47 protein-coding genes, 1 tRNA gene and 5 pseudogenes are annotated in these 49427 nt (G+C 71.8%); 31 read left to right on the plus strand and 22 right to left on the minus strand.

What is annotated here, in order from left to right; translation table 11 throughout:
- Nucleotides 1-712 precede the first annotated feature (712 nt).
- The gene (locus AB0917_RS12650) at nucleotides 713-1948 is read right to left on the minus strand and encodes a DUF4157 domain-containing protein (protein WP_366819548.1); all 1236 of its coding nucleotides are present in this window, start codon (nucleotides 1946-1948) and stop codon (nucleotides 713-715) included.
- Between the two features lie 515 nt (nucleotides 1949-2463).
- Nucleotides 2464-2696 (minus strand): annotated as a pseudogene (locus AB0917_RS12655) (hypothetical protein); the annotation flags it as partial.
- A gap of 47 nt (nucleotides 2697-2743) precedes the next feature.
- Between AB0917_RS12655 and AB0917_RS12660 the strand changes: the two are divergent.
- Nucleotides 2744-2929: pseudogene (locus AB0917_RS12660) on the plus strand (IS5/IS1182 family transposase); the annotation flags it as partial.
- Between the two features lie 69 nt (nucleotides 2930-2998).
- Here the strand turns inward: AB0917_RS12660 and coaD are convergent.
- The gene (gene coaD / locus AB0917_RS12665) at nucleotides 2999-3445 is read right to left on the minus strand and encodes a pantetheine-phosphate adenylyltransferase (protein ID WP_366819506.1); all 447 of its coding nucleotides are present in this window, start codon (nucleotides 3443-3445) and stop codon (nucleotides 2999-3001) included.
- Between the two features lie 211 nt (nucleotides 3446-3656).
- Here coaD and AB0917_RS12670 point away from each other — a divergent pair, with 211 nt between their 5' ends.
- Nucleotides 3657-4274 (plus strand): DUF1707 domain-containing protein, encoded by a 618-nt coding sequence (locus tag AB0917_RS12670; RefSeq protein WP_366819507.1) that lies wholly within the window; start codon nucleotides 3657-3659, stop codon nucleotides 4272-4274.
- Between the two features lie 15 nt (nucleotides 4275-4289).
- Here AB0917_RS12670 and AB0917_RS12675 read toward each other — a convergent pair.
- Nucleotides 4290-5221, minus strand: a pseudogene (locus AB0917_RS12675) (IS5 family transposase).
- Between the two features lie 340 nt (nucleotides 5222-5561).
- Between AB0917_RS12675 and AB0917_RS12680 the strand changes: the two are divergent.
- From AB0917_RS12680 to AB0917_RS12690, 3 genes are all read left to right on the plus strand, one after another.
- Nucleotides 5562-5870 carry a putative quinol monooxygenase gene (locus AB0917_RS12680; RefSeq protein ID WP_031043901.1) on the plus strand — a complete coding sequence of 103 codons (309 nt, stop codon included), beginning with the start codon at nucleotides 5562-5564 and terminating at the stop codon, nucleotides 5868-5870.
- Nucleotides 5871-6536: 666 nt separating this feature from the next.
- Nucleotides 6537-7094: a type 1 glutamine amidotransferase domain-containing protein gene (locus AB0917_RS12685; RefSeq protein WP_031043905.1), complete on the plus strand. Its 558-nt coding sequence runs from the start codon at nucleotides 6537-6539 to the stop codon at nucleotides 7092-7094.
- A gap of 80 nt (nucleotides 7095-7174) precedes the next feature.
- Complete coding sequence (locus tag AB0917_RS12690; protein ID WP_031043910.1) at nucleotides 7175-8368, plus strand: alcohol dehydrogenase catalytic domain-containing protein; 1194 nt, start codon at nucleotides 7175-7177, stop codon at nucleotides 8366-8368.
- 24 nt (nucleotides 8369-8392) lie between these two features.
- Here AB0917_RS12690 and AB0917_RS12695 read toward each other — a convergent pair.
- The 3 genes and pseudogenes from AB0917_RS12695 to AB0917_RS12705 all read right to left on the minus strand — a co-directional run bounded on the left by AB0917_RS12695 (nucleotide 8393) and on the right by AB0917_RS12705 (nucleotide 10443).
- Nucleotides 8393-8807, minus strand: a pseudogene (locus tag AB0917_RS12695) (NUDIX hydrolase).
- Nucleotides 8808-9413: 606 nt separating this feature from the next.
- Nucleotides 9414-9995 carry an HD domain-containing protein gene (locus AB0917_RS12700; protein WP_366819508.1) on the minus strand — a complete coding sequence of 194 codons (582 nt, stop codon included), beginning with the start codon at nucleotides 9993-9995 and terminating at the stop codon, nucleotides 9414-9416.
- 133 nt (nucleotides 9996-10128) lie between these two features.
- Nucleotides 10129-10443, minus strand: coding sequence for a 4a-hydroxytetrahydrobiopterin dehydratase (locus AB0917_RS12705; RefSeq protein WP_366819509.1), 315 nt, complete (start codon nucleotides 10441-10443; stop codon nucleotides 10129-10131).
- Nucleotides 10444-10579: 136 nt separating this feature from the next.
- Between AB0917_RS12705 and AB0917_RS12710 the strand changes: the two genes are divergently transcribed.
- Entirely contained in the window at nucleotides 10580-11218 is a 639-nt protein-coding gene (locus tag AB0917_RS12710) for an HAD family hydrolase (protein ID WP_366819510.1), read from the plus strand.
- Between the two features lie 268 nt (nucleotides 11219-11486).
- Here AB0917_RS12710 and AB0917_RS12715 read toward each other — a convergent pair whose 3' ends face one another.
- The gene (locus tag AB0917_RS12715; RefSeq protein WP_366819511.1) at nucleotides 11487-12818 is read right to left on the minus strand and encodes a hypothetical protein; all 1332 of its coding nucleotides are present in this window, start codon (nucleotides 12816-12818) and stop codon (nucleotides 11487-11489) included.
- Between the two features lie 35 nt (nucleotides 12819-12853).
- Nucleotides 12854-13303: a DNA-processing protein DprA gene (locus AB0917_RS12720; protein ID WP_366819512.1), complete on the minus strand. Its 450-nt coding sequence runs from the start codon at nucleotides 13301-13303 to the stop codon at nucleotides 12854-12856.
- A 63-nt stretch (nucleotides 13304-13366) separates the two neighbouring features.
- On the opposite strand from AB0917_RS12720, the gene AB0917_RS12725 reads away from it, so the two are divergent.
- From AB0917_RS12725 to AB0917_RS12745, 5 genes are all read left to right on the plus strand, one after another.
- Nucleotides 13367-13627, plus strand: a complete 261-nt coding sequence (locus AB0917_RS12725) for a hypothetical protein (RefSeq protein ID WP_366819513.1) — start codon at nucleotides 13367-13369, stop codon at nucleotides 13625-13627.
- Complete coding sequence (locus AB0917_RS12730) at nucleotides 13624-13779, plus strand: hypothetical protein (protein WP_366819514.1); 156 nt, start codon at nucleotides 13624-13626, stop codon at nucleotides 13777-13779. Before AB0917_RS12725 ends, AB0917_RS12730 begins: the two co-directional genes overlap by 4 nt.
- Nucleotides 13776-14075: a hypothetical protein gene (locus AB0917_RS12735; protein ID WP_366819515.1), complete on the plus strand. Its 300-nt coding sequence runs from the start codon at nucleotides 13776-13778 to the stop codon at nucleotides 14073-14075. The genes AB0917_RS12730 and AB0917_RS12735 overlap by 4 nt, the downstream gene beginning before the upstream one ends.
- Nucleotides 14076-14292: 217 nt before the next feature.
- Nucleotides 14293-14421 (plus strand): hypothetical protein, encoded by a 129-nt coding sequence (locus AB0917_RS12740; protein WP_366819517.1) that lies wholly within the window; start codon nucleotides 14293-14295, stop codon nucleotides 14419-14421.
- Nucleotides 14418-15530: a methyltransferase domain-containing protein gene (locus tag AB0917_RS12745; RefSeq protein ID WP_366819518.1), complete on the plus strand. Its 1113-nt coding sequence runs from the start codon at nucleotides 14418-14420 to the stop codon at nucleotides 15528-15530. The genes AB0917_RS12740 and AB0917_RS12745 overlap by 4 nt, the downstream gene beginning before the upstream one ends.
- A 563-nt stretch (nucleotides 15531-16093) precedes the next feature.
- Here AB0917_RS12745 and AB0917_RS12750 read toward each other — a convergent pair.
- The 3 genes from AB0917_RS12750 to AB0917_RS12760 all read right to left on the minus strand — a co-directional run bounded on the left by AB0917_RS12750 (nucleotide 16094) and on the right by AB0917_RS12760 (nucleotide 18741).
- On the minus strand, nucleotides 16094-16831 hold the full coding sequence (locus AB0917_RS12750; protein ID WP_366819519.1) for a uridine kinase: 738 nt from the start codon (nucleotides 16829-16831) through the stop codon (nucleotides 16094-16096).
- A gap of 183 nt (nucleotides 16832-17014) precedes the next feature.
- Complete coding sequence (locus AB0917_RS12755) at nucleotides 17015-17557, minus strand: VOC family protein (RefSeq protein WP_366819520.1); 543 nt, start codon at nucleotides 17555-17557, stop codon at nucleotides 17015-17017.
- An 83-nt stretch (nucleotides 17558-17640) separates the two neighbouring features.
- Nucleotides 17641-18741 (minus strand): citrate synthase 2, encoded by a 1101-nt coding sequence (locus tag AB0917_RS12760; RefSeq protein WP_366819521.1) that lies wholly within the window; start codon nucleotides 18739-18741, stop codon nucleotides 17641-17643.
- 306 nt (nucleotides 18742-19047) lie between these two features.
- On the opposite strand from AB0917_RS12760, the gene pdxH reads away from it, so the two are divergent.
- Both pdxH and AB0917_RS12770 read left to right on the plus strand, forming a co-directional pair.
- Nucleotides 19048-19683 carry a pyridoxamine 5'-phosphate oxidase gene (gene pdxH / locus AB0917_RS12765; RefSeq protein WP_366819549.1) on the plus strand — a complete coding sequence of 212 codons (636 nt, stop codon included), beginning with the start codon at nucleotides 19048-19050 and terminating at the stop codon, nucleotides 19681-19683.
- Between the two features lie 453 nt (nucleotides 19684-20136).
- On the plus strand, nucleotides 20137-21762 hold the full coding sequence (locus tag AB0917_RS12770; RefSeq protein ID WP_366819522.1) for a PAS domain-containing protein: 1626 nt from the start codon (nucleotides 20137-20139) through the stop codon (nucleotides 21760-21762).
- Between the two features lie 274 nt (nucleotides 21763-22036).
- Here AB0917_RS12770 and AB0917_RS12775 read toward each other — a convergent pair whose 3' ends face one another.
- On the minus strand, nucleotides 22037-22792 hold the full coding sequence (locus AB0917_RS12775) for an SIS domain-containing protein (protein ID WP_366819523.1): 756 nt from the start codon (nucleotides 22790-22792) through the stop codon (nucleotides 22037-22039).
- 199 nt (nucleotides 22793-22991) lie between these two features.
- On the opposite strand from AB0917_RS12775, the gene AB0917_RS12780 reads away from it, so the two are divergent.
- Nucleotides 22992-23684 carry a metal-dependent transcriptional regulator gene (locus tag AB0917_RS12780; protein ID WP_366819524.1) on the plus strand — a complete coding sequence of 231 codons (693 nt, stop codon included), beginning with the start codon at nucleotides 22992-22994 and terminating at the stop codon, nucleotides 23682-23684.
- A gap of 1090 nt (nucleotides 23685-24774) precedes the next feature.
- Nucleotides 24775-25683, plus strand: a complete 909-nt coding sequence (locus tag AB0917_RS12785; protein WP_366819525.1) for an alpha/beta hydrolase — start codon at nucleotides 24775-24777, stop codon at nucleotides 25681-25683.
- Between the two features lie 13 nt (nucleotides 25684-25696).
- On the opposite strand, the gene AB0917_RS12790 is transcribed toward AB0917_RS12785, so the two are convergent.
- The 3 genes from AB0917_RS12790 to AB0917_RS12800 all read right to left on the minus strand — a co-directional run bounded on the left by AB0917_RS12790 (nucleotide 25697) and on the right by AB0917_RS12800 (nucleotide 28945).
- Nucleotides 25697-27343, minus strand: coding sequence for a transporter (locus AB0917_RS12790; protein WP_366819526.1), 1647 nt, complete (start codon nucleotides 27341-27343; stop codon nucleotides 25697-25699).
- On the minus strand, nucleotides 27340-28197 hold the full coding sequence (locus AB0917_RS12795; RefSeq protein ID WP_366819527.1) for an ABC transporter ATP-binding protein: 858 nt from the start codon (nucleotides 28195-28197) through the stop codon (nucleotides 27340-27342). Before AB0917_RS12795 ends, AB0917_RS12790 begins: the two co-directional genes overlap by 4 nt.
- 61 nt (nucleotides 28198-28258) lie before the next feature.
- Nucleotides 28259-28945, minus strand: a complete 687-nt coding sequence (locus tag AB0917_RS12800) for a bifunctional DNA primase/polymerase (protein ID WP_366819528.1) — start codon at nucleotides 28943-28945, stop codon at nucleotides 28259-28261.
- 255 nt (nucleotides 28946-29200) lie between these two features.
- Here AB0917_RS12800 and AB0917_RS12805 point away from each other — a divergent pair, with 255 nt between their 5' ends.
- Together AB0917_RS12805 and AB0917_RS12810 are read left to right on the plus strand one after the other, a co-directional pair.
- Nucleotides 29201-30583 carry a transcriptional regulator gene (locus AB0917_RS12805; protein ID WP_366819529.1) on the plus strand — a complete coding sequence of 461 codons (1383 nt, stop codon included), beginning with the start codon at nucleotides 29201-29203 and terminating at the stop codon, nucleotides 30581-30583.
- 411 nt (nucleotides 30584-30994) lie between these two features.
- Nucleotides 30995-32683 carry a hypothetical protein gene (locus tag AB0917_RS12810; protein ID WP_366819530.1) on the plus strand — a complete coding sequence of 563 codons (1689 nt, stop codon included), beginning with the start codon at nucleotides 30995-30997 and terminating at the stop codon, nucleotides 32681-32683.
- Nucleotides 32684-32716: 33 nt separating this feature from the next.
- On the opposite strand, the gene AB0917_RS12815 is transcribed toward AB0917_RS12810, so the two are convergent.
- Nucleotides 32717-33997 (minus strand): ABC transporter substrate-binding protein, encoded by a 1281-nt coding sequence (locus tag AB0917_RS12815; RefSeq protein WP_366819532.1) that lies wholly within the window; start codon nucleotides 33995-33997, stop codon nucleotides 32717-32719.
- A 174-nt stretch (nucleotides 33998-34171) separates the two neighbouring features.
- On the opposite strand from AB0917_RS12815, the gene AB0917_RS12820 reads away from it, so the two are divergent.
- Together AB0917_RS12820 and purU are read left to right on the plus strand one after the other, a co-directional pair.
- Complete coding sequence (locus AB0917_RS12820) at nucleotides 34172-34618, plus strand: hypothetical protein (RefSeq protein WP_366819550.1); 447 nt, start codon at nucleotides 34172-34174, stop codon at nucleotides 34616-34618.
- 106 nt (nucleotides 34619-34724) lie between these two features.
- Nucleotides 34725-35627, plus strand: coding sequence for a formyltetrahydrofolate deformylase (gene purU / locus AB0917_RS12825; RefSeq protein ID WP_366819533.1), 903 nt, complete (start codon nucleotides 34725-34727; stop codon nucleotides 35625-35627).
- Between the two features lie 51 nt (nucleotides 35628-35678).
- Here the strand turns inward: purU and AB0917_RS12830 are convergent, their stop codons facing one another.
- Nucleotides 35679-36899 carry a zf-HC2 domain-containing protein gene (locus AB0917_RS12830; RefSeq protein ID WP_366819551.1) on the minus strand — a complete coding sequence of 407 codons (1221 nt, stop codon included), beginning with the start codon at nucleotides 36897-36899 and terminating at the stop codon, nucleotides 35679-35681.
- A 110-nt stretch (nucleotides 36900-37009) separates the two neighbouring features.
- Nucleotides 37010-37603, minus strand: a complete 594-nt coding sequence (locus AB0917_RS12835; RefSeq protein ID WP_366819534.1) for a sigma-70 family RNA polymerase sigma factor — start codon at nucleotides 37601-37603, stop codon at nucleotides 37010-37012.
- A gap of 339 nt (nucleotides 37604-37942) precedes the next feature.
- Here AB0917_RS12835 and AB0917_RS12840 point away from each other — a divergent pair, with 339 nt between their 5' ends.
- From AB0917_RS12840 to AB0917_RS12855, 4 genes and pseudogenes are all read left to right on the plus strand, one after another.
- Nucleotides 37943-38323, plus strand: coding sequence for an STAS domain-containing protein (locus tag AB0917_RS12840; protein ID WP_366819535.1), 381 nt, complete (start codon nucleotides 37943-37945; stop codon nucleotides 38321-38323).
- A 107-nt stretch (nucleotides 38324-38430) separates the two neighbouring features.
- Nucleotides 38431-38958 carry an EF-hand domain-containing protein gene (locus AB0917_RS12845; protein ID WP_366819536.1) on the plus strand — a complete coding sequence of 176 codons (528 nt, stop codon included), beginning with the start codon at nucleotides 38431-38433 and terminating at the stop codon, nucleotides 38956-38958.
- 44 nt (nucleotides 38959-39002) lie between these two features.
- Nucleotides 39003-39217 (plus strand): annotated as a pseudogene (locus tag AB0917_RS12850) (acyl-CoA dehydrogenase family protein); the annotation flags it as partial.
- Nucleotides 39218-39725: 508 nt separating this feature from the next.
- On the plus strand, nucleotides 39726-40469 hold the full coding sequence (locus AB0917_RS12855) for an ATP-binding protein (RefSeq protein WP_366819537.1): 744 nt from the start codon (nucleotides 39726-39728) through the stop codon (nucleotides 40467-40469).
- Between the two features lie 181 nt (nucleotides 40470-40650).
- Here the strand turns inward: AB0917_RS12855 and AB0917_RS12860 are convergent, their stop codons facing one another.
- Nucleotides 40651-41643: a helix-turn-helix domain-containing protein gene (locus tag AB0917_RS12860; RefSeq protein ID WP_366819538.1), complete on the minus strand. Its 993-nt coding sequence runs from the start codon at nucleotides 41641-41643 to the stop codon at nucleotides 40651-40653.
- 110 nt (nucleotides 41644-41753) lie between these two features.
- Between AB0917_RS12860 and AB0917_RS12865 the strand changes: the two genes are divergently transcribed.
- Both AB0917_RS12865 and AB0917_RS12870 read left to right on the plus strand, forming a co-directional pair.
- Nucleotides 41754-43076, plus strand: a complete 1323-nt coding sequence (locus AB0917_RS12865) for an MFS transporter (protein WP_366819539.1) — start codon at nucleotides 41754-41756, stop codon at nucleotides 43074-43076.
- Between the two features lie 118 nt (nucleotides 43077-43194).
- Nucleotides 43195-43653 (plus strand): DUF2809 domain-containing protein, encoded by a 459-nt coding sequence (locus tag AB0917_RS12870; protein ID WP_366819540.1) that lies wholly within the window; start codon nucleotides 43195-43197, stop codon nucleotides 43651-43653.
- Here the strand turns inward: AB0917_RS12870 and AB0917_RS12875 are convergent.
- On the minus strand, nucleotides 43586-43939 hold the full coding sequence (locus tag AB0917_RS12875) for a hypothetical protein (RefSeq protein ID WP_366819541.1): 354 nt from the start codon (nucleotides 43937-43939) through the stop codon (nucleotides 43586-43588). The two genes, AB0917_RS12870 and AB0917_RS12875, sit on opposite strands and share 68 nt — an antisense overlap.
- A 237-nt stretch (nucleotides 43940-44176) precedes the next feature.
- On the opposite strand from AB0917_RS12875, the gene AB0917_RS12880 reads away from it, so the two are divergent.
- A complete protein-coding gene (locus tag AB0917_RS12880) occupies nucleotides 44177-45493 on the plus strand; it encodes an MFS transporter (protein WP_366819542.1) in 1317 nt (438 codons plus the stop codon).
- An 80-nt stretch (nucleotides 45494-45573) separates the two neighbouring features.
- On the opposite strand, the gene AB0917_RS12885 is transcribed toward AB0917_RS12880, so the two are convergent.
- Entirely contained in the window at nucleotides 45574-46164 is a 591-nt protein-coding gene (locus tag AB0917_RS12885) for a CGNR zinc finger domain-containing protein (RefSeq protein ID WP_366819543.1), read from the minus strand.
- Nucleotides 46165-46319: 155 nt separating this feature from the next.
- On the opposite strand from AB0917_RS12885, the gene AB0917_RS12890 reads away from it, so the two are divergent.
- From AB0917_RS12890 to AB0917_RS12910, 5 genes are all read left to right on the plus strand, one after another.
- On the plus strand, nucleotides 46320-46775 hold the full coding sequence (locus AB0917_RS12890) for a VOC family protein (protein WP_366819544.1): 456 nt from the start codon (nucleotides 46320-46322) through the stop codon (nucleotides 46773-46775).
- Between the two features lie 65 nt (nucleotides 46776-46840).
- On the plus strand, nucleotides 46841-47776 hold the full coding sequence (locus AB0917_RS12895; RefSeq protein ID WP_366819545.1) for a pyridoxamine 5'-phosphate oxidase family protein: 936 nt from the start codon (nucleotides 46841-46843) through the stop codon (nucleotides 47774-47776).
- Between the two features lie 43 nt (nucleotides 47777-47819).
- Entirely contained in the window at nucleotides 47820-48014 is a 195-nt protein-coding gene (locus tag AB0917_RS12900) for a ferredoxin (protein ID WP_366819546.1), read from the plus strand.
- The gene (locus tag AB0917_RS12905; RefSeq protein WP_366819547.1) at nucleotides 48011-49354 is read left to right on the plus strand and encodes an FAD-dependent oxidoreductase; all 1344 of its coding nucleotides are present in this window, start codon (nucleotides 48011-48013) and stop codon (nucleotides 49352-49354) included. The genes AB0917_RS12900 and AB0917_RS12905 overlap by 4 nt, the downstream gene beginning before the upstream one ends.
- Nucleotides 49332-49405: transfer RNA gene (locus AB0917_RS12910), tRNA-Met, on the plus strand. Before AB0917_RS12905 ends, AB0917_RS12910 begins: the two co-directional genes overlap by 23 nt.
- Nucleotides 49406-49427 lie beyond the last annotated feature (22 nt).

The raw sequence follows: 49427 nt of genomic DNA on the forward strand, positions 1-49427 counted from the left end.
TGTGCGGGGGCGGGCGGGGCAGGGCTAGGGTGCTGGGTAGCCACGGGATCGGCTTTCTAGGGTTTCGATCTTGCGGTCAGACCCCGGCGCTGGTGTGGCAATCACCGTGTCGGGGTCGTTTGGTTCTCGAACCGTAAGCAGTCGTGACTCTGCGCCGCAAGCTGTCACGATTAGTCATACTTCCTCAGCCGTGACGGGTCAGGGAGGTAGGGAGGTTTTCCCAACCCCTTTCTCTTACCCACCGGTTAAAGAAGGCGCTCGAATCCCGAGGCTCGCATCCCGACGCCCGGGACCCGGAACCCGAGCTTCGGGCCGGAGCCCCGTTCACGTACCCCCGGAAGAGTGAACCGGCTGACCCCGAATCTCGGGGCTCGAAGCTTGAGGCCCAAGCCCAGGCCCAGGCCTCGGCCGAGCTCGCGGTGCGTCATTACCCGACACGAGGAGCCCGCTGGTGCGGGATGACGACAACACGCTCGACACCCACGCCGTGCTGTTCGAGGGGACCAGGACGGTCCTGGTGATCCTCGGCACGGGCGTCGTGCTGGGCCGCAAGCTGCGGTGAAGGCCGCGCCGTACGGGAGGAGTGGGCTGATCAGTCTCGCGTCGACGCTGCGCCGCCGGGCGGAGGAGACCACCGGTGCCGAGACCCACGTTCCCTTCACGGTCGCGGCGGAGGCCGGGCCGGGGCCGCCTGACCGGCGCGCAGGGCCCGTCAGGTTCTGGAGGAGGACGCCGTCGGTTTGCGCCGGGTGCGTCGGCCCCTTGCCAGGATGCCGTTGATGATCTCGGAGTGACGGCCCGTGAACGCCGCGATCGGCACCTCGATGGTCTGGTAGGTCGCGTGGCCTTCCTGCCGATCCGGCACGCTGCCCTCTTCGTGCCAGCGAAGATCGGTGCTGCCTGCCTCGATGAACGGGAGGTCCGGGACGGTCTGGAGGAGCACCCGTCCGCCACTCGGGACGGGGAGTTCGATCCAGAAGTGCTCGGGGACGCCGAAAGCGCCGTCCATCCGGTAGTGGCACATGATCCAGCCCGCCGGGTTCGCGGCGGCGACCTGCAGGTTGTGGGTCTGCACGAAGTTCTGGACCGCCCGTTCCATGAGGGGGCGGATCGCGTCCTCGTCGTGCTGGGCGTCGACGTTCTCGGGGTCGAAGCGCATGCCTGCGGCCGTGATGTCGTTCCGCAACCGGTCCAGGTCGCTTCTGACCGCGGCCTCCACCTGGTCCAGCTCCCGTACGTCGTCCTTCTCGCTCAGGCCGGTGAGGTAGCTCCAGTACTCACCCCGGTCGGGGCCGCCGGAGTCCGCGGCGGCCCGCACGGCCCACTCCCAGCAGGCGGCCTCCTCGGGCGACTTGGGGACCTTGCGCCCCCGCCCGCCCGCGTAGGTTTCCTCCCACCCGTCGGAGGCGGCGATCAGGTTGATCGCGTCCTCGGAGATCTCCCCCTCCGCGCTCTCCTCAAGGGTGCGCTTCACCCGCTGGACGGCGCTGGCGTCGCCACTGCGCGTGGAGCGGCCGGCCTCGACAGTCCGAGTGGTGGTCCGAGCGAGGGCCCGCGCGACGGGAGGGCCGCTCATCGCGCGCCGGGCGTTGGCCTCGGCCTCCCGTTCGAAGCGGTCGCCGGGGTCGGAGACGGACAGCCCGGCGCCGTTGTCGGTGCCCGCGACGGGGCCCTGGCGCTGCTGGATGACGTGGGTCAGCTCGTGGGCGAGGGTGTGCCGGTCGCCACCGCCGTCGCCGATGACGACATGGTTGCCGGAGGTGTAGGCACGCGCACCGATCTCGGCGGCGGAACGGCGGGCCTCGGCGCCGGTGTGCAGCCGTACGTCGGAGAAGTCGGCGCCGAGGCGGCTCTCCATGTCGGTACGGGTGGTCGTGTCCAGGGCCTGTCCGCTGCCGCGCAGCACGCCGGGCACCGTCGAACGCTGCACCGCCGTCTCCGCCTGCACCGCCGTCTCCGCCTGCGCCGCCGCCTCCGCCTGCGCCGCCGCCTCCGTCTGCACCGCTACCTCCGTCTGCGATGAGGCCTCCGCCCGCGATGACGCCGCCTCCGCCCGCGCTGACGGCTCCGGCCGCCTCGACCGGCCTGATGGCATCGGCTCCTCGGCGTGCCCGCAGCCGGGCCCGTGCCGGTGCCGGTCCAGCGCCCCGGGATGCCCGGCTCGCCGCAGTAACTGCACCACCGCGGCGTTGCCGATCGTCGGCTGCATACCGAGCGGCCCGGCCGCGCCCTCCACCGGCCGTTTCGCGCCTGCCGTCGGCGAGGCCAGGGGCTCCCGCTCGCTGTCCCGACTTCTCCGTGCTCGCACGCCGGCTCCTCTTTTTTAAGGGTCGGCCTCCCTGTCTACCAGTACCCACGTAAGCGGCACGAGAGGCGAACGGGCAGTGACACCTACCTGTGAGGGCAGGGCGAACGGACATGCAGGCGACAGGAGTTGGAAACACGTACCGAAAGGCTTCGGTAGACCGCAGGCAGGCTGATCTCCCCGGACTCGGTGTCGACCTGCTTGCTCGTGGTGTCGAACACGACTCGGAACGCGGTCGCCGGCCTGGTCCCGATCCGCTCCACCCTCAGCAGCGACTTCAGCTTCTGCTTTGCCGTCCACGGCCCCCCGCTCCGCGTTCTGCGCGCCCGAGCAGCCTCGTCGCGACCAGCACCGGCAGCAGATCCCGCGTGTCGTCGACCGCCCTGCTCGTTCGCGTACCGGACTTCGGCGCCACGACGCGGTACGGCCTGTCCGCCTGGGGGTGAACTCACAGGCCCGAGCCCCGCCGAGCAGGGCAGACCCGGTGCGAAAGGGAACGTTCTGTCGTACGCGGACGGGCTGCCCCTCGTCGTCGGCATCAGCGCGGCCAACACCCACGACGGCCTCGCCTCGAAGCCCGTAGTCACGGCTCACCAAACGAGACACGGCCCCCACCGCAGCCGTAGGACCCGTCTTAGGGCCCTCGCTGCCCGCTGCTATCCCCCGGCTGCTGTAAGGGACTTGCTCAAGTCGTCATTCGGGGACACGGCCCTGTTGACTCACCGCAGTGATGAGGGTGGAGGAGGCAGTGACGAGGGTGGAGGAGACGTGGGCCAGAGCGGGGTCTGCGGCGATGAAGAACGTTTCGACTCCGGCCAGTTCGTGGTTCATGCGGGCCATCGGCATTTCGTAGTCCAGGTCGTGTACGTCGCGGACCCCACGAATGACGACGTCGATGGCGAATCGGCTGCAGTAGTCGACCAGCAGGCCGCCGGTGTGGGAATCGACCGTGACGTTGCTCAGGCCGGTTGCTGCCGTACGGAGCCGGTCCAGCCGTTCCGTGACGGGGAAGCGGCCGGTCTTGTTCGCGTTGAACATCACGCACACGACGACCTCGTCGAACAGGAGGGCAGCGCGCCGGAGTATGTCCTGATGCCCCTGAGTGACCGGGTCGAAGGATCCTGGAAAGAGGGCTCGCATGACCGGAGAGAGTAACAAGTGGCCGTCCCCGATGGTGAGGTGCCAGGGCAGCCAACCACCAAGATCAAGCGTGGCAGGAAGAACGTCCAGGGGGGTGGGGGAACCGCAACGTCCCACTCGATCAGGGCCACGTGCGACACGCGCGTAGGCAGTGCTTGAGGTGCGCAATCCCCCGGTCCGCTCAGTTCACCGGCTGCTTATTCTTGGGGCCATGACTACCCAGCCTCCGGAGCCCTTTCGACGCCCTGCACCATCAGGAGAGCTCCGCGCCTCTCACGACGACCGGGAAGCAGTGGTGGAGCGGCTGCGCGATGCGGCAGCCGAGGGGCGAATCGATCTCGATGAGCTGGATGCGCGCCTGGAGCAGGCGCTGACGTCCAAGACGTACGCCGAACTGGCCGTCCTGACCGCCGACTTGCCGAGTTTCGATCCCCCTGAGAGCCAGCCGCCGCTGGTTCTCAAGGGCGGTATGCATGGCGCGTCTCGAGGCCCTGGGCGCTGGGAGGTTCCCGGGCATGTGATCGCTCACGGTGGCATGGGGGGTGTGAAGATCGACTTCACTCGGGTTGAGTGCCGCTTCACGGAGATCGCAGTGGAGGCGTACGGGGAGACAGCCGGTGTCACGATTGTCGTTCCCGACGGCTGGGCCGCAGACACCAGCGGCATGGATCCCGGCCTTGGCGGCCTGAGGGACAAGACCACCCCCGACCGGCTCCCGGGAACTCCGCTGATCCGGCTTACTGGCTCCGGCGGCATCGCGGGAGTGGTCATTCGCCATCCCAACCGCTGGGAACGGCGCAAGCTGGGCAGTGACCCGAAGCAGGGCTAGGCACTGTTTCTCGAATCACGTTCGGAGCCAGATGACGAGGGCTGCGAGCGTGACGGTGCCGAGGTAGATGTAGGCGCGTTTCTCGTAGCGGGTAGCGACGGCGCGGAAGCTCTTGAGGCGGTTGATGGTGCGTTCGACGGTGTTGCGTTTCTTGTAGCGCTCGCTGTCGAAACCGGTGGGCCGCCCGCCTCGGGACCCTCGGTTCTTGCGGTGTCCCTGCTGGTCGAGACGTTCGGGAATCGTGTGCGGGATGCCGCGTCGTCGCAGGTAGCGGCGGTTACGTCGGGACGTGTAGGCCTTGTCCGCAAGGACACGGTCGGGCCGGTTGCGGGGCCGTCCGACTCCGGTTCGCGGCACCGAAACCTGTTCCAGGACCCGCTCGAGCTGGGGTCCGTCACCGTAGTGTCCGGGTGTCAGGACGAGGGCGAGGGGTCGGCATCGTCCGTCGGCGGCGAGGTGGATCTTGGTGGTGAATCCTCCGCGGGAACGTCCCAGACACTCCCCGATCTGACCACCTCCTCCAGACGGGCGGCTAGTTTCCGCAGTACCGGATCGACCTGGTTCGTCCCTCGCACGGCCCCCTTTTGAGGAACGGCGGCCGGGGACGCCTTCCTCGCGCCGGCGGCGTGCTGGTGGGCTCGTACTGCTGTGGAGTCCACCGACACGTCCCAGTCGATACCGCCTTCGGCATCCTCGGCTGTCTGGATGCGGGACAACAGCATCTGCCACGTTCCATCGGCTGACCAGCGGCGATGCCGTTTGTAGACCGTCTCCCAGGGTCCGAACCGCTCGGGCAGATCCCGCCACTGGACACCGGTCCGCACTCGGTAGAGAACCCCGTTGATCACCCGGCGGTGGTCGCTCCACCTACCACCACGCGCACCACCAGGAGGTAAGAACGACACCAGCCGGTCCCACTCCGCATTCGTCAGATCACCACGGCCCATACAGCCAGCCTGGCGCTAACACCCCACCCGCGTCTGCGTTTGCGCGTGATGCGACCCCAGGTGACGGTAGATAGATCAAACGGTTCCACGGCGGCGATCAAGGCCTTCACAGCGCGTGTCTTCGACAGTCCGGTGAGGAGTTTCTACGGCGTCCAGGTCTCCAACCAGGGCTGGATGATGATCTTCGTTAGCGGCATCCCGCTCCGCCACAACGGCCAAAGATTCAAGCGGTAGGAGTGATGCGGCGAGCGGCGAGCAGTGTCAGACGGTCGGCGAGGCGGTCGTAGCGGCGTTCCGATCATCGACAACGCGAACCGAGTAAAGGCAGAGGAGACCCAAGATGGCAACGCAGGTCAGCAAAGCGCTTCTGGTACGCCTCGAAGCACTGCCCGGCAGAGAGGACGACGTCCGCGACTTCTTGAACCAAGGGCTGTCGATCGTCGAGGGGGAGCCCAAGACCGTCAGGTGGTTCGGAATCCAGTTCGGACCCTCGTCGTTCGGGATCTTCGATGCCTTTCCCGACGACGACGGGCGCCAGGCGCATCTGTCGGGTGCGGTCGCGAAAGCGCTCGGTGAGAACACGGGTGAGCTCTTCGAGGAGCCCACGATCGAGCAGCTCGATGTCGTCGTGGAGAAGCAGCCCGCGTAGAGCAGGCTCTGCCCGCGGGGCGACGTGGATCAGCCCAGTGGCCATAAGCCAGGCCGTAGACGATCGTCATCGGTACTCTGCCCCGGTACTTGGCGTCGACGGCGGCGGTGCGCAGGCCCAGCGGGGAGGCACGCACGGCGGCCGTGTACCCGCCGGACTCGCGCCAGTACGACGACGTCGAAGTGCGTACCCGTGGGCATCGTGCCTTGCGATGTGCGACGACGGGCCGACGACCAAGTGACCGGTAGTGGTTTGGCGTGGGCCGGGCATGCCTCAGCGCCTGCCGGGTTCCGGCACGTCACCGGCCACGCATGGTGATTCAACCCGTTTGACATGTCTTGCGGGGGTGGGACACTGGGGTTCTTGAGGCCTTTTCGTGCGGCACTCCGTCCACGGTGATGTGCCCACCAGACCGTGGGGACGGGCCAGGCCAACGTCAAGGCGTACAACCGGCAGCTGTGCGGGCTGATCGAGCAGGGCAAGGCCAAGCTGTCCTGGATCGTCTCCCAGGAGCTGTCGCTGGACCAGGCGCCGCAGGCCTACCAGCACCTTCGGCCACCGAGAGGACGGCTGGACCAAGGTCCTCCTCCACCTCGACGGCAGCTGAGCGGCGACAGAACGGACCCGAACCGGTCCCCCGCCGACCACCGGAAGGAACCACGCACCATGACCAACGAACTACACGGCAGGAAGGTCGCCATCCTGGCCACGGACGGCGTTGAGCGCGTCGAGCTCGAAGAGCCTCTCGGCGCACTGCTGGGCGCTGGAGGGCAGGCTGAACTCCTGTCCCTCCACACCGGCGAGATCAACGCGCGCCAGATGGACATCGACCCGGCCGGAACCTTTACCGTGGACAAGAAGGTCGCCGACGCCCGTGTGGGTGACTACGATGCGCTCCTGCTGCCCGGCGGCACCATGAACCCCGACCAGCTGCGCACCGACCCCGACGCCGTCGCCTTCGTGAGGGAGTTCGTGGAGACCGGGAAGCCCGTTGCCACCATCTGCCACGGACCCTGGACCCTGGCAGAGGCTGGCGTGCTGCACGGTCGCCGCCTCACCTCTTGGCCCAGCATTCGGACTGACCTGCGCAACGCTGGCGCCGAGGTCGTCGACGAGGAGGTCGTGATCGACCGCCAGCTGATCTCCAGCCGCGGCCCGCAGGACCTTCCCGCCTTCTGCAAGGCGATCGTCGAACGCTTCGCCAACGCACCGCAACCCGCCTGATCGGGAGAAGTCGCAAGCCACCGAAATGACATCCGGCACTCCCACGGCCGAGGCCCCGTGGATCAGCAGAGGAGATCGTCATGGCAAGCAGCAACCGCGCCGTCACGTTCCAGAACCCGAAAGACATGCGCGTTGAGTCCCTGGACTTCCCGAAGCTTCAGATGCCGAACGGGAAGAAGGCCCCGCACGGAGTCATCCTCAGGATCGTCGCCACCAACATCTGCGGGAGCGACCTGCACATCTACCGCGGGTCCTTCCCGGTGCCCCAGGGCATGGTGATGGGGCACGAGATGACCGGGGAGGTCATCGAGATCGGCCCCGACGTCGAGTTCCTCAGTGAGGGCGACCTCGTCTCCGTCCCGTTCAACGTGGCCTGCGGCCGATGCCGCAACTGCAGGGCGCGCCGGACCGACGTCTGCGAGAACGCAAACCCCAAGGTGTCCTGCGGAGCGTACGGCTTCAACCTGGGCGACTGGACCGGCGGCCAGGCCGAGTACCTGTTCGTCCCGTACGCCGACTTCCAGCTTCTGCGCTTCCCGGACAGGGACCAGGCCATGTCGAAGATCCGTGACCTGGCGCTGCTCTCGGACATCCTGCCCACCGCGTTTCACGGTCTCATGGAGGCCGGTGCCAAGCCGGGCTCGACCGTGTACATCGCCGGCGCCGGCCCGGTCGGCCGCTGCGGCGCAGCAGCGGCGCGCCTCCTCGGGGCGTCCTGCATCATCGTCGGCGATTACCACAAGGACCGCCTGGAGCTGGTGAAGAAGAACGGCTGCGAGACGGTCGATCTGAGCCAGGACGCAGCGCTCACCGACCAGATCGAGGCCATCCTGGGCGAACCCATGGTCGACTGCGCAGTCGACTATGTCGGCACCGAGGCGCACGGCATCGGCCGCGAGGCCGAGGACATGGACCCGGCCTACGCCATCAACCAGGTGCTCGACGCCACCCGCGCGGGTGGAGCCACCGGAGTCATCGGCGTATACGGCGCCGACCCGCTCGCGAAGTCGAAGGCGGAGCAAGAGGGTACGTACCCGATCGACTTCGGCAAGGCGTGGATCAAGTCGCCGCGGATCTCCGGCGGGCAGGCACCGATCATGCACTACAACCGCGAGCTGATGATGGCGATCCTGTGGGATCGCATGCCCTACTTGAGCGCCATGCTCAACACGAAGGTGATCGGCCTCGACGACGCCCCCGACGCCTACGCGACCTTCGATACGGGAGTGTCCCAGAAGTTCATCATCGACCCCCACGGCCTCATTCCCGCCTGAGGCCCGCGATCCGAGAAACAGTGCCTAGCTGTCCAAGGCGCTGTCAAGGTAGTGCTGGACGGGCAGGAACAGGCCGTACGGCACGTACTGCGGAATCCCGCTGTGGGCGGACCCACGCCAGCTCGGCGAGTTCCTCGGTGTCCGCGACGTGGGCCGTGCCACTCCATACGTCGCAGGCCGTGTACGACATCAGCCGACCCGTCTTCGGGTGCACCCGCTCGCGGAGTAGCTTCACCGCCGCCACGGTCAGCCCGGTCTCTTCTCGGGTCTCCCGCACAACCGGGTCCTCGCGCGCCTCACCGGGCTCGACCTTTCCGGCCGGAAACTGCCAGGAGAGTTGTCCCTCGCTGACCCGGCGGCGCACCATCGGTACGCGTCCGTCGTTCACGACGATGGCAGCGGCGACGCCCGGCCGCTCGTCCGTGTTCCGCTGCGTCATGACTGCTCCTTCAGGGCGGTCAGGAAGGGTGGGAAGGTCGTATCGACGGGGATGAAGACGGCGCACTGTCGTTCTGATCACCCCATGCCGTCAGGCAGGCATCGCTGCGCCTGTTGTAGACCGGTCTGAGTGGAGCAAGCGACCCCGCACACGCGGGGACCACCATCGCTGCCCGTCCTGCTTCACGTCGTACGCGGGAACACCCCCGCAGGCGCGGGGACCACCAGAAGCATCACCCGGACCTCCCGCCGGTACTGGGACCACCCCCGCACTCGCGGGGACTACGCGAAGCGGCAGCTTCAGGAGCAGGCGGAGCGGGGACCACCCCCGCACGCGCGGGGACCACATGCTCGCCGACTTCCGGGGCGAGGAGCGGGAGGGACCACCCCCGCACGCGCGGGGACCACAGTTCGTGACCTGCGGGTTTATGCGGCCGGAAGCTCGTTTTTCATCACTTCTTGGGAAACGGACATATCGCCAGTGTCGCTAGTAGTGCCAGCTGGAAGTCGTGGGGCCTCCATTATCTCGATGGCCCCGCAGCACGCTCAACCCTCAATCGGGGCGGGTTCCTAGGTCATCCGGGGCAACAAGCATGCCGCCAGGGGACTACTTCTTGCCCTCCCCCAGGGCGGTGCGCAGCCAATCGATGGCCCCTTGCGCCAAGAGCTCGTCGGCCAGCTGTTTTGCCGTCTCGGTGACGAGGCGGTTGCGGCTGTTGTCGATCCACCGCTGAGCGTTTTCGTAGCCCTGCGCCTTGTACTCGATGCCTTGGAGCAGGCACTCCAGCTTGTCCGCGTCGCGAGCGCAGACAGCCTCCGGTGACTCTTTGGCCTCGTACTCCGCAACAAGCTCACGGACTGCCGAGGCGAGCACCTGGGGCATGCCCGCCGTCTGGTCGGCTGTGACTGCCTGGGGGTCGCCGGCGGGCGCGTACTTCTTCCCGAGGTGGTTCACATCTCCGGTGCGGCTTTCCTGCGTGTCGTGCCACACGGCGAGGTAGGCGGCTCGGGCGGGGTCGGCGCCCTCCAGCTTCGCGATGATCGTGGCGATCAGCGACGTACGCCATGAGTGCTCGGCGACGCTCTCGGGATCACGGACCCCGGCCATCCACCAGCCGGTGCGCCGCGTCTGCTTGAGCGTGCCCGCCTCATACAGGAAGCGGCCCACCGCGGACAGGTCCTCAGCCACGATCCTCTCCTCTCCCGCCTCGGCGAGGCGGATTGTTTACCGGATGCTTTCCAGCTCCCGGCTGTTCAACATCGCAGGGAGGATGGACATGGCTCGTTCCCTCCATCCCGCAGGGCGCACCCGTGCGTCACGGTCAGACGTTGTGAGGCTGCGTCTCGTGCGCCGCAGCGATCCGGTCGATTCGCGCAGCCAGGTCGAAGTCGGCCGCAGTGAGGCGGTGCCCGGCGTCGTGCGTCGTGATGCTGAAGCGCACGTGATCCCATCGCAGGTCGATGTCCGCGTGGTGGCCGACGAGGCGTTCGACGTCTGCGACGTTCACGATCATCGCGACACCGCCGTGGTACCGGATCCCGAACGTGCGGGTGATCGTGTCCCCTTCCCGTGCCCATCCCGGTAGTTCGGCGAGCCTCACGGCGATGTCCTCGCCCGACAGCGGCTCCTTGCCCATCGTCAGCTCTCCTCGGTCACCGGCGCCAGGACCTTCACAAGGTCCCGGTCTGACCGGTGCATCGTGCCACGGAGCCCGTGGCCCGTGGCCCGTAGGGAACATCGCGCTATTCGACTGTCGCCCCTACGCTCGTCGCGTGAAGACGTTCGTGTTCGGCATCGGTGAGACTCCCGTCCGTGACGACCGCTGCTGGGGTTCCTGGGCCGACTGGCTCGGCACCCCCAGGCACACCTTGTCGGCCCTCGTCGGTGCCGTCACCGCTCAAGGGCTCGACAAATCCGAAGCGTTGAAGCTCGTGAAACCGGACATCGACATTCCGGCTGGATACGCTGCCCGCGAAGCAGCCGGGAGAGGCGAGTACCTCGATGAAGCCGACCTGTACGAGGACGTCCGCCCCGCACTCGCCGAACTCCGAGAAAGCGGGACGCGCGTCGTCGTCGCGGGCAATCGGACCGTGCGTGCCGGTGCATTGCTGCGGGCACTGGATCTGTCCGCCGATCTCGTAGCGACTTCCGGGGAACGGGGTTGCGCCAAGCCTTCGGCGGAGTTCCTCGCGCGAGTCCTCGACGCGTCCGGTGCACCAGCAAGGGAGACCGTGTACGTCGGTGACCATCCAGCGAACGACACGTTCCCCGCAGCCGAGGCGGGACTGCGTACCGCGCACATCGGCCGTCGTCCCTGGGGGCACCTGTGGGCGGACGGCACACAGGTATGCGCCAAGGCCGACTGGGTGATCGAATCCCTCGCGGAACTGACCGCGATTGCCGGAGAGTAGACAAAAGCACATCCGCTCCGATATCGAACGGGTACGGTCGGTGGGCGTCTGTCGGCAGTCCGCGTGAGGTCGGTGAGAGCATCGGCGCACACCGCCGTGCACGCCGCCTCACGCAAACCCCCTCGCCACAGCCGTCCACGTGCCCTACGCGACTGTTCGGTCCACGAACGAGGCGCCCGCTGCCCCAGCGACGACGTGCTATGAGGCGCGCCTTCCCCCTGTACGCCGGGGATGTGCCCGCAGCATCTTCGGATGCCAGCGCCTTTCGTCATGCCCCCAACACGTCCATCAGGTGATCGTCCAGATCGGCGACGAAATCCTCCTGCCGCCACGGCCGCAGCTCCACCCTGGCCCGACGCAACCGAATCGCCGGAACCCGGCCGCCGGTCGCCGCCGCCGCGACCACACACTCGTGCAGCAGTTCAGCAGCTGACTGCGGATCGCCCATCCGAATACGGGCGAGAGCCTGATCAGTTCTCACGATCGCACGCTGCACCTGTTCCCGAGGTGCGACCAGTGTGGCCGCCGAAGCCGCGAACCGGTCATGCGCGATCGAAGGGTCACCGACGTACAGCTCACACACCCCCTCGAACCCACGAAGGTGCCCAGCCGAGAAGCTGCTGCCCGACGGGTCACCACCGGGCTGGTCCTCGATGTCGTACCAGGCCAGGCCGAGTGCCGCCTGGGCCTGCCGTTCCTGCCCCGCCCGCGCGGCGACCTCGGCCTGCAGTGCGTGCGCTCGCGCTCGCACCCGGATGCTGTCTCCCGTACGCGCCGCACGCACCGCTTGGTCGACGAGGAGCCGGGTGTCGGCGAGATCGGGCGACGAGTAGAGAGTCACGAGCGCATGGCTCATGTGCACGGACGCCCGCCGCCACGTGTCTCCGAGCAGCTCGGCCTGCGCGGTGGCCTCAGCGTAAAGAGCCCGTGACGCCTCGTCGTCGCGGTTCTCGAACGCCAGGCGACCGCCCAAGGAACAGGCGGCGACGGCGACGGCCCGGACGTGACCGACCACCGGGCTGGGAAGTGCCTCTGCTTGCAGTCGGCGGCACGCGTCGATCACGGGCGCGAGCAGCAGTTGCAGGCGGCCCATCGGTACGACGCCCACTTGTGCGTTGGCGTCGGCGGCGACCGCAGCGAGCCCGGCCACGGTTTCCTCGGTCACCTGGCTCGGGTCGATCAGGGCAGCGGACAGCTCGGCCTGTACGGGCGGGGAGAGCAAGGCCAGCATGCCGCCGGTCTCCGTCGCCGTACGGATGAGCGTGGTGCGCAGGAGGGCGACGCGGGTCTCGCTCTCGCCGAGGTCGACCAGCGCGCCGAGCAGCTCAGCGAGGTCGGACCCAGTTCCGACAGGCATCTCCCCGGCCGGGGTCCGGGCGTAGAGGTGAGCAAGGAGGAGCTGATAGCGCTCGTCGGGCAGTACCGGCGCTGCCGACTCCCAGCGGGCAACGGATCGTTGGACGCTCGCGACGGCGGGGAGGCGCGGGCGATGCAGGGCCACGGCGATCTCGGACAGCGCCCGTGCGGCGCCGGCCAGGGAGAGGCCGCGACTGTGTCGTAAGCGTTTCAGCGTCGCCGCCCCCGCGGCCCGGTTACCCATACCGCCATGGTGACGCAGTCCGCGACGGTGTGTGGCTATACCGGTACGACCAGTCGCGGCTTTCCCTGTTCAGCCGTGTAGTTGATCGTCTGCCACGTGCCGGTCGACGGCTCCGTGGCGTGGGGGAACCCGATGGTCATCGATGCGCGGTCGACCATCCACCGGTTCCGCGCATGGTAGGCCGGGGACCGGAGTTCGGACGCGGCGAGCTCCACGACATCTGTGATGCGTTCCCTCGTACGAGCGACGGCCTCCTGCGCCTCGGCCGGCTGCTGGCTCATGGTGCCCGGCGCGACGATGGTGATGGACGCCGACGTCTGGTCGGCGAGCCAGAGCAGGGCGAGTGAGTCGATGCCCATCGCGCCACCGATGTAGAAGTGCGCTGCCGGAGCGAAGGGACCGAGGTACTGCTCGAACAGGTTGGCGTACTCGGTGAGGGACTTGTGGTCTGTCTCTCGAGTGCCCGTGATCGCCACCGTTCTCATGATCCACTCCGTGTCATAGGTTGTCATATCCCGTGGCATCGCCGCAGTTGAGACCGTCAAGGCATGAACGCTGCCGACCTGCGAAGACTGGCGGGGCACCTGCGCAATCACGGACTGCAGGTTGTCGCCCTCGAACCCGGACTGCGGCTGCACGCCACAAACCCGCTGCACAGGCTCCTCACCGAGGAGATTGTCGCCGAGGGCGGGCGCTACGTCACAAGCTTCTCCTACGAGATCGGCGAACGGGGACGCGAGGAGGAGTGCGCCGACCGTATGGCGCACCTGCTCGCAGCTTCGAGGCCCACCCGGGCGGAGGCGTCGTGACCGGGGTACGAGGGAAGTCGCGGGAGCAGACCGGCGAGAAGCTGTACCGGACGTTGCTCGGGCACACCCAGCACTGCGCCACCTGCCGTACCGGGGCCTCCTGTCCGACGGCCGCCAAGCTCGGCCGGGTCTGGCGGGAGGCCCGCCGGTGAGGTGTTTCGCGGAGGGCGACGCCCACGACTTCCCGATCGAGGACCACACCGAGGCCTATTGCCCGGAGCACGGGGTGACGCTGCTCTGGCGTGGTGAGCCGATTGCGGGGGCTGATCTGGCCGAGGAGGCCGACCCGCGGTTGGGCGGGCTGGGGGAGGGGGCGGATGGCCCGTACAGCGTTGTCTGCCGTGGTGCTTCGGTCTCGGACCTGGCCGCCGCGCACGCGGTCTGCCGGCAGCCGGACTGTCTGTGCCCGTGCCACGTGACCGCCACCGCGCCCCGGGAGGCCGGATGAGCATCAGCTTGTCGCCGACGGATGTCCGTACCTGCGAAGCGTGTTGGCGCGCCCCGGTCACCGCCGCACGGCGCACCGCCGATGGTCGGGACCTGTTGTGCCGGGAGTGAGCCGAGGGCGGCTGTCCGCGCCGCGTCGATCTCTTCCCGCCGTACGGGATCTACCGGCTTCGCCGGCCCGGCAACTGAAGAACCCCACCACACAGAGGAGATGCACGATGAACAGCACCGCACTGACCGATGACGGCAAGCATGGTGGTCCTCCGTCGGACAAGCCGTGGACGCCGCCTCAGGAGCCGAAGCCGTCTCCGGACGGTAGCCGCCCCAAGTACGCCCCGCTGTCGTGAGCACCGCACAGCACATCCCCACGTACCCGGGCTTGGTGCAGGCGCTGGCCGAGCGGGGGCTGCTGGATGCCCGGTGGCGGCGGGTGTTCGACGCTGTGCCGCGTAGCCGGTTCGTCCCGGCGCGCGCCTGGCGGCAGTTGGCCGACCGGTGCGTGCCGGTCGTGGGGACGGACGCCTGGCTCGCCCTGGTCAACAGCGACGAGCCGGTCGTCACCCAGCTCGATGACGGGGCTGAGGGCGGGCCCGGTGTGGCGACGTCATCGAACTCGATGCCCTCCATGGTGGCCCGGATGCTCGGGCTGCTCGAGGTCGAGGACGGCATGCGGGTGTTGGAGGTGGGGACCGGTACGGGGTACGTCGCCGCGTTGCTCTGCGAGCGGCTCGGCGGCGACCTGGTTCACAGCGTCGAGCTGGACCCTGTCGTGGCCCGGCAGGCGGCAGAGGCGCTCGCGCGGGCCGGGTATCGGCCGCGTCTGCGGGTCGGGGACGGTGAGCAGCCCTGGCCCGGCCTGGGGCTGGTGGACCGGCTGATCGCCACCTGTGCGCTGCGGCACGTCCCGTACGGGCTGGTCCGGCAGGTCCGGCCTGGTGGGGTTCTTGTGGCCCCGCTGGCCCGGGAGTTCTGGTCCGGTGCCCTGGTCCAGCTCCGTGTCCGGGGCGACGGTACGGCGGTGGGGCCGTTCTGCGGCGGGGCGACGTACATGCCGATGCGCTCCCACCGGGCACCCGATCTCCACGAGGTGCGGGGCAAGGGCCGGGCTCGTGCCGCAGGCCTGGACCCCGCCCGGCTCCTCGACCTCGGGTTCGCCCTGTACGCCGGGGCTCGGCTACCAGGCGTACGGCTCATCCACCAGGACACCTCGGAAGGTGCCCAGGTGTGGGTGACCCGCGAGAACGGAGCGGGGGCGACGGCCGCCACCGGGGAAGAGGTATGGCAGTACGGGCCGGGGCTGCTGTGGGAGGAGATCGAACAGACCTGGTGGGAGTACGAGTCGGTGGGACGGCCCGAGGCGGATCAGTTCGGGCTGACCGTGACCGACCGGGGGCAACAGGTGTGGCTACGCGACCCGCGCGAGGTCATCGGGCCCGGGAGGCGGCGGCCCGTGTGAGGGGCCTCCATGCGGACGGTGGGGGTCGCGTCGGGTGGGTCGGTCCGCTGGGCCTGTGGGGGCGGGGCCTGGGCCTGGGTCGCGAGAAGCCCCGCATGTGCGGGGATCACTGTCCGGCCGAAGCGCTGGGCGAGTAGAAGAGGGAGCACCCCCGCATGCGGGGAGCACTGCACGGGCTGGACTTCGACGATCAGGGCGATGGGACCACCCCCGCACGCGCGGGGAGCACTGTGCCACGGTGTGATCGCGAAGGACGGCACCGGGACCACCCCCGCACGCGCGGGGAGCACGTGGACCGGGCCAGGTGGCCGGAGCCGCTGGTGGGACCACCCCCGCACGCGCGGGGAGCACAGTTCGTGACCTGCGGTTTTAGGGGGCTTGGAGCCTGTTTTTCGTTACTTCTTGGGAAACGGACATATCACCCTACCCACCCAACTCCCCCCTCGGAAGCCGCACAGCCCCCATTATCCGATGCCGCACCACCCCCGCTCCTAAGGTGAGCAAAACAAGCGCCGGCCAATGAGTGGTGGTCGCACCGGCAGGCCGCAGCCGCAGCCCCGCCGTCAGCCGGTGAGCAGGCGTGGTCGTGCGAAGTTCGTGTTGTCCACCATCGCGTCCATCCTCGGCAGCGGGTCCACCTCCCCGAGGTACAGGCGTTCCGCCACCAAGTAGCGGTTGCGGTGGATCGACTCCGCGTCCGTGCCCGCCCAGTTCTGGTCGCGCTCCGCGCCCCGGCGTACGGAGAGTTCGGCGTCCACGTCCATCCAGATGCGGAAGTTCCAGTACGCGTCGATCTCCGGGCGGAACGCGAACACGCCGTCCACGATCAGCACCGAGTCCGGGGTGAGCGGCGTCGTCCGGGTCGAGTGGTCCTCCTGTGTCAGCGGGTCGATGGAGCAGAGGGCGCAGGACGTGGCCTGCGGGGAGCGGGCGGGGTCCAGGAGGAGGCGCTTGGCCGTGTCGTAGTCGTATGCGTTGCGGTAGTAGCCCTCGCCGGACTCCCGGTCGTACAGGTGGCGGTCCTTCCAGGGGTTCTTGAAGTCGTCGAGGGTTGCTCGGAGCGCCGGGCGGCCCGACCGGGCTATTTCCGTGGCCAGTTCGTGGCCGAAGCTCGTCTTCCCCGCTGCCGTGAAGCCGTCGATGCCGACGAGCAGGCGGCCCGGGGCGAGTGCCAGGACGCGTTTCGCCAGTCCCTCCACCAGGGCGGTGCGCTCAGCCGATGCCGGTGGTGGGCAGGGCTGTTGCCAGGATGAGGGTGATCGGTGGACTTCTGCTCTCCCGTGCGTATCCATGTCGTCCATGTGTGGAATCTAGCCAGGGCTTCAGTCAGCCGTGCACTCCGGCCGATGAGTTGGTGAGTCGATGAGTCGATGAGTCGATGAGTTGGTGAGTTGAGGAGCCGAGGAGCCGAGGAGCCGAGGAGCCGAGGAGCCGTGGAGCCGTGGAGCCGATGGGCCGAGGAGCTCATGAGCCGATCCGCCGTCCTACGGCGACACGTCCGGCTCCGCCGTGCCCGCCGCCTTCCGGCGGTCCGGCCGCACCGCGTCCGCCGCCGTCACCTGGTCCTGCCCCTTGATGTCCCGGGTCTGCTCCGCCACCCACTCGGGGCTGATCGCCGGAGTCTCGCCCGGCACCTGGTCGTCGACGAAGAGGCAGAACGGGTGGCCCGCCGGGTCGAAGAGGACCCGTACGTCGTGCTGGGGCTGGAACTCCGCCGGTGTCGCGCCCTCCGCGACCGCGTGGGCCACGCCCGCCTCCAGGTCCGTCACCTCGAAGTCCAGGTGCAGCATCATCAGCTGGTCGCCGGGGGAGGCGGGCCAGACCGGGGGCACGTACGCCGTCTCCGTCTGGAAGCCCAGGCCGGAGCCGCCGCCGGGCGGGAGGAGCTTGACCCAGTCCGGCTCCTCCTGCACCGGCTCCCATCCCAGCAGGCGGCGGTAGAAGTCCGCCAGCTCCGCCGCGTCCGGGGCGTCGAGCACCGTGCTGGACAGGGTCAGGGACGGTCGCGGCGGTCGTGGGGTGGTCACGGTGGGCCTCCTCGGGTCGGAGATGTGCCGGTACGCGTACCCCGTGCCGGCACATCCAACATCCCCCGCCGCCTACGAGGCGCTCACCCCGCGATGTCCGCGTACCCGTCGATCTCGCGCGGGTTCCGCGTCCCCGGGCCCACGTACGTCGCCGACGGGCGGACCAGGCGGCCCGTGCGCTTCTGCTCCAGGATGTGCGCCGACCAGCCCGCCGTACGGGCGCATGTGAACATCGACGTGAACATGTGCGCCGGGACCTCCGCGAAGTCCAGCACGATCGCCGCCCAGAACTCCACGTTCGTCGCCAGGACGCGGTCCGGGCGCCGCGCGTGCAGCTCCTCCAGGGCCGCCTTCTCCAGCGCCTCCGCCACCTCGAAGCGCGGCGCCGCCAGCTCGCGGGCCGTGCGGCGCAGGACGCGGGCGCGCGGGTCCTCGGCGCGGTAGACGCGGTGGCCGAAGCCCATCAGGCGCTCGCCCCGGTCCAGCGCCTGCTTCACGTACGCCGTCGCGTCGCCCGTACGCTCGATCTCCTCGATCATGCCGAGGACCCGCGAGGGGGCGCCGCCGTGCAGCGGGCCCGACATCGCGCCCACGGCGCCGGACAGCGAGGCCGCCACATCGGCGCCCGTGGAGGCGATGACCCGGGCCGTGAACGTGGAGGCGTTCATGCCGTGCTCGGCCGCCGACGTCCAGTACGCGTCGACCGCCTTGACGTGCTTGGGGTCCGGCTCGCCGCGCCAGCGGATCATGAACCGCTCCACCACGGAATGTGCCTTGTCGATCTCGCGCTGCGGCACCATCGGCCGCCCCTGGCCGCGTGCCGACTGGGCGACGTACGACAGCGCCATCACCGCGGCCCGCGCCAGGTCGTCCCGGGCGGTCTCCTCGTCGATGTCCAGCAGCGGCTTCAGGCCCCAGACCGGCGCCAGCATCGCGAGCGCGGACTGCACGTCGACCCGGATGTCACCCGAGTGCACGGGGATCGGGAACGGCTCGGCCGGCGGCAGCCCGGGGTTGAACGCCCCGTCCACCAGCAGGCCCCAGACATTGCCGAAGGAGACGTGGCCGACCAGGTCCTCGATGTCGACCCCTCGGTAGCGGAGGGCACCGCCTTCCTTGTCCGGTTCGGCGATCTCCGTTTCGAACGCGACGACTCCCTCAAGACCGGGTACGAAGTCGGACATCAGGCGGCTCCCTCAGTTCGGCGGCGGATGGGCGACGGCCCTACGACCCCAAGGCCTCAAGGCCCCCAGGCCTCAAAGCCCCCAGGCCCCCAGGCCCCAAGACCTATGAGGCCTGACCCAAGATATTGGCGGGTTCTCACGGAGCGGGGAAGCGTGACATCCGGCACAGGACTCCATTTCGGCGGTGCGTGGTTACGTGCCCTCCCCGCCGGGCACACTCCGCCGCTGCGGCAGGATGGGGCCGTGCCCACACCAGAAGGTTCTTCGGGACCCCTCCCCGACGATTCCACCACCGATCCCGCCGCCATGCGCGAGCACTACCGTTCCGAGGACTTCACCGAGTCCGATCTCAGCGCCGACCCGATGGACCAGTTCGCCCGCTGGTTCCGCCAGGTCGCCGTGGGCGGCGTGCTCCACGAGCCCAACGCGATGATCGTCTCCACCGCCACCCCGGACGGCCGCCCCTCCGCGCGCACGGTCCTGCTGAAGCAGTACGACGGCCGGGGCTTCGTCTTCTTCACGAACTACGGCTCCCGCAAGGGGCGCGAGCTGGCCGCCAACCCGTACGTCTCGCTGCTCTTCCCCTGGCACCCGATGGCCCGCCAGGTGATCGTCACCGGCACCGCCTCCCGGGTCTCCCGCGAGGAGACCGTCGGCTACTTCCGTACCCGTCCGCACGGCTCCCAGCTCGGCGCCTGGGCCAGTGACCAGTCCACGGTCATCGACTCCCGCGAGGAGCTCGTCAAGCGGTACGAGGAGCTGGCCACGCGCTACCCCGAGGGCGAGAAGGTGCCCGCCCCGCCGGCCTGGGGCGGCTTCCGCGTGGTCCCGGAGACCATCGAGTTCTGGCAGGGGCACGGGAACCGGCTGCACGACCGGCTGCGGTACGTGAGGGAGGACGGGGCGGCCTCCGGGTGGCGGGTGGAGCGGCTCTGCCCGTAGGCCGGTAGGCCCGGGGGACCGGGGGCTCGGCCCCGCAGCCCGCAGCCCGTAAGCGCGTAGGTCCGTCGGCCGGGCAGACGCCCACGGGAACCGTGAACGCAGAAACCCGCAGGCTCGGGTTCCTCCGTGCACAGAGGAGCCGGCCGGACTTACCGGCGAGCCTGCGGGTCGGTGACTGCTGGGGATTGGCCGGCGTCCGGCCATGCACTGCGAAAGTGCGTGACAACGGGCGTCAGCCCGCAGCCACCTCACGAGTCCGAAGAGAAATCACTTCCGGAACACCTCCTTTCTTGTGTGGCTTCAGCCTAGGAGCGGGCCGGGCGGCCGCTCAACCCATTTATTTGGCGAAGTGGGATGTGCACTGGGTCACGTTCGAGTTGAATGGTCTGACGTGCAGCAATACGCGCGGTGACGCGCGGGGAAACGGCCGACACGTTCTGCGGGGGGTACGGAGTGGGTGCTTCCAGGAGCAGCGGTACCACCGACGAGCTCGGACCGGACGACGGTCCCGGCGGTACGGGCGGGCCCATGTGCCCCGGACCGCCCGCCTCCGGCGAGGGCGACGGCGGCGGTGCCGGAGGCGGTGACGACGGCGCCGGTGGCACCGGGGGCGGTGAGGGCGGCGGTGACGAGGGTCCCGTCGCCGACTCCGGGGCCGAGCTGCTGGCCGCCCTCCTCGACGGCATGGACGCGGCGCTCTGTGCCTTCGACGCGGCCGGCACCGTCACCCACTGGAACCGCGAGGCCGAGCGCATCCTCGGCTGGTCCGCGCAGGAGGCCGTGGGGCGTACGGGGTTCGCCGGGTGGGCGGTCCGCCGGGCCGACGCGCACGAGGTGCAGGGGCGGCTCATGTCCGCCATGGACACGCCGGGGCGTCAGGTCCACGAGTTCGCGCTGCTGCGCAAGGACGGCAGCCGGGTGCTGGTGCGGACCCAGTCCGCCCGCGTCCTCGGCGCGGACGGCAACCCGGCCGGGGTGTACTGCGCGTTCAGCGAGGTGCACGCGCAGATCGACCTGGAGCGGGCCATCGCGCTGAGCGAGGCGCTGCTGGAGGACGCGTCCTGGGGCGTGGTGCTCGTCGACGTCGACCTCCGCCCGACCGTGGTCAACGCGTACGCCTCCAGAGCGCTCGGCGGCGGCCGCACCACCCTCCTCGGCCGGCCGCTCGGAGAACTGGTGGTCCAGGGCGTCGAGGAGCTGGAGGCGGCCCTGCAACATGTGCTCGCCGGAGGTGCCCCGGGAGCCCCGGCCGAGCTGTGGGTGACGTTGCGTACGGCGGAGGGCGAGCGGCGGCGATGCTGGCGCAGCGGGTTCTCGCGGCTGGCCTCACCGCTGACGGAGGAGCCGGTTCCGCTCGGGGTGGGGTGGCTCTTCCGGGACGTGACGGCGGCGAAGCTGGCGCAGCAGGAGGCCGACCGGCTGCGGTTCCGGACGAGCCAGCTGCACCGGGCGGCGCGTACGGCCTCCGAGTGCGAGGACCCGATGGAGGCCGTGACGTCCCTGCTCGACTTCGCACTGGCCGGCTTCGCCGACCACGTACTCCTCGATCTGACGGGGGGCGGCCCGGCGGCGGGCGACCTGACGGGGGACGGCCCGGTGGCGTCCGGCCGCCCGGCGGGGGGCGACCGGACGGCGGGAGGCGACCAGACGGCGAGCGACCGGACGGCGGGGACGCCCGTGGAGGGCGGCGAGCGCCTGGTGCGTACCGCCGCCACGCCCACGGACGCGCCCGGCCCCTGCCTGCTGGTCGCGGGCGGCTCGATCCCGGTCCGTTACGGCCCTCAGCACCCGGCCCTCCAGGCCGTCGAGCGCGCCGGTTCGGTCCGTACGAGCGCGGGCGCCGGGGACGCCGCGGTGGCGGCGGCCTGGGCGGCCGAGCGCCGCTGGCCCAAGGACGCGGCCCACGGCCTGTGCACGGTGCTCCGGAGCCGGGGGCGGACGGTGGGTGTGCTGACGTTCCTGCGCGCGGCGAACCGGACCGCCTTCGAGCGCCCGGACACGGCGTACGCGGAGACGGTGGCGGCCCGGGTCGCGGGCGCCGTCGACCTGGCGCGGGTGGTGGGGCGACCGGCCCCCTGAGGCCCTGCCGACGCGCCCCTGGCCGTGCGGTGCGGGGAGCAGTGGAAGGCGACGAGGATCGGTGAGGCGAGCAGGGGCCGGGCCGGTAAGGCGCGGAGGGGGGGCCGGTAGGGCGCGCGGGGGTCGGTAAGGCGAGCAGGGGGGACCGGTGAGGCACGCGGGGGCCGGTAAGGCGAGCAGGGGCCGGTGAGGCGCGCGCCCTACCGACCCCTGAGGCGCGCAGGGGCCATGCCTGTCGGTAAGGGGTCGGGCAAGGCGTGCGTTCGTGCGGGGGTCAGTGGCGGTAGAAGATCCGCTCCCGGTACTCCGTCATCACCCGGCCGTTCCAGTCGTGGCCGCCGTCCACGTTCCCCGAGCGCAGGAGCGGCGGCTCGACGCCGCGGGCCACCAGCTGTTCGGCCGCCGCCGCCATCATCGACTGCATGATCGCGCTGGTCACCACGGTGGAGGCCGGGGCGAAGGGGGCCTCGACGCCGGGGACCGTCAGCTCCGCGTCCCCGATCGCGATCTTGCTGTCCAGGACGATGTCGCAGTGGTCGCGCAGGAAGCCGCCCGAGGGGTGCCGGGAGCGGGTGTTCTCCGCGTACGCGACCGAGGTGACGCCGATGACCTTCAGCCCGAGGGCGCGGGCGTTCTGGGCCATCTCGACCGGGAGCGCGTTGCGGCCGGAGAGCGAGATGATGACGAGCACGTCGCCGGCGGCGGCGGGGCTGGAGTCCAGGACCGCCGAGGCCAGGCCGTCCACCCGCTCCAGGGCGGAGCCGAGGGTGGCGGGCATGACGTCCACGCCGACGGTGCCGGGCACCGAGAGCAGGTTCATCAGGGCCAGCCCGCCCGCCCGGTAGACGACGTCCTGGGCGGGGAGGGAGGAGTGCCCGGCGCCGTACGCGAACAGCCGGCCGCCCGCCTCGACCGTGTCGGCGATGGCCGCACCGGCGGCGGCGATGGAGCCCGACTCCTCGTCCCGGACCTGCTGAAGCAGGCCGATCGCCGCATCGAAGAACTGACCGGCCAGCTTGCTGTCGCTCATCGGGGAGAGCCCTTTCGACGGGGTGGGAATGGCGGCGCCGCCGATCACGTTGCGGTCTGGACCAGTGGCCTGTCAATAGCGCCTGGTGGCCTTGGTCGCGCGGTCTTCGGCAGACGCGGCACGGTTGTCGGAGCTATGCGTCAGAATTGGGCGCAGGGCCATCGCACGACGATTTCTGTCACAGCATCGAGGGGCACGTATGTCCGGACTGATCGACACCACGGAGATGTATCTCCGAACCATCCTCGAACTCGAAGAGGAAGGCGTGGTCCCCATGCGCGCCCGGATCGCCGAACGGCTGGACCAGAGCGGTCCGACGGTCAGCCAGACGGTGGCCCGCATGGAGCGCGACGGGCTCGTCCAGGTGGCGGGGGACCGTCACCTGGAGCTGACCGAGGAGGGCCGCCGCCTCGCCACGCGCGTGATGCGCAAGCACCGGCTCGCCGAGTGCCTGCTGGTCGACGTGATCGGCCTGGAGTGGGAGCAGGTCCACGCCGAGGCCTGTCGCTGGGAGCACGTGATGAGCGAGGCCGTGGAGCGGCGGGTGCTGGAGCTGCTGCGGCACCCGACGGAGTCTCCGTACGGGAACCCGATCCCGGGCCTGGAGGAGCTGGGCGAGAAGTCCGAGGCCGCCCCGTTCCTGGACGACTCCATGGTGAGCCTGGCCGAGCTCGACCCGGGGGCGGAGGGCAAGACCGTGATCGTGCGGCGGATCGGGGAGCCGATCCAGACGGACGCCCAGCTGATGTACACGCTGCGGCGGGCCGGGGTCCAGCCCGGTTCGGTGGTCAGCGTGACGGAGTCGCCCGGCGGTGTGCTGGTCGGTTCCAGCGGGGAGGCGGCCGAGCTGGACACCGAGGTCGCCTCGCACGTCTTCGTCGCCAAGGCCTGACGTAGGCGCCGCCGGGGGCCCGTGCGTCCCGGGGGCGTAGGCAGAGGTCCGGTTCGTACGTCGAGGTCCTGGGCGTACGGAGAGGTCCGGTTCGTACGTCGAGATTCGGGGCGTACGGAGAGGTCGGGGACGTACGCAGAGGTCCGGGGCGCCGCTCACCCGGGCGAGGTTCCGTCCTCGGACGCCGGACGGGCCGGGGCGGATCTCGGACGAACCGGACCGGCTGGGGGCGGGTTCCGGACAGGCCGGGGCGGGTCCCGGACGGGGCAGGGCGGGTTCCGGACGGTCTGGGGGGCGGGTTCCGGGTTTCCCGTCGGTATCGCAGCGGCCGGGCGGATCGCGTGCCAGGCTGAGGCCAGGCATATGACCTGAGGGTGCCGGACCGGAAGCGGCCGGCACGGTCGGGGAGGGAGCAGGGAATGCGCCCGTCTTACCGGCACGCCCGCCGACCGGCGGCGGCCACGATCCCGGACGCCCCGGTTCCGGCTGTCGCGGTCCGGGACGGCCTGGCCCCGGCCGCCACGGCCCCGGACGCACCGCTCCGGGCCCCCCTGGCCCCGGCCACCACGCCCCCGGACACCGGGCCCCCGGCCACCACGCCCCCGGACACCGGGCCCCCGGCCACCACGCCCCCAGCCACCACACCCTCAGACCCCTCGGACCCCTCCGACGCCTCGGACCCCCCGGTCCGGCAAGGTCCGGTGGCGGCCTCACCGGCCTTCGCCATCGTTGTCGCGCACAAGGGGCGACCCCGGCGCCCGCAGGCGCCGGGGTCTGTCCTCCCCTGTGCTGACCTGGAGCCCCGAGCTCTCAAGGTCACTCCCCACGGACCCCTGTCCCCGAGTGGTCCGCCTCCCGTTGAAGATCTCCCCAGGCCGGCCGACGGCAATCCTCGCCGCATGTCACTCGAACGTGGGGTGTTGAGCGGCAGAACCCTGTTTTCGCATACGGATCCCTGTTTTCGAATAAGAGTTCGATAGTCTGCGTGTGCGCCCGCGCGGTGACGCGCGACCACGCGGTGATCGAGGACCCAACCACGCGGTGATCGAGGACCCATGGTGATCGAGGACCAGAAGGGGGTGCCAGGACTATGGTGCGGCGCATCGATGTGACCGGATCCGACGGCGTACGCCTCGCGGCGTGGGAGTTCGCGGATCCGCCCAAGGAGCGTGCGGGTGCGGACGGTGCGGGTGCGGACCGGGCCCCCGGCGTCTTACTGCTGCACGGGCTGATGGGCCGGGCCTCCCACTGGGCCCCCACCGCCCGCTGGCTCTCCGAGCGGTACCGGGCGGTCGGCCTCGACCAGCGGGGCCACGGCCGCAGCGACAAGCCGGCCGAAGGCCCGTACACCCGCGACGCCTACGTCAGTGACGCCGAGGCCGCGATCGAACAGCTCGAGCTCGGCCCCGTCACCGTCATCGGCCACGCCATGGGCGCGCTCACCGGCTGGCAGCTCGCCGCCAAGCGCCCCGACCTGGTCCGCGCCGTCGTCATCTGCGACATGCGGGCCTCCGCCCTCGGGGCGGCCTCGCAGCGCGAGTGGAGCGACTGGTTCGACTCCTGGCCGCTGCCCTTCGCCACCCTCGCCGACGTACGGAAGTGGTTCGGCGAGGACGACCCCTGGGTGGAGCGGCCGAACCCCTCGCGCGGCGCGTTCTACGCCGAGGTGATGACGGAGACGGAGGACGGCTGGCGCCCGGTCTTCTCCCGCCGCCAGATGCTCCTCTCCCGCGCCACCTGGGTCTTCGACGCGCACTGGGAGGAGCTGGCGCAGGTGCGCTGCCCCACCCTGGTGCTGCGCGGGCTCGACGGGGAGCTGGGGCGGGCCGAGGCGCAGGAGATGGTCCGGGTGCTGCCCCGCGGCCAGTACGCGGAGGTGGCGGACGCGGGGCACCTCGTCCACTACGACCAGCCGGAGGGGTGGCGGGCGGCGGTGGAGCCGTTCCTGGAGCAGCTCGCCGAGGATGCCCGGGGCGACCGGGAGCCGGTCGCCCCGTGACACCTCCGGGGGCTCACCCCTTGCTGACCGCCGCGAGGATCTCCGGCAGCCGGTTCGCCGTGCGCGGTGCCGCGATGCGCAGCCCGGCCCACCCGAGGGACGCCCCGTACACGATCCCCGCCGGGATCACGAGCCACAGCGCGCCGTCGTGGTCCGCGACGTGCAGCCAGATCGTCAGCGCGATCACCGGTCCGGCCAGTACCGGCGCGGCCAGCATGCCGGTCATGATGGAGATCCACGCGAGCCCGCCCTGTCCGGGCGCCACGTTCTTGAACGCGCCCTCCTGCGGGATCGAGTACGGGAACAGTGCCGAGGCGACCGCCCCGATCGCCAGCATCGCGCCCAGCAGCGCGAAGGAGATGCCGAGCGCCCCCGGCAGCGCCTGCCACCGGCCCAGTACCGCCGCCGTCGCCACGCAGACCAGCACCGTGTACGGGAGCGTGATCAGCAGCAGGGCCAGCGCCCGCGCCCGCAGTTCGACGTAGGCGTCGCGGGTCGAGGAGATCGTCAGGGCCACCATCCAGAAGGCGGAGGTGTCCTGGCCGAACTGGTTGTACATCTGCATGCCGAGCATCCCGGCGGCGAAGCAGGCGAAATAGGTGAAGTAGACCGAGCCGGTGCCCTGGAACGCGTTGAGCAGCGGGACGATCGCGCCGATCGCCAGCGCCGTCACCCAGGCCGCCTTGGTCTTCGGGTCCCGAGCGATGTACAGCAGGCTGCGGTGCACGACCGTCGCCGTACGGCCCTCCGGCAGCAGCCCGGACAGACCCGCACGGTCCGATTCCTTGCGGGTCGGCGCCGCCGCGGCCAGCGTGGAGCCGTCCGGGGCGGTCATCAGCTTCACCAGCCCCCGCTGCCACATCCACACCAGCGCCACCAGGGCCGCCGCCGTGACCAGCAGCTGCGCGACCGCCACCCCGTACGAACCGTCCGACGCCGCGTCCACCGCCGCTATCGCGGAGGCGCCGGGCAGCCAGCGGGCCACGTTCCCGGCCGGCTCCAGCGCGGAGAGCCCGCCGGACTGGCCGAGCCGCTGCGCGCCGAAGTTGACGAACTGGATGCCCACCGCGATCACCAGCCCGCTGAGCACCGCGAGGTCGCGGCCCTTGCGGGAGTTGAGCAGCCGTACGTTGGCGGTGGCGACGGCCCGCGACAGCGCCACGCAGAGCAGCATCGTCAGCGGGAGCGCGAGCACCGCGAACACGATGCCCGCGGGCCCGTGCGCCAGGGCGAGGACCGAGCCGAGCACCAGGCAGAGGGTGAACAGCGGCCCGATGCCGATCATCGAGGAGACCAGCAGCGCCCGGACCAGCGGCTGCGGCCGCAGCGGCAGCATCACCAGCCGCGTCGGGTCGAGCGTGTCGTCCCCGCTGGGGAAGAAGAGCGGCAGCACCGCCCAGCCGAGCGCCACGACGGCCGTCAGCAGCACCACGACCGTGCCCGCGTGCGTGTTGCCGCGCAGCAGGACCAGGCCGAGGACCTGGCCGGCCGCGAGCAGCAGCGTGAAGACGAGGGAGACGATGAACGCGGCCTTGCGCCCGGACGACTGCCGCAGCCCGTTGCGCAGGAGCGTCAGCTTGAGCCGTACGAAGACGGGGGTCAGGCCCGCCGTGGGCGCGGCCGGGGCGGCGGCGGTGACGGGGGCGTCCAGCACGCTCATCGGGTGCCGCCCAGCCAGTCGAGGGAGCCGCTGGTGTCCCGGGCGCCCGCGCCGACCAGTTCGAGGAAGGCGTTCTGCAACGAGGGGGCGTCGCCGCGCACCTCGGCCAGGGTGCCCTGCGCCTTGATCCGGCCCGCGGCCATCACGGCCACCCAGTCGCAGAGCGACTCGACGAGCTCCATCACATGGCTGGAGAAGACCACGGTCGCCCCGGACCGGGTGTAGCGCTCCAGCACGCCCCGGATGGTCTGGGCCGAGACCGGGTCGACGCCCTCGAACGGCTCGTCCAGGAAGAGCACTTCGGGGTTGTGGAGGAGGGCGGCGGCGAGGCCGATCTTCTTCCGCATCCCGGTCGAGTAGTCGACCACCAGCTTGTGCTGCGAGCCCGCGAGGTCCAGGACGTCCAGGAGCTGAGCGGCCCGCTTGTCGACCTCGTCGCCCGGCAGCCCGCGCAACCGCCCGTTGTACGCGAGCAGTTCGCGCCCCGACAGCCGCTCGAAGAGCCGCAGCCCCTCGGGCAGCACCCCGATCCGGGACTTCACCGCGACCGGGTCCGTCCACACGTCGTGGCCCGCGACCTCGATCTTCCCCATGTCGGGCCTCAGCAGCCCGGTGACCATCGAGAGCGTCGTCGTCTTGCCCGCCCCGTTGGGCCCCACCAGGCCGATGAACTTGCCCGCGGGCAGCTCCAGATCGATCCCCGAGACGGCGACCTGTTCACCGAACCGCTTCCACAGCCCCTGTACGCGCACAGCGGGCGGCCCGGTCGGCGCACCGCCCGCCGTCGCGCCTGTCTCCGTACGCGCGTCTTCCGCACGCGCAGCTTCCGTACGCGCATCTGCCTGGTCCGGCATGGCACAGCCTTTCGATATCCCCGCTAGATGGGGACCACCCTACGAAAGGCCTTTCCCGGCGCTACGAGACGCGGGCGCGGGCGTCCGCCGCCTCGCGGGCGCAGGCGTACGCCAGCGGGCTGATCAGCTCGGCCGCATCGGGCAGCCAGCGGTTGACGTTGGTGGGCCTGCGGGCCCACTGCACGGCTCCGCGGCCGCCGACCCGGGTGGGCGGGGCCGCCACGTAACGGCCCTCGCCGAGGCCGGTCAGGTCGATCGCCTCGGCGTTCCAGCCGAGCGCGCGCACCAGCTCGGAGACCTTGGCCGCCGCGCCCGGCAGCACGAAGAAGTGCATCCGGCGGTCGGGGGTGCGGGTGACCGGGCCGAGCGTGAGGTCCATCCGCTCCATCCGGGCCAGCGCGAGGAAGCCGGCGGACTCCGGGACCTCCAGCGCGTCGAAGGCGCGGCCGGTCGGCAGGAGCACCGAGGCGCGCGGCTGCCGGGACCACATGCGCCGGGCGGCGGCCCCGCTGCCGGTCGCCCGGCCCTCCCAGTCGCGCCGGTCCGCGTGGGCCCCGGGCAGGGCGCAGGCCGCCTCCCCGCAGGAGCAGAGCTCCCTGCCGCTCACCGCCTCCAGCCAGGTGCCGGGGAACACGTCCCAGTGGCGCTCTTCCGCGTACCGCACCGCGGCGTCGAGCAGGTGCTCGCCCCGCTGCTGGGGGACCGGTGCGGCTTCCGTGACTCCGATGGGCTCTTCCACGCCCAGCACAACTCCCGGTACCACCCGGGGTTACGGGCGCGCGGGACCCGGTCACGGCGCATCGGCCCCGCACGCGGGGCGCATCGGAGCACGGGCGGGGGCGCGCATGAGGCGGTGACTCGATGGGCGGGTAGCACCCAGCGGGACCGGGCAACTCGCCGTACCCGTACCGAATGCCGATGGAATATGCGCATTTCTTGTGTATGTGACGGGCAGTGATCCTTCCACCGATCACCGCGTATCCAGACTGTTCCAGGGGGAAAAATGGCAGCAAGGCCTCTCGTAGCCCGCCAGCCCAACGAACGGCTCCAGACGCTCATCCAGGAAGCCGCCTGTTCCAACGCGGGCCTCGCGCGCCGCGTCAACATGGTCGGAGCCGAGCGCGGCCTCGACCTGCGTTACGACAAGACGTCCGTCGCCCGCTGGCTGCGCGGACAGCAACCCCGGGGCCGGGCCCCGGGGATCATCGCCGAGGCGCTCGGCCGCAAGCTGGGCCGTACGGTCACGATCGACGAGATCGGCATGGCCAACGGCAAGAACCTGGCCTCCGGTGTGGGCCTCCAGTACGCGCCGACCGTCGCCGGGGCGATCGAGCAGGTCTGCGAGCTGTGGCGCAGCGACGTCGGCCGCCGCGATCTGCTCACCGGGTCCGCCGTCGCCGCCTCCGCGCTGGTCGAGCCCAGCCGCGACTGGCTGATCTCCGGCAAGGACCCCCAGGTCGAACGGGTGGCCGGGGCCCGCGTCGGGATGGCGGACGTGTCGGCGGTGCGGGCGATGACGACCGCCCTCACCGACCTCGACCACCGCTTCGGCAGCGGCCATGTCCGCCCGGTGCTCGTGCACTACCTCAACAGCGTGGTCTCCGGCCTGCTTTCGGGGGCGTACCGCGAACAGGTCGGCCGCGAGCTGTTCGCCGCGGTCGCTCGCCTCACCGAGCTCGGCGGCTACATGGCCGTCGACACCGGTCAGCCCGGCCTCGCCCAGCGCTACTACATCCAGGCCCTGCGCCTGGCCCAGGCGGCCGGGGACCGGGCGTACGGCGGCTATGTGCTGGCCGCCTCGATGAGCCACCTCGCCGCCCAGCTCGGCAACCCGCGCGAGATCTCCCAACTCGCCCGCGCCGCCCAGGAAGGGGCCCGGGGCCAGGTCTCCCCCCGCGCCCAGGCGATGTTCTACGCGGCGGAGGCCCGGGGCCACGCGCTGCTCGGGGACGCCCGGACCTGCCAGGTGGTGATGGGGCGGGCGGTCGCCGCGCTGGAGCAGGCCGATCCGGAGAAGGGCGACGACCCCGACTGGATCATCCACTTCGACACGGGGTACCTCGCGGACGAGCTGGCCCACTGCCACCGGGACCTCGGCCAGGCGCCGGAGGCCGCGCGGCGGGCCGAGGAGGCGCTGGCCGCCCTGCCGGAGACCCGGGCCAGGCGCCGGGGCATCGGGCTCGTGCTGCTCGCCTCGGCCCAGGTCCAGCAGCGCGAGGTGGAGCGCGCCTGCCACACGGGGACGCGGGCGATGGAGCTGCTGGGGACGGTGCGCTCCAGCCGGGGTGCCGAGTATCTCGACGACCTCCAGCAGCGGTTGGCGCCGTACGGACAGGAGCCGGCGGTCCGGGAGTTCGGCGAGCGGCTGGAGCTCCAGGCGGCGTGAGGACGGCGTCAGGGCGGCGTGAGGGGGCGAGCGTCAGGGCGGCGTCAGGGCGGGGCGCGTGCGGGGCGAGTCCGGGGCGAGCGCGCTGTGAGTCCGGGGCGCGTGCGGGGCGGGTCTGGGGCGCGTGCGGGGCGGGTCCGGGGCGAGTGCGGTGCCGGTCCGGCGTGCGGGCCGGTGCGGACGGCCTTGCGGTGGGGCTTGGCGCGGGCCTGTCGCGGGGCTTGGCGCGGGGCTCGCGACGGGGCTCGCGGACGGGCCTCGGGGTGGGCAGGCCCTTAACAGCGTCCCGCGGGTGCTGGGTGTTACCCGGTCTGTGAAGGGGTGGTGAGGGGGACCACGCGCTTGGCGGAGGCGGGCGGCCACCCGATAGCGTGAGCCGACGATTCCGTAGGTTCACATGTAGGAGTCCCGGTGACGCAGAGCGGACAGGGCGGCGAGCAACAGCTCCCCGCTGGACGACCCGCGCACGAAGGTGTCGTGCTGCCCGCCGACGGCGGTGCCCCCTGGACCCCCGGGGCGCCCACCGGCGGTCAGGGCGACCAGGGCGGGCAGGCGGTGCCCGCGGGCGGGCAGCCGTGGGGCCGGCCGTGGGGGCCGCAGTCCGACGCCCCGGGGCAGCCGGGCGCTCAGGCGCCGGGGGCGTACGGGTACCCGCAGCAGGACCACCAGCAGCACCAGCAGCCGTCGCAGCATCAGCATCACCAGGCTCAGTCCCAGCCGCAGGCCCAGCCGTTGCCGCCCGCGCAGGGGCCGGGGCAGGGGCAGCAGTACGGCCAGGGGCAGGACCAGCAGTACGGCCAGCCGTACGGGCAGGCCGGTGCGGGTGCGTACCAGCAGCCGCAGCAGCACCAGCAGCCGCAGCACTCCGACCCGTACCAGCCGCAGCAGCAGTACCAGCAGCAGTACGAGCCCCAGCAGCCCCAGCAGCCCCAGTCCCAGCCGCAGCAGCACCACCAGCCCCAGCCCTACGGGCAGCCGCTTCCGCCGGAGGCCGGGCCCGGGTCCGGGTCCGGGGCCGCCCCCGGCGTGCCGGGCGGGGACGCCGACGCCACGCAGTACATCGCGCCGGTCCCGGGCGGGCCCGGCCCCGGGGGGCCGCCGCCGCAGCCGGGCGGCGACGCGGACGCCACGCAGTACATACCCCCGGTGCCCGGCGGAGCCACGTACGGGAACGGGCCGGGCGCGCCGGAGGACCGGCAGCCGCCCGCGGAGTTCGACAACCTGTTCCGTGCGGAGGGGCCCGCGGGCACCACCCAGCACATGCCGCACTTCGACGCGGCGCAGCAGTCCCCCCAGCAACAGCCGCCTCAGCAGCCCCCTCAGCAGGGCTACGGCTACCCGGGCGGCCAGCTGCCGCCCCAGGCGCCGCAGGGCTACCGGTCGGGGCTCCAGGGGCTCAAGGGGCACGGTGACGACGACGGGGCGGCCGGGCCGCCCCTGGGCGGCGGCGACGCCCCGCGCCGACGCTCGGCCCACGTCCCGCTCATCGCGGCGGTCGTCGTCGGATGCGCGGTCATCGGGCTCGGCGCGGGCGCGCTGCTGAGCGGAGGCGGCGGCGACGACCAGGCCAAGGACGACAAGCAGCCGGTCGTGGCGCAGAGTTCACCGGCCCCCGACCCCACCACGAAGGCGCCGGTCGACCCGGCGAAGCCGCAGGCCGAGGCGTTGGACAAGCTGCTGGCCGACAGCAACAACAGCCGGGCCGCGGTGATCAGCGCGGTCGAGAAGATCAAGTCCTGCACGGACCTGGACCAGGCCAACACCGACCTGAAGGACGCCGCCCAGCAGCGCCGCGACCTGGTGACCCGGCTGGAGGCCCTCACCCTGGACGAGCTGCCGAAGCACGAGGCGCTGAACTCCTCGCTCACGCGGGCCTGGAAGGCCTCCGCCGCGGCCGACGAGCACTACGCCACCTGGGCCCGGCAGGCCAAGAAGAACAAGAAGGTCTGCAAGGGCGGCGAGGCCCGGTCGACCGACGCGACGGCCCGTGCCAACGAGCAGAGCGGCGTCGCGACCAAGGCCAAGCAGGAGGCCTCCGAGCTGTGGAACGCCATCGCCGGGAAGTACGGCCTGACCAAGCACACGCCCGTGGAGCTCTGACCCGGCCGCTCGGGCCCCGGGGGACGGGCCGGATCAGCCGGCCGTCCGCCGGGCGTCCGACAGGGCCTCCGCGACATCCACGAAGCCCTTCTTCTGGGCGATGAGCCGCCCCTCGCGGACCACCTGGAACGTCACGTCCGCGTTGACGATGCGCGGGTAGGGCGAGGTGCCGAGCAGGTCCTTGAACCGCCAGCGGAGCACCGGGGTCAGGCCACCCGTGTCGACCTCGGTGCCCCGGTTGAGTGTGGAGGTGACCTTGTTCGCGGTGACCGTGTCCTCGTCGATCGCCTCGACGACCGCCCGCAGCACCGTGTAGGCGATCCACGTCGTCTGCACGCCCGTGTCGTCCGGGTCGATGCTGTTGTCCCCGAAGGCGTGCTCGCGGATCACCTCGCGCATCCCGTTCCAGCGGGCGTCGCCCGCGTCCGGGTACCAGCCGGTGATGTAGGCCCCCTCGAACGGGCTCTTGCGGCCGCCCGTACGGTCGATGAGCTGCTGGCTGACGCTGCCCAGCACGGAGGAGATCCTGACCTGCGCGCCGGCCGGCTCCAGCCGGCGGAAGGAGTCGAAGAAGGTCTCCGTACCGGCGCCGAGCACCGCCGTCACACAGCTGCCCTCCTCGCGCTCCTTCAGCGCCTTCGCCGCCTGCTCGTCGTAGGAGGTGGCGTTCTCCGGGGCCAGGATGTCGGTGGACTCGGGCCGCTGGGCGGCGAGCAGCCCGGTGTTGAGGAGCTGCGGCATCCGGGCCCCGCCGAGGGAGTCGGGCCGCACCAGCGAGACCCGCTCGCAGCCGCCCGCCAGCTGCCGGCCGTGGCCCGCCAGGAGCGCCGACTGGCCGCCGTTGACCGGGTACGAGAGGTAGCTGCGGAACTCCTCGTCGGAGGCGCCGTAGCCGCCGATGTACGGGATGCCGCCGGACTCCAGCACCGGGATGGCGCTCTGCCCGTGCCGGCTGTACGAACCGACGACCGCGGCCACCTTCCGCTCCACGGCCTGCCGGGCGCACCGCTCGGCGCCCGCGGCGGTGTCGCGCTCGTCACAGGTGATGACCCGCAGCTCGCGCCCGGCGATGCCGCCCCGCTCGTTGATCCAGCGGGCGTACGTCCTGGCCATCGCGGGCACGCCCGGCATGCTCACCGCGTCGGCGTCGTCCACCTGGTCGGGCGCCCAGGTCATCACGGTGACGGGCTCCCCGGAGCCCCCCGGGCCCCCGGGGAGCACGCCACAGCCGGACAGCAGCAGCGCACCGGCCGCCGCCGTGCCGATGACGAGCTGGAAGGGGCGGGGGAAGGCGGTACGTCTCCGTCCGGTCATGGACAGCAACGCTCCCGCCCCCGGGGTAACGCCATGGTGTGGCATCTTCAACGCTCGGTGACGTCCAGGTGAATTACGGGGGCCCGCGCGGGCCCGTCGAGGGGGAACGTACGATCGACGACCGTGCAGCAAGGTTCGGAGAACACTTCCCGTCACGGCCGTCGCTCCTCCACCATGGGCGTCATGCCGCTCACTGACATGCCGTGGTGGCGCTGGCGCACCAACGTGCGCTCGGCGCTGCACATGCTCTCCGACCCCGCCTTCCACCACGAGTGCTGGCTCGCCGGCCGCGAGGGGTACGGGGACGTCACCGACGCCGTGTACCGCCTGGTCGAGGACACCTGGCTCGACAACTGGTCCGCCGAGAAGTACGTCGGCACCATATTCAGGGACTCCGCCGAGGCGGCCGCCGTGGACACCGCCGCCCTGCGGGTGCTGCGGATCATGCACCAGGTCGGCGCGGACGCCCCCGTCTCCGCCTATCTGGAGCACCACGGCTGGCCGGAGGCGGTCCAGGCGGCGCGCGAGGCGCATGTGATGCTCGCCACCAACGACGCCGAGGACCCGGACGTGCCGCCGCACTCCCTGGACGTCATCCGGATCATGACCCGGGTCGCGTGACGGCGCCGGCGGCAGGGGGGTCGCGATCCGGCCGTAGGACATGACGGCCACGGCCGCATGATGAGCACGGCCGCCCGACTCCGGGCGGCTGTGGCACCCTACGGGGATGACCGCACCGCAGCCCGCCGCCGCCCGTCAGGCCGCCCCGGACGCCGTACCGTCCGAGCAGTACGTCCTCACGCTCTCCTGCCCCGACAAGCAGGGCATCGTCCACGCCGTGTCGAGCTATCTCTTCATGACCGGCTGCAACATCGAGGACAGCCAGCAGTTCGGGGACCACGACACGGGTCTGTTCTTCATGCGCGTCCACTTCTCGGCGGACGCCACGGTCACGGTCGACAAGCTGCGCGCCAGCTTCGCCGCCATCGGGGAGGCCTTCCGGATGGAGTGGCAGATCCACCGGGCGGCGGAGCGGATGCGGATCGTGCTGATGGTCAGCAGGTTCGGCCACTGCCTCAACGACCTGCTGTTCCGCTCCCGTACGGGGGCGCTGCCGGTCGAGATCGCGGCCGTCGTCTCCAACCACACGGACTTCGCCGAGCTCGTCGCCTCGTACGGCATCCCCTTCCGGCACCTGCCGGTGACGAAGGACGACAAGCCGGAGGCCGAGGCGCGGCTGCTGGAGCTGGTCCGCGAGGAGGACGTGGAACTGGTCGTCCTCGCCCGGTACATGCAGGTCCTCTCCGACGACCTGTGCAAGCAGCTGAGCGGCCGGATCATCAACATCCACCACTCGTTCCTGCCGAGCTTCAAGGGCGCCAAGCCCTACCACCAGGCGCACGCGCGCGGGGTGAAGCTGATCGGCGCCACCGCGCACTACGTCACCGCCGACCTGGACGAGGGCCCGATCATCGAGCAGGAGGTCGAGCGCGTCGGCCACGACGTGACCCCCGACCAGCTCGTCGCGATCGGCCGGGACGTGGAGTGCCAGGCGCTGGCGCGCGCGGTGAAGTGGCACGCGGAGCGGCGCATCCTGCTCAACGGCCGCCGTACGGTGATCTTCAACTGACCCGCGGCGTACGGGGCATCGGCGTACGGGGCACCACAGCAGGCCGAGGCATCACAGCCGGCTGAGCGAGGCCGACGCGAACAGCACGTCGCGGATGGCCTCGCGGTCGCCCTCCTGGCCCGCCGCCGCTTCGACCGGTGAGATGTGGCCCGCCACGAGCTGGCAGAACTCCACCCCGTCCAGGGCCACCTGCGCCACCGCACGGTCGGGCGAGCCGACGGCGGCCGGTGAGTCGAGCGGGATGTACCAGTCACCGCCGCCGTGCCCCTCGACCTCCAGATGGAGCGAGCGGCACGGCTCCCCGGCCGCCACGAGGTCCTTCGGCGGGGCGGCGAGACCGCAGCGGCGGCGCGTCGCCAGGGTGGCCGGGAGCAGCCGGGCGGCCAGGTCGATCATCCGGTGCAGATGGGCGGCGGACGGCGGCGCGTACGGATAGTCCACCGCCTCCGCGATGTCGGTGCCGTGCACCCAGCACTCGAAGGCCCGGTCCAGCAGCGCGTCCTGGAGCGGCAGGGCGAACTCCCCGTACGAGACGGAGCGCTCCGCCACGTTCCGCCCGGCGAGCGACGCCGTCCGGATCAGCGCGTGGGTGAGGTCCCGCCAGGGCTCACGGACGGCCCGGGTGGCGGGCGCGTGCGCGGCCGCCCAGTACGTCTCGGTGCGCCGGGTCGGTGAGAGCGGCGCCTCGGACCCGCCGGGCACCGCGGCCCCGTCGAGCGGGTCGTCCAGGCCGAGCGCGGCGGAGACCAGCCCGTCGACGGCCATCAGGTGGCCGATCACCCCGGCGACCGTGGTCCTGCGGGTGACCGCGCGCTCCTCCTCGAACCACTGGAGCCGGACCGGCGCGTGCCACTCGGAGTCCCCGATGTCGCGGAGCAGCGCGTCCAGCCGGGCGGTCTCGGCGTCGTACGGTGTGGCCCACTCCGGCACCGGGAGCCGGGCCGGGCGGCGCCCCAGGCAGCCGTCCAGCACCCGGGTCCGCAGCGTCGGGTCGAGGTCCAGCGAGCCGTCGGTGTGCAGCAGCCCCACCGCGTCCCGCAACCGCAGCGCCTCGTCCGCACAGGGCGCGCACGCGGTGAGGTGGTCCTCGACGGCGGCGGTCTCCTCGGCCGAGCAGGCGGAGAGCGCCCAGGCGCCGAGGAGGGCCTTGAGGACCTGGTGGGAGAGGGCCGGGGCGGCGGCCCCGGTCATGGCGTGCGGCTCGGGCAGGGTGCCGGACGGCTCGGGCACCGTGTCCGGTGGCTCGGGTACGGTGCCGTGCGGTTCGGGCATGGTGCCCGGCGGCTCGGGCACGGTGCCGGGCGGCTCGTCGGGAGCGGTGTGCGGCGGCTTCGGGGCGGTGTCGGGCGAGGTGGTCACGGCCCGTTCGTCCCCGTCGCCGCTCACCGGAGGCGTCCGTATCCGGGTGGTGCGGACCCTTCGAGCGGCCGGATGTTGGCGGTGGACAGCAGCTGGAGCCCCAGCCGGAGCCGGCGGCGGGCCTCGTCCTCGGTGACCCCGAGGTCGGACGCGGCCTGCCGGTAGTCCCGGCGCTGGATGTACGCCAGCTCCAGCGCCTGCCGCAGGGAGGCGGGCATCGAGGAGACGATGTAGTCGGCCCGCGCCGCCGCGGTGGCGCTGCGCACCCGCCGCTCCAGCTCCTCCGGGTCCGGCACGGCACCCTCGCCGTGCTCCTGCGCGTACGCCGCGGCGGCCGCCCGCCGCAGCCGCCGCACGGAGTGGCGGTGGGTGAGCCGGGCGACCCAGGAGCGCATCGACCCCTGCTTCGGGTCGTACGCCTCGGGGTCCTCCCAGATCTCGGCGAAGACCTCGCGGGTCACCAGGTCGGCGGCGTCCTCGTCGTCGAGCATCCGGTGCGCCTGGCTGTGGACGAGCGAGGCGAACCGGTCGTAGAGCTCACCGAGCGCCGCCGCCTCACCGCGGGTCAGCCTCTGCTGCATCCTGCGGTCCCAGCGGGGCGGTATGTCCTTCGCCATGAAACCCCCAGCCCCCGGCCCTGTGCCCAGCTCCGTGATGCTCCGTGATCCGGCCTCTGCCCTCGCTGTCCGAATGTAGTCGCCCGCACGGGCCCCGTACCGGCCTTTGCCGCAACTGTCCGCTGTAAGGGGGCCTCGGGTCCCACCGATCCCTTTCGGCCGTTCTTGCCGCCCGGACTTCCTTGAGCAGGGGAAACCGGCCGAAGTGATCATTTCCACCGGAAACCCCCTGGGCTCCGGAGGGCGGGACGGTGTTTCATGGACGCGCGGTTGGGCAGCCGCGAGGAGGAACGGAAACTTCCGGACCGCCGGGAGACCCGGAACGAGAGGTCCAGTCGCGTGACGCTGAAGGTGGACGAGGCCGAGCAGGGCGACTGGACCGTGCTGCGGATACGCGGTGAACTCGATCTCGTGAGTTCACCCGTCGTGCGTCAGTCCGTCCACGACGCGGTGGCGGAGGGGCGGCACGATGTGGTGCTCGACCTGTCCGAGGTGTTCTTCTGCGATTCCAGCGGGGTCGGGGTGCTGATCGCCTCGCGCCGCCTGATGAAGTCCTGCGGCGGCCGGCTGCGGCTGATCCTCCCGGCCCGGGGCGCCGAGGACGGCTCCCACGTCAACAAGGTGCTGGGGGCGCTGGGGGTGCGGAGGCTCTTCGAGGTCTACCCGGACACCGCGTCCGCCGTCGACGAGGCGTGCCGGCCGCTGATGGCCGGCCGCTGACGGTCCGAGCGTGACCGGCCGGAAGCGGCCGGTGCTGAAGCGAGGTTGTCACACAGGAGGCGTCGCTCGGTGACACGTGAAGGCTCCGGGCGACGTACGCTCCCCGCATGGACAGCGCAGAGTACGAGCGAAAGATCGCTCACCGTTTCGCCGCCTTCGACCAGGACGGCAACGGCTATATCGATCGCGCCGACTTCAACGCCGCGGCCGCCCGACTGCTCACCGAGTTCAGCACGACGGCCCGCTGCGACAAGGGGCAGGCGCTCTACACCGGGGCCGAGGCCTTCTGGCAGGGCATGGCGGGGATCGCCGATGTGGACGGGGACCAGCGGGTCACCCGTGAGGAGTTCGTCGGCGGGGCGGTGAAGCGGCTGCGGGACAATCCCGAGCGGTTCGCGGAGATCGCCCGTCCCTTCCTGCGAGCGGCCATCGCGGTGGCGGACAGCGAGAACGAGGGCGGCCGGGCGTCGGTGGCATCCGTGGAGCGGGCGCTCCGGGTCCTCGGGGCCGGCGCCGAGATCGCGGGCATCGCGGCCCAGAGCCTGGACACGGACCGGGACGGGCTGATCGCCGAGAACGACGTGGTCTCCGCGCTCGCCGTGTACTTCACGGTGATCGAGCCGGACGCGATGTAGCCGCCCGTGGCCGTACGGGGGCGGCCACGGCGTCCGGTCCAGGGGCGCACTCCGGCGCACTCCACTGCGTAGGGGCGCTTCTCACTGCTGCCGGGCGACTCGGGAGCGCCGTCCGCACCACCGTAAGCGCCGCTCAACACGCCCGTGCCCGCGAGCAGTTCGGAGCACCCGGCGGACCGCTCCCGGCGGTCGAACACCTCTGCGCCGACCTGCTCGCACCGCACCGGACCGGCCCGCGGCGCCCCTGTACGAGGCCGCGCCGGCCGGTGATTCGGTGGGGATCCGGGCCGCGTACGGGGGCGGTACGGCGGTCCGGCGGCCGTGAGTCGTCGGGCGGGCGGAGCAGGGGGTGGAGGGTGACTCAGCGCAGCCGGTCGGCGTCGATGCCGGGTTGTGTCCTTTGCGTGATTCGTCACCGGGTGGAGTCGGCGCCGGGCTCGGGTACGCTCCGTGGGATGCGAGTGGTTCTGGAACCGGACGATCCGGGGGCGGCCTGTGCGGCGGCTCCGGTCCGGGTCGAGGGCGCTCGCCGGAGATGTGCCGGGCCTGCCCGGGAAGCGATTCTCGCGGTCCCTGCGCGCTCCTGTTCGACTCCCCGCAGCGTGCGTCGCACAGTATGCACCACGCGTACTCCTTCGCGCTGGAATATGCCCGAAGCGCTTGTTGCGGTGACTGTACGTCAACCATGCTGTCGCGTAAGGGAATCACGTTCCGTGACCCTGAGGAGGCGCGAGGCGATGTGTCCGCCGGTTCGGATGGTGTGAGCGGTGCAGGTGCTTCAGGTTCAGCTGGAGGTCGGTCCGGATCCCGCGGAGGTGGGGCGGGCCCGTAGGTGGGCGCGGTCGCGTCTGGTCGGATCCGGGATAAGGGATGACGAGCCGCTCGCGGAGACGCTCATCCTGCTGATCTCGGAGCTGGTCACCAACGCGGTCGTCCACACGGGCTGCCCGGCCGTGCTGCGGATGCTGTTCGGCGGGGGCGGTGGCGCCGGGGAGGCCGGGACCGTCCGGGTGGAGGTCGCCGACGCCAGCGACCGCCCGCCCCGCCCGCGCCACGCGGAGGGCGACGACACCAACGGCCGGGGCCTGGAGCTGGTGGACGGCCTCGCGGACCGCTGGGGCTGGCAGCCGGAGGGCGCCGGGAAGCGGATCTGGTGCGAGGTGGACCGGGGCGGCCCGCCGGAGGACCACCGCGCCGGGGGCGCTCCGGCGGAGGACCGCGACCGGGACGACCGGGCCGACCGGGAAGCCGGTGGCGCCGGTGAAGGGCTTCCGGGCGGCGGCGGTGAGGAGGAAGGCGTACCCGTACCCTCCCTCTTCCGCACCGGCTGTGGGCAGCGCCTCCAGGTGCCGGCCCTGGCCCTGGAGCCGCCCCGTCTCGACGAGGTGGAGTGCGTGCACGGGCCGCCACGGGTGCCCGACCTCCGGCGGGAAGGCGGCGAAGGCCAGGGTGTCGTCGGCGACCGCCGCCACGTCCCGGGCGCGTACGACGTCCAGAAGTACGCCCCCTGACGCGGCGTGCCTCCTGACGCGGGCGTGTCCCCTGACACGACGTGCCCCCCTGATGCGACGTGCCCATGACGGACCGGCTCGCGGGCTTACCTGCTCGCGGGCCCACCGGCTCATCGGCTTGAGGGCCCACCGGCCCACCGGCTCACCGACTTGCGGGCCCACCGCCCCCCGGCCCACCGCCTCACCGTGACGTGTCCGCCGATGCCCGGAACGTGCGCCGGTAGACCGTCGGCGGTACGCCCAGCGCCGCCTGGAGGTGCTGGCGCAGGGAGGTCGCCGTGCCGAAGCCCGCGTCGCGCGCCACCTGGTCGATCGACAGGTCCGAGGACTCCAGCAGGTGGCGGGCCCGCTCCACCCGCTGCTGGGTCAGCCACTGCCCGGGGCTGGTGCCCACCTCCTCCCGGAAGCGGCGGGTGAAGGTCCGTACGCTCATGGACTCCTGCTGGGCCATGTCCCGCAGCAGGATCGGCCGCTCCAGCCGCCCCAGCGCCCACGCGCGGGCCGCGGTGGTGGTGGCGAACTGCGGTTCGGGGACGGGGCGGTGGATGTACTGGGCCTGCCCGCCGTCCCGGTGCGGCGGGACGACCGTGCGCCGGGCTATCTCGTTGGCGACGGCGGCCCCGTGGTCGCGGCGCACGAGGTGGAGGCAGAGGTCGATCCCGGCGGCGACCCCGGCCGAGGTGAGGACGTCGCCGTCGTCGATGAACAGGACGTCCGGGTCGACGCGGACCTGGGGGAACGTCTGCTGGAAGTGGTCGGCGGACGACCAGTGCGTGGTGGCGGGGCGGCCGTCCAGGTATCCGGCGGCGGCCAGGACGTAGCTGCCGGTGCAGATGGAGACCATCCGGGTGCCGGGCCGGACCAGGGCGAGGGCGGTGGCCAGTTCCTCGGTGAGCCTGCCCTCCTCGAAGACCGGGCCCAGCTCGTAGGAGGCGGGGATGACCACGGTGTCGGCGGTGGCGAGCGCCTCGGGGCCGTGCTCCACGAGGATCGCGTAGTCGGAGTCGGTCCGTACGGGCCCCGGCGGGCGGATCGAGCAGGTCACGACCTCGTACAGCTTCCCGCCCTTGTTGCCCGGCTGTGGGTCCAGGGAGCGGCCGAAGATTCTGGCCGGGATGCCCAGTTCGAAGGGGAGCAGTCCGTCCAGAGCCAGGACGGCGACGCGGTGCGGCATGGCGGGCCTCCTCGAAATCGCCGGCGGGCTCGTGGGAGAGCCGCCGAACGCTCACCGGCTAAAACTCACTAGCTGGTATAGACCATGGGCTGATACAGGTTACCGACGTGATGGAGAAGCCGACAGAGACCGCGTCCATTCCCGACGCCCCACGTGACACCCGACCGCCCTCGCTCCCGCCCCTGCCCCCGCTCGACCTCGCAGTCTCCGGTGGTCCGGGCGGCCCCGGCGGTTCCGGCGGGCTCTGGAACCGCAACTTCCGCTACTTCTTCGTGGCCCGTACGGTCGCGCTCTTCGGCGACGGGATGATCCCCGTCGCCCTGACCGCCGGGCTGCTGGGCGCGGGCCGTCCCGCCTCGTCCGTCGGGTTCGCGCTGGCCGCCTGGATGGGGCCGCTGGCGGTGTTCGTGCTCTTCGGCGGGGTGCTCGCGGACCGGTTCACCCCGCGCCGCATGATGATCATCGCCGACGCCCTCCGGCTGATCGGCGCCTCGGTGCTGGCCGTGACGTTCGCGCTGGGCAACCCGCCGCTCTGGTCGGTCTACGTCCTCAGCTCCGTCGCGGGCATCGGCGCCGCGCTCTTCCAGCCCGGGGTCGCCTCGACCGTGCCCCGGGTCTCCACCGACGTCCAGCGCGCCAACGCCGTCCTGCGGGTCTCCGAGGCGCTGATGACCATGGCCGGCCCGGCCTTCGCGGGCGTGCTCGTCGGGCTGGCGAGCGCCGGGGCGGTCTACGCGGCCAACGCGGCGACCTTCGCGGTCTCCGGCGCGTGCCTCTTCCTCATGCGCCTGGCCCCGGCCCCGCACGACGACGCGGCGCGCGGCACCTTCACCGCCGAACTCGTCGACGGCTGGCGGGAGTTCCGGGCGCGCTCCTGGCTCTGGGGCGTGATCGCCGTCTGGACCGTCTACGGCTTCGCGGTCCTCGGCCCGATGCTCCCCCTCACCGCCGTCCTGGTCACCCAGAACCACGGCTCGGGGGCGTACGGCATGCTGATGGCGGTCAACGGGGCGGGCAGCGTCGTCGGCGGGCTCATGGCCCTGCGGCTGAGGCCCGCCCACCCGCTCGCGGCGGGGGCGGTCGCGCTGCCCCTGGTCGCGGTGAGCCTGGTCGTCCTGGCCCTCGGGATGCCGCTGCCGGTGCTGGCGGTGGGGCAGTTGCTGGCCGGTGCCGCCGCCGCGTTCTGGCTGGTGATGTGGTCCACGACGGTCCAGACGCATGTGCCGCCCGAGGCCCTGAACCGGCTGCACGCCTACGATGTGGCCGGTTCGCTCCTGATGGTCGCGGCGGGCCGCGCCCTGGCCGGCCCGGTGGCCGAGGCGGTGGGCGCCCCGGAGCTGCTGGTGGCGGCGGCCGTGATCAACTTGGGGGTGGTGGTGGTGCTGTTGGTGGCCCGGCCGATCCGGCAGCTGAAGAGGATGGGGCTCGGGTGAGGCCCCAGCCGATGAGTACGAGGGCGGGGACGAGGACGGGGACGGGGACGGGGATGAGGTTCGGGTGAGGGGCGTGGGGCGGCGGTCCTCCTGGCTCCGGGCCCGTACGGCGTCTCCGGTGCGGGGCTCCGCCCTGCGCGTCCGTGCGGTCGCCGTGGGCGCGGCCGTCGTCACCGTCGCCGCCGGCCTCGGTGTGCGTGCCGGGGGTGACGGCGCCTTCGCCAAGTACGCGGGGAGCGCGCTCTACACGGTGCTGCTCTGCGCCCTCGTCGCCTGCTGCGCGCCCCGCGCGCGGCCCGTCGTGGTGGCCGGTGCCGCGCTCGCCCTGAGCTGGGCGGTGGAACTCCTCCAGCTCACCGGGGTCCCCGCCGGCCTCTCCGCGCGGAGCGCGGTCGCCCGGCTGGTGCTCGGCTCGACGTTCAACGCCCCGGACCTGTTCTGGTACGCGGTGGGCGCGGCGGTGGCATGGGCCGTGCACGCGGGGGCCCGGAGGCTTTCGGCGACGGCGACTAGTCCCTCTCCTCCTCCTCCTCCTCCTTCTCCTTCCGCCGCGCCTCCGCCCGCTGCATCTCGATGACCTCCAGGACGTGGGCGCTGACCTGCCGGCGCACCATACCGGCGACGAACAGCGCCGCGCCCAGCACCGACAGCAGCGCGGAGATCGCCAGGAGCGTCAGCTGCTCGGGCCAGGCCTCGATCAGGCGGCAGTTCTGCGTCTGTCCGTAGCAGGACACGTCGGACTGCTCCACCAGCAGGAACGCCAGCCGTACCCACGACGTGCAGGCGGCGAGCAGCAGGACGGCCCCCCATGTCTGCACCGTCGCCGATGTGCGATGGAACTGCTGACGTGCGATCCACTGCATGAGATCCCCCGGATCCGTTCGCGTACGCGGTGGCCGACCGGCCGTGCCGGCCGTCGGCGATGGTACGTGCGGGGCATCCGGCCCCGTACGCCGGGCCGTCACCCGCGTACGTGCGGGGCATCCGACCCCGTACGCCGGGCCGTGACCCGATGGCCGGCGACCCGGTGGCCCGATCCCTGCGAACCATGTCCTTCCGGCCACTCGTGGGGGCGGGCGCGGGCCAAGAAGCTGGTCCACGTGACCGAGACCATCGAAAGCGCCGCCCGGGACGACGAGGGGCGGCCGACCCGCGAGGCGCGCCGCCGCCCCCGGGTGCACCGGGCGTGGATCGTCGCCGCCGTCACCTTCGTGACGATCATCGGCGGCGCGGCCTTCAACTCCCTCCCCGGGCTGCTCATCGACCCGCTCCACACCGAGTTCGGCTGGTCGCGCGGCGAGATCGGGCTCGCGGTCTCCATCGACATGGCTCTGTACGGACTGACGGCGCCGTTCGCCGCCGCGCTCATGGACCGCTTCGGCATCCGCCGGGTCGTGGCGGCCGCGCTGACCATGGTGGCGGCCGGGGCGCTCGCCAGTGTCTGGATGACGGCCTCCTGGCAGCTGATGATCTACTGGGGGCTGCTCGTCGGCCTCGGCACCGGGTCCATGGCGATGGCGTTCGCCGCGACCGTCACCAACCGCTGGTTCGTCGCCCGCCGCGGCCTGGTCACCGGCATCCTCACCGCGGCGGGCGCCTCCGGCCAGCTCGTCTTCCTCCCGCTCTGCGCCTGGATCGTCGACCGGCACGGCTGGCGGCCCGCCTCCGTCACCGTCGCCCTGGCGGCCCTGGTCGTGGTCCCGCTCGTCTGGCTCCTGATGCGCGACCACCCGGCCGACGCGGGGCTCGCCCCGTACGGCGGTGCGTACGTGGCGAAGCCCGCCCCCGCCCGGGGCGCGGCGCGCCGCACGGTGAGGGTCCTGTTCGACGCGGCGCGCACCGGCCCGTTCTGGCTGCTGGCGGGCACCTTCGCGATCTGCGGCGCCTCCACCAACGGCCTGATCCGCACCCACTTCGTCCCCTCCGCCCACGACCACGGCATGCCGATCACGGCGGCCGCCTCGCTGCTCGCGGTGATCGGGGTCTTCGACGTCATCGGCACGATCTTCTCGGGCTGGCTCACCGACCGCTTCGACGCCCGCAGGCTGCTCGCCGTCTACTACGCGCTGCGCGGGATCTCACTGCTGTTCCTGCCGATGCTGATGGCGCCCGAGGTGCAGCCGCCGATGGTCTTCTTCATCGTGTTCTACGGACTCGACTGGGTGGCCACGGTCCCGCCGACGCTGGCGCTCTGCCGGGAGCAGTACGGGGACGACAGCGCCATCGTCTTCGGCTGGGTGCTCGCCTCGCACCAGGTGGGCGCGGCGGTCGTGGCGTTCCTCGGCGGGGTCGCCCGGGACGTCTTCGGCAGCTACGACGTGGTCTGGTACGCGTCGGGGGCGCTCTGCGCCGTGGCCGCGCTGATGTCGCTGGTGATCCGGCGGGCCCGAGCCGCCTCGGCGCTCCCCGGCGGCTGACGGGCCCTCCACCTACGCGGTCACGTCCACCCGGAGCAGTCGCGCGGGAACGCTCCCGCACAGGCGGTGTACGGCATCCTTCACGCGCCGGCGCCCGTGCGGCGGGCGTAGTGGCGCTGGGCCTTCGCGCGGTTGCCGCAGCCGGCCATCGAGCACCAGCGGCGGGTCCCGTTCTTGGAGACGTCGTAGAAGTGCAGGACACAGGCGTCGTTCGCGCACGGGCGGATGCGGTCGGGCCGCTCGGCCACCAGGCGGAGCCAGTTGTCGGCCGCGTACCAGGAGGGTCCCCAGGGCGGGTCGTCCACCTCCACCACCGACTCCGGGAGCCCGCCGGCCCCCAGGGCGCGGCGGATGCGGCCGTGGCCGAGGACCTCGTTGAGCGCCGCCGTGGCGTCAGCGGTCGCCGGCTCGCGCAGGACGGCCGACGCGGCCACTGCTTCGAGCGCGGTGCGGGTCTCCAGCAGCCGGTCCAGGGTGGCGCCGTCGGCGGCCGGGGCGAGGGGGGCCGTCTGCTCGCGGACCGGCGTGCTGCCCAGCCAGACGGCCAGCCCGTCCTCCGCTTCGAGCAGGTCGTGTGCGCCCTCCGCGTCGATCCAGCGGGTGTTGAGCAGATCGAGGGCGAGCGGTTCTCCGGTCAGCGGCCGGGGGTCGGCCCCTACGGGGTGCGGCACGGCTGGTTCCCTCCGTCGCGGGCAGGGGCTGATCCACCGATGTTAACCGGCCAAATGAAGATCACCGGTTGACCGCCCTGTACCTAACCCTTAAATTCGCTTTCAACGGTTACGAGATCGCCTCGCAGCCCTGACCGAAAGCACGGGGACCGACCATGAGCAAGGCGAAGAACCTGCGGACCGGCCACATCGGCCTCAACGTCACCGACCTGGACCGTTCCCTCGCCTTCTACCGCGAGGTCTTCGACTTCGAGGTGCTGGGCGAGGGCAAGGAGGAAGGCCGCCGCTACGCGTTCCTGGGCCGCGGCTCCCGCCTCCTGGTGACGCTGTGGCAGCAGAGCGAGGGCACCTTCGCCACCGCGCTGCCCGGCCTGCACCACCTCTCCTTCCAGGTGGACACCATTGAGGAGGTCCGGGCCACCGAGGAGGTCCTGCGCACCCTGGGTGCCGAGTTCGCCTACGACGGCGTCGTGCCCCACGGCGAGGCCGGCACCTCGGGCGGCATCTTCTTCACCGACCCCGACGGCATCCGCCTGGAGATCTACGCGCCCACCGGCGCCGACCCGTCCGACGCACCCACCTCCGGCGCCCCCACCTGCGGCTTCTTCTAGACGGCAGCTGGACCGCGGCTGGGCGGAAGCCACAGCGAGGGCCACCTTCGGCGAAAGGCAGAACCATGGGCGGCTACCACCACGGTGAGAAGACCGTGCAGGAGCGGGCCGGTCTCGCCCGCGAGGCCGGACACTCGCAGGGTGCCATCGGCAACACCATCCCCGACGTGGCGGTGACCTTCCTCGCCGAACAGCCCCACCTGGTGGTGGGCGGCACGGACGAGCGGGGCCGGATCTGGGCGACCCAGCTCACCGGGGAGCCGGGCTTCCTGACCGTGCCCCAGCCGGGGACCCTGAGCATCGGGGCGCTGCCCTCGCCGGAGGACCCGCTCGCCGGGCTCCTCGCCCGCGCCGGAACCGGCGCCGGTGAGGAGCCCGCCCGGATCGGCATGATCGGCATCGAACCGGCCACCCGGCGCCGGATGCGGATGAACGGCCGGGCCGTCCGCGACGGCGACGGACTGCGCGTCGAGCTCGACCAGGTCATCTCCAACTGCCCCAAGTACATCCAGAAACGCGCCCACCACCCGGCACCGGGCGGGGGCGCGCCGGCGGCCCGTACGGCAGCCGACAGCACGGAGCTGAGCCCCGAGCAGCAGCGAACGCTGCGGGCCGCCGACACCATCTTCGTCGCCACCGCCTCCGACCGGGGCGACGCCGACGCCTCGCACCGGGGCGGCAACCCCGGATTCGTCCAGGTGCTCTCGCCACGGCTGCTGCGCTGGCCCGACTACATCGGCAACGCCATGTTCCTGACCCTGGGCAACCTCGAACTCAACCCGGCCGCCGGACTCCTCGTACCCGGCTGGGAGACCGGCACCTCCCTGCACCTGACGGGCTTCGCCCGCACGGTGTGGGACGAGGAGGACGTCGCCCGCCACCCCGGTGCGCAGCGGCTGGTGGAGTTCGGGATCACCGCCGTACGTGAGGTCGCGGCCGCCTCCCCGCTGCGCTGGTCCGCACCCGCCTATTCCCGCTTCAACCCGCCGACGGCCGCCTGACGTTCCGCCCGGCCGCCGCGGCCCGACCCGTGACGGAGTCACCATGCAGATCACCGTGGACATGGACGTCTGCGAGAGCCACGGCCAGTGCGTCTTCGCCGCCCCCGAGACCTTCTCGTTCGACGACGACGAATACCTCCGGTACGAGCCGGAGCAGGCCGACGCGCTCCGCGACCGGATCGAGAAGGCCGCCGCCTCCTGCCCCGTCCGCGCCATCACCGTGGCCCCTGCCCCGTGAGCGCCCCCGGACATCTCCGCGACGTGGTGATCGTCGGGGCCTCGCTGGCGGGGCTGCGGGCCGCCGAGGCCCTGCGCGCCGAGGGGTTCACCGGGAACGTGACCCTCGTCGGGGCCGAGCCGTACGCCCCCTACGACCGCCCGCCCCTCTCCAAGCAGTTCCTGACGTCCCCCTCCCCGGCCGACACCGCGCTCCCGGTCCCCGACGGCCTGCGGGCCTCCTGGCTGCTGGGGCGGGCCGCGGTCCGGCTCGACCCGTACAGCCGGATCGTCACCCTCGCCGACGGCACCCGCCTGCCCTACGACGGTCTGCTGATCGCCACCGGCGCCGCCGCCCGCTCCGGTGCCGCGCCCGGCGAACCGGGCCCGGTGCAGGGGGTGTTCACCCTGCGCGACCGCGATGACGCGACGGCGTTGCGGGCCGCGCTCACCCCCGGGCGCAAGCTGCTCGTCGTCGGCGCCGGGTTCCTCGGGGGCGAGGTCGCCGCAGCGGGCCGGTCGCTGGGCCTCGACGTCACCCTCGTCGAGGCCGGGGCCGTGCCGCTGGAGCGCGCGGTCGGCACGGAGGTCGGCGCGTTCGTGGGGATGCTCCACCGGGAGGCGGGCATCGACCTGCGCACCGGCACCACGGTCGCCGAGTACGGGACCGGGCCGGACGGTGCGCTCGCGGGCGTCCGGCTGGCCGACGGCCGGCTCGTCGCGGCCGATGTCGCGGTCCTGGCCCTGGGCGCGGTCCCGGCCACCGGCTGGCTGGCCGGATCGGGGATCGAGGCGGCCGGCGGAGTGCCCACCGACTCCCGGCTGCGGGCCCTGTTCCCGGACGGCAGCACTGTGCCCGGCGTGGTCGCGGCGGGCGACGCGGCCCGGGTCCCGCAGCCCCTGGCGGGCGGCGCCACCCCGGCCCTCGGCCACTGGTCGGGCGCCGTGGAGCAGGGCGCGACGGCCGCCCGTACGCTGCTGCTGGGCGAGGCGGCCCCGGTCTTCGACGAGGTGCCCTCCTTCTGGTCCGACCTCCACGGCGTCCGGCTCCGCTCGGTGGGCCTGCCGGGGCTCGGCGACACGGTGAAGGTCCACGAGTGCGACCGGGACACCCGGCGCCTGGAGGTCAGCTACCACCTGGACGGCCGCCTGGTCGGCGCGCTGACCATCGGCCGCACCTCCCGACTCGCGGGCTACCGGAGGACGTTGGCCGAGCACACGCATGAGTCCCCGCGGTACGTGGATACGCGGCGCCCGACGAAGGAGTCGCCCTCCCCGGGCGGCTCCCAGGCCACTGGTCATGGAGCGGCGCGAAGTGGCGTAAGGTTGGGTTCACCGACGCGGGGTGGAGCAGCTCGGTAGCTCGCTGGGCTCATAACCCAGAGGTCGCAGGTTCAAATCCTGTCCCCGCTACTGAAGGTTGAGGCCCGGATCC

Origin of the sequence: Streptomyces sp. NPDC007346 (genome assembly GCF_040703535.1) — a bacterium.
In the GTDB taxonomy this organism is placed as follows: domain Bacteria; phylum Actinomycetota; class Actinomycetes; order Streptomycetales; family Streptomycetaceae; genus Streptomyces.

Bases quoted from the DNA above. Each gene is read 5' to 3' on its own strand.
- AB0917_RS12820 (WP_366819550.1), top strand. From the start codon at position 34,172: ATGGGCGTCATGCCGCTCACTGACATGCCGTGGTGGCGCTGGCGCACC.
- purU (WP_366819533.1), top strand. From the start codon at position 34,725: ATGACCGCACCGCAGCCCGCCGCCGCCCGTCAGGCCGCCCCGGACGCC.
- coaD (WP_366819506.1), bottom strand. From the start codon at position 3,445: ATGCGAGCCCTCTTTCCAGGATCCTTCGACCCGGTCACTCAGGGGCAT.
- AB0917_RS12900 (WP_366819546.1), top strand. From the start codon at position 47,820: ATGCAGATCACCGTGGACATGGACGTCTGCGAGAGCCACGGCCAGTGC.
- AB0917_RS12705 (WP_366819509.1), bottom strand. From the start codon at position 10,443: ATGGGCAAGGAGCCGCTGTCGGGCGAGGACATCGCCGTGAGGCTCGCC.
- AB0917_RS12720 (WP_366819512.1), bottom strand. From the start codon at position 13,303: ATGAGAACGGTGGCGATCACGGGCACTCGAGAGACAGACCACAAGTCC.
- AB0917_RS12715 (WP_366819511.1), bottom strand. From the start codon at position 12,818: ATGGGTAACCGGGCCGCGGGGGCGGCGACGCTGAAACGCTTACGACAC.
- AB0917_RS12775 (WP_366819523.1), bottom strand. From the start codon at position 22,792: ATGAGCGACAGCAAGCTGGCCGGTCAGTTCTTCGATGCGGCGATCGGC.
- AB0917_RS12805 (WP_366819529.1), top strand. From the start codon at position 29,201: ATGGCAGCAAGGCCTCTCGTAGCCCGCCAGCCCAACGAACGGCTCCAG.
- AB0917_RS12875 (WP_366819541.1), bottom strand. From the start codon at position 43,939: ATGCAGTGGATCGCACGTCAGCAGTTCCATCGCACATCGGCGACGGTG.
- AB0917_RS12725 (WP_366819513.1), top strand. From the start codon at position 13,367: ATGAACGCTGCCGACCTGCGAAGACTGGCGGGGCACCTGCGCAATCAC.
- AB0917_RS12895 (WP_366819545.1), top strand. From the start codon at position 46,841: ATGGGCGGCTACCACCACGGTGAGAAGACCGTGCAGGAGCGGGCCGGT.
- AB0917_RS12790 (WP_366819526.1), bottom strand. From the start codon at position 27,343: ATGAGCGTGCTGGACGCCCCCGTCACCGCCGCCGCCCCGGCCGCGCCC.
- AB0917_RS12740 (WP_366819517.1), top strand. From the start codon at position 14,293: ATGAACAGCACCGCACTGACCGATGACGGCAAGCATGGTGGTCCTCCG.
- AB0917_RS12845 (WP_366819536.1), top strand. From the start codon at position 38,431: ATGGACAGCGCAGAGTACGAGCGAAAGATCGCTCACCGTTTCGCCGCC.
- AB0917_RS12760 (WP_366819521.1), bottom strand. From the start codon at position 18,741: ATGTCCGACTTCGTACCCGGTCTTGAGGGAGTCGTCGCGTTCGAAACG.
- AB0917_RS12780 (WP_366819524.1), top strand. From the start codon at position 22,992: ATGTCCGGACTGATCGACACCACGGAGATGTATCTCCGAACCATCCTC.
- AB0917_RS12670 (WP_366819507.1), top strand. From the start codon at position 3,657: ATGACTACCCAGCCTCCGGAGCCCTTTCGACGCCCTGCACCATCAGGA.
- AB0917_RS12890 (WP_366819544.1), top strand. From the start codon at position 46,320: ATGAGCAAGGCGAAGAACCTGCGGACCGGCCACATCGGCCTCAACGTC.
- AB0917_RS12835 (WP_366819534.1), bottom strand. From the start codon at position 37,603: ATGGCGAAGGACATACCGCCCCGCTGGGACCGCAGGATGCAGCAGAGG.
- AB0917_RS12860 (WP_366819538.1), bottom strand. From the start codon at position 41,643: ATGCCGCACCGCGTCGCCGTCCTGGCTCTGGACGGACTGCTCCCCTTC.
- AB0917_RS12795 (WP_366819527.1), bottom strand. From the start codon at position 28,197: ATGCCGGACCAGGCAGATGCGCGTACGGAAGCTGCGCGTGCGGAAGAC.
- AB0917_RS12690 (WP_031043910.1), top strand. From the start codon at position 7,175: ATGGCAAGCAGCAACCGCGCCGTCACGTTCCAGAACCCGAAAGACATG.
- AB0917_RS12680 (WP_031043901.1), top strand. From the start codon at position 5,562: ATGGCAACGCAGGTCAGCAAAGCGCTTCTGGTACGCCTCGAAGCACTG.
- AB0917_RS12750 (WP_366819519.1), bottom strand. From the start codon at position 16,831: ATGGACGACATGGATACGCACGGGAGAGCAGAAGTCCACCGATCACCC.
- AB0917_RS12785 (WP_366819525.1), top strand. From the start codon at position 24,775: ATGGTGCGGCGCATCGATGTGACCGGATCCGACGGCGTACGCCTCGCG.
- AB0917_RS12685 (WP_031043905.1), top strand. From the start codon at position 6,537: ATGACCAACGAACTACACGGCAGGAAGGTCGCCATCCTGGCCACGGAC.
- pdxH (WP_366819549.1), top strand. From the start codon at position 19,048: ATGCGCGAGCACTACCGTTCCGAGGACTTCACCGAGTCCGATCTCAGC.
- AB0917_RS12815 (WP_366819532.1), bottom strand. From the start codon at position 33,997: ATGACCGGACGGAGACGTACCGCCTTCCCCCGCCCCTTCCAGCTCGTC.
- AB0917_RS12865 (WP_366819539.1), top strand. From the start codon at position 41,754: ATGGAGAAGCCGACAGAGACCGCGTCCATTCCCGACGCCCCACGTGAC.
- AB0917_RS12830 (WP_366819551.1), bottom strand. From the start codon at position 36,899: ATGCCCGAACCGCACGGCACCGTACCCGAGCCACCGGACACGGTGCCC.